General features: G+C 73.8%; 46 protein-coding genes, 1 tRNA gene and 1 pseudogene. 31 read left to right on the top strand and 17 right to left on the bottom strand.

The features are described 5' to 3' along the window. Positions 1–354 (top strand): annotated as a pseudogene (locus tag VGI02_RS27575) (DUF58 domain-containing protein); the annotation flags it as partial. Positions 355–518: 164 nt separating this feature from the next. On the opposite strand, the gene VGI02_RS27570 reads toward VGI02_RS27575, so the two are convergent. Beyond that, positions 519–1,097, bottom strand: coding sequence for a hypothetical protein (locus VGI02_RS27570; protein WP_331633003.1), 579 nt, complete (start codon positions 1,095–1,097; stop codon positions 519–521). Between the two features lie 106 nt (positions 1,098–1,203). Between VGI02_RS27570 and VGI02_RS27565 the strand changes: the two genes are divergently transcribed. Further along, positions 1,204–1,833: a TetR/AcrR family transcriptional regulator gene (locus tag VGI02_RS27565; RefSeq protein WP_331633001.1), complete on the top strand. Its 630-nt coding sequence runs from the start codon at positions 1,204–1,206 to the stop codon at positions 1,831–1,833. Between the two features lie 57 nt (positions 1,834–1,890). Here VGI02_RS27565 and VGI02_RS27560 read toward each other — a convergent pair whose 3' ends face one another. Further along, positions 1,891–2,859, bottom strand: a complete 969-nt coding sequence (locus VGI02_RS27560; RefSeq protein WP_331632999.1) for a stage II sporulation protein M — start codon at positions 2,857–2,859, stop codon at positions 1,891–1,893. A gap of 54 nt (positions 2,860–2,913) precedes the next feature. Here VGI02_RS27560 and VGI02_RS27555 point away from each other — a divergent pair, with 54 nt between their 5' ends. Next, complete coding sequence (locus VGI02_RS27555; RefSeq protein ID WP_331632998.1) at positions 2,914–3,666, top strand: RDD family protein; 753 nt, start codon at positions 2,914–2,916, stop codon at positions 3,664–3,666. Between the two features lie 31 nt (positions 3,667–3,697). Here the strand turns inward: VGI02_RS27555 and VGI02_RS27550 are convergent, their stop codons facing one another. Further along, positions 3,698–5,989 carry a heavy metal translocating P-type ATPase gene (locus VGI02_RS27550; RefSeq protein WP_331632996.1) on the bottom strand — a complete coding sequence of 764 codons (2,292 nt, stop codon included), beginning with the start codon at positions 5,987–5,989 and terminating at the stop codon, positions 3,698–3,700. Positions 5,990–6,048: 59 nt separating this feature from the next. On the opposite strand from VGI02_RS27550, the gene VGI02_RS27545 reads away from it, so the two are divergent. Genes VGI02_RS27545 through VGI02_RS27535 form a run of 3 tightly spaced genes read left to right on the top strand, consistent with a single transcriptional unit; the run spans position 6,049 to position 9,746 of the window. Continuing rightward, the gene (locus tag VGI02_RS27545) at positions 6,049–6,546 is read left to right on the top strand and encodes a hypothetical protein (RefSeq protein ID WP_331632994.1); all 498 of its coding nucleotides are present in this window, start codon (positions 6,049–6,051) and stop codon (positions 6,544–6,546) included. Continuing rightward, the gene (locus VGI02_RS27540) at positions 6,543–8,483 is read left to right on the top strand and encodes a cytochrome c oxidase assembly protein (protein ID WP_331632992.1); all 1,941 of its coding nucleotides are present in this window, start codon (positions 6,543–6,545) and stop codon (positions 8,481–8,483) included. Before VGI02_RS27545 ends, VGI02_RS27540 begins: the two co-directional genes overlap by 4 nt. A 60-nt stretch (positions 8,484–8,543) precedes the next feature. After that, positions 8,544–9,746, top strand: a complete 1,203-nt coding sequence (locus VGI02_RS27535; RefSeq protein ID WP_331632990.1) for an MFS transporter — start codon at positions 8,544–8,546, stop codon at positions 9,744–9,746. Here the strand turns inward: VGI02_RS27535 and ilvA are convergent. Continuing rightward, positions 9,743–11,017 carry a threonine ammonia-lyase IlvA gene (gene ilvA, locus VGI02_RS27530; protein ID WP_331632988.1) on the bottom strand — a complete coding sequence of 425 codons (1,275 nt, stop codon included), beginning with the start codon at positions 11,015–11,017 and terminating at the stop codon, positions 9,743–9,745. The two genes, VGI02_RS27535 and ilvA, sit on opposite strands and share 4 nt — an antisense overlap. 333 nt (positions 11,018–11,350) lie before the next feature. Between ilvA and VGI02_RS27525 the strand changes: the two genes are divergently transcribed. The 6 genes from VGI02_RS27525 to VGI02_RS27500 all read left to right on the top strand — a co-directional run bounded on the left by VGI02_RS27525 (position 11,351) and on the right by VGI02_RS27500 (position 17,577). Continuing rightward, the gene (locus tag VGI02_RS27525; RefSeq protein ID WP_331632986.1) at positions 11,351–11,743 is read left to right on the top strand and encodes a DUF7715 family protein; all 393 of its coding nucleotides are present in this window, start codon (positions 11,351–11,353) and stop codon (positions 11,741–11,743) included. A gap of 130 nt (positions 11,744–11,873) precedes the next feature. Further along, a complete protein-coding gene (gene htpG, locus VGI02_RS27520) occupies positions 11,874–13,799 on the top strand; it encodes a molecular chaperone HtpG (RefSeq protein WP_331632984.1) in 1,926 nt (641 codons plus the stop codon). 60 nt (positions 13,800–13,859) lie between these two features. Then, the gene (locus tag VGI02_RS27515; protein ID WP_331632982.1) at positions 13,860–14,885 is read left to right on the top strand and encodes an LLM class flavin-dependent oxidoreductase; all 1,026 of its coding nucleotides are present in this window, start codon (positions 13,860–13,862) and stop codon (positions 14,883–14,885) included. Positions 14,886–14,890: 5 nt separating this feature from the next. Then, positions 14,891–16,084, top strand: coding sequence for an amidase (locus VGI02_RS27510; protein WP_331632980.1), 1,194 nt, complete (start codon positions 14,891–14,893; stop codon positions 16,082–16,084). A 45-nt stretch (positions 16,085–16,129) separates the two neighbouring features. After that, on the top strand, positions 16,130–16,678 hold the full coding sequence (locus VGI02_RS27505) for a Uma2 family endonuclease (protein ID WP_331632978.1): 549 nt from the start codon (positions 16,130–16,132) through the stop codon (positions 16,676–16,678). A gap of 26 nt (positions 16,679–16,704) precedes the next feature. Continuing rightward, positions 16,705–17,577: an NUDIX hydrolase gene (locus VGI02_RS27500; RefSeq protein WP_331632976.1), complete on the top strand. Its 873-nt coding sequence runs from the start codon at positions 16,705–16,707 to the stop codon at positions 17,575–17,577. A gap of 17 nt (positions 17,578–17,594) precedes the next feature. Here the strand turns inward: VGI02_RS27500 and VGI02_RS27495 are convergent, their stop codons facing one another. Next, on the bottom strand, positions 17,595–18,851 hold the full coding sequence (locus tag VGI02_RS27495) for a cytochrome P450 (protein WP_331632974.1): 1,257 nt from the start codon (positions 18,849–18,851) through the stop codon (positions 17,595–17,597). Between the two features lie 75 nt (positions 18,852–18,926). Continuing rightward, positions 18,927–19,721: an enoyl-CoA hydratase/isomerase family protein gene (locus tag VGI02_RS27490; RefSeq protein ID WP_331632972.1), complete on the bottom strand. Its 795-nt coding sequence runs from the start codon at positions 19,719–19,721 to the stop codon at positions 18,927–18,929. Positions 19,722–19,817: 96 nt separating this feature from the next. On the opposite strand from VGI02_RS27490, the gene VGI02_RS27485 reads away from it, so the two are divergent. Continuing rightward, the gene (locus VGI02_RS27485; protein ID WP_331632970.1) at positions 19,818–20,261 is read left to right on the top strand and encodes an SRPBCC domain-containing protein; all 444 of its coding nucleotides are present in this window, start codon (positions 19,818–19,820) and stop codon (positions 20,259–20,261) included. Next, a complete protein-coding gene (locus tag VGI02_RS27480) occupies positions 20,251–20,604 on the top strand; it encodes an ArsR/SmtB family transcription factor (RefSeq protein WP_331632968.1) in 354 nt (117 codons plus the stop codon). The genes VGI02_RS27485 and VGI02_RS27480 overlap by 11 nt, the downstream gene beginning before the upstream one ends. A 57-nt stretch (positions 20,605–20,661) precedes the next feature. Here VGI02_RS27480 and VGI02_RS27475 read toward each other — a convergent pair whose 3' ends face one another. From VGI02_RS27475 to VGI02_RS27465, 3 genes are all read right to left on the bottom strand, one after another. Beyond that, positions 20,662–21,507 carry a YwaF family protein gene (locus VGI02_RS27475; protein WP_331632966.1) on the bottom strand — a complete coding sequence of 282 codons (846 nt, stop codon included), beginning with the start codon at positions 21,505–21,507 and terminating at the stop codon, positions 20,662–20,664. Positions 21,508–21,546: 39 nt separating this feature from the next. Beyond that, on the bottom strand, positions 21,547–22,680 hold the full coding sequence (locus tag VGI02_RS27470) for a hypothetical protein (RefSeq protein WP_331632964.1): 1,134 nt from the start codon (positions 22,678–22,680) through the stop codon (positions 21,547–21,549). 105 nt (positions 22,681–22,785) lie between these two features. Then, positions 22,786–22,869 (bottom strand) — tRNA-Leu (locus VGI02_RS27465). A gap of 100 nt (positions 22,870–22,969) precedes the next feature. Between VGI02_RS27465 and VGI02_RS27460 the strand changes: the two genes are divergently transcribed. Genes VGI02_RS27460 through VGI02_RS27450 form a run of 3 tightly spaced genes read left to right on the top strand, consistent with a single transcriptional unit; the run spans position 22,970 to position 26,011 of the window. Continuing rightward, positions 22,970–24,286, top strand: a complete 1,317-nt coding sequence (locus VGI02_RS27460; protein ID WP_331632962.1) for a M20/M25/M40 family metallo-hydrolase — start codon at positions 22,970–22,972, stop codon at positions 24,284–24,286. Then, a complete protein-coding gene (locus VGI02_RS27455) occupies positions 24,280–25,050 on the top strand; it encodes an SDR family oxidoreductase (RefSeq protein ID WP_331632960.1) in 771 nt (256 codons plus the stop codon). The genes VGI02_RS27460 and VGI02_RS27455 overlap by 7 nt, the downstream gene beginning before the upstream one ends. 4 nt (positions 25,051–25,054) lie before the next feature. Beyond that, positions 25,055–26,011 (top strand): NADPH:quinone oxidoreductase family protein, encoded by a 957-nt coding sequence (locus VGI02_RS27450; protein ID WP_331632958.1) that lies wholly within the window; start codon positions 25,055–25,057, stop codon positions 26,009–26,011. 183 nt (positions 26,012–26,194) lie between these two features. On the opposite strand, the gene VGI02_RS27445 is transcribed toward VGI02_RS27450, so the two are convergent. Then, complete coding sequence (locus VGI02_RS27445; protein WP_331632956.1) at positions 26,195–26,446, bottom strand: DUF5703 family protein; 252 nt, start codon at positions 26,444–26,446, stop codon at positions 26,195–26,197. 71 nt (positions 26,447–26,517) lie between these two features. Then, positions 26,518–27,525: an aldo/keto reductase gene (locus VGI02_RS27440; RefSeq protein WP_331632954.1), complete on the bottom strand. Its 1,008-nt coding sequence runs from the start codon at positions 27,523–27,525 to the stop codon at positions 26,518–26,520. 107 nt (positions 27,526–27,632) lie between these two features. Between VGI02_RS27440 and VGI02_RS27435 the strand changes: the two genes are divergently transcribed. From VGI02_RS27435 to VGI02_RS27410, 6 genes are all read left to right on the top strand, one after another. Then, positions 27,633–28,463: an undecaprenyl-diphosphate phosphatase gene (locus VGI02_RS27435; protein ID WP_331633011.1), complete on the top strand. Its 831-nt coding sequence runs from the start codon at positions 27,633–27,635 to the stop codon at positions 28,461–28,463. 24 nt (positions 28,464–28,487) lie between these two features. Further along, positions 28,488–29,210, top strand: a complete 723-nt coding sequence (locus tag VGI02_RS27430) for a histidine phosphatase family protein (RefSeq protein WP_331632952.1) — start codon at positions 28,488–28,490, stop codon at positions 29,208–29,210. Between the two features lie 68 nt (positions 29,211–29,278). Continuing rightward, on the top strand, positions 29,279–29,848 hold the full coding sequence (locus tag VGI02_RS27425; protein WP_331632950.1) for an Rv2134c family protein: 570 nt from the start codon (positions 29,279–29,281) through the stop codon (positions 29,846–29,848). Between the two features lie 70 nt (positions 29,849–29,918). Next, the gene (locus VGI02_RS27420) at positions 29,919–30,719 is read left to right on the top strand and encodes an Rv2133c family protein (protein WP_331633009.1); all 801 of its coding nucleotides are present in this window, start codon (positions 29,919–29,921) and stop codon (positions 30,717–30,719) included. Beyond that, positions 30,704–31,690: an MBL fold metallo-hydrolase gene (locus VGI02_RS27415; RefSeq protein WP_331632948.1), complete on the top strand. Its 987-nt coding sequence runs from the start codon at positions 30,704–30,706 to the stop codon at positions 31,688–31,690. Before VGI02_RS27420 ends, VGI02_RS27415 begins: the two co-directional genes overlap by 16 nt. A 104-nt stretch (positions 31,691–31,794) precedes the next feature. Then, positions 31,795–33,129, top strand: a complete 1,335-nt coding sequence (locus tag VGI02_RS27410; RefSeq protein ID WP_331633007.1) for an MFS transporter — start codon at positions 31,795–31,797, stop codon at positions 33,127–33,129. Between the two features lie 143 nt (positions 33,130–33,272). Here VGI02_RS27410 and VGI02_RS27405 read toward each other — a convergent pair whose 3' ends face one another. Next, positions 33,273–33,773: an excalibur calcium-binding domain-containing protein gene (locus VGI02_RS27405; RefSeq protein ID WP_331632946.1), complete on the bottom strand. Its 501-nt coding sequence runs from the start codon at positions 33,771–33,773 to the stop codon at positions 33,273–33,275. A gap of 31 nt (positions 33,774–33,804) precedes the next feature. Beyond that, positions 33,805–34,488, bottom strand: a complete 684-nt coding sequence (locus tag VGI02_RS27400; protein ID WP_331632944.1) for a class F sortase — start codon at positions 34,486–34,488, stop codon at positions 33,805–33,807. 407 nt (positions 34,489–34,895) lie between these two features. Here VGI02_RS27400 and VGI02_RS27395 point away from each other — a divergent pair, with 407 nt between their 5' ends. The 4 genes from VGI02_RS27395 (at position 34,896) to eccB (ending at position 41,452) form a co-directional block, all read left to right on the top strand. Next, positions 34,896–36,353 carry a sigma 54-interacting transcriptional regulator gene (locus VGI02_RS27395; RefSeq protein WP_331632942.1) on the top strand — a complete coding sequence of 486 codons (1,458 nt, stop codon included), beginning with the start codon at positions 34,896–34,898 and terminating at the stop codon, positions 36,351–36,353. Further along, positions 36,343–38,355, top strand: coding sequence for a VWA domain-containing protein (locus tag VGI02_RS27390; protein ID WP_331632940.1), 2,013 nt, complete (start codon positions 36,343–36,345; stop codon positions 38,353–38,355). Before VGI02_RS27395 ends, VGI02_RS27390 begins: the two co-directional genes overlap by 11 nt. A 306-nt stretch (positions 38,356–38,661) precedes the next feature. Further along, complete coding sequence (gene mshC, locus VGI02_RS27385) at positions 38,662–39,921, top strand: cysteine--1-D-myo-inosityl 2-amino-2-deoxy-alpha-D-glucopyranoside ligase (protein ID WP_331632938.1); 1,260 nt, start codon at positions 38,662–38,664, stop codon at positions 39,919–39,921. Positions 39,922–39,931: 10 nt separating this feature from the next. Further along, positions 39,932–41,452 (top strand): type VII secretion protein EccB, encoded by a 1,521-nt coding sequence (eccB, locus tag VGI02_RS27380; RefSeq protein WP_331632936.1) that lies wholly within the window; start codon positions 39,932–39,934, stop codon positions 41,450–41,452. Between the two features lie 18 nt (positions 41,453–41,470). Here eccB and VGI02_RS27375 read toward each other — a convergent pair whose 3' ends face one another. Next, entirely contained in the window at positions 41,471–42,340 is an 870-nt protein-coding gene (locus VGI02_RS27375) for a PAC2 family protein (protein ID WP_331633005.1), read from the bottom strand. 126 nt (positions 42,341–42,466) lie between these two features. Between VGI02_RS27375 and metH the strand changes: the two genes are divergently transcribed. The 4 genes from metH to hisG all read left to right on the top strand — a co-directional run bounded on the left by metH (position 42,467) and on the right by hisG (position 48,156). After that, positions 42,467–46,024, top strand: coding sequence for a methionine synthase (gene metH / locus VGI02_RS27370; protein WP_331632934.1), 3,558 nt, complete (start codon positions 42,467–42,469; stop codon positions 46,022–46,024). A gap of 17 nt (positions 46,025–46,041) precedes the next feature. Beyond that, positions 46,042–46,719, top strand: a complete 678-nt coding sequence (locus tag VGI02_RS27365; RefSeq protein ID WP_331632932.1) for an HAD family hydrolase — start codon at positions 46,042–46,044, stop codon at positions 46,717–46,719. Between the two features lie 122 nt (positions 46,720–46,841). After that, a complete protein-coding gene (locus tag VGI02_RS27360) occupies positions 46,842–47,105 on the top strand; it encodes a phosphoribosyl-ATP diphosphatase (protein ID WP_331632930.1) in 264 nt (87 codons plus the stop codon). Positions 47,106–47,172: 67 nt separating this feature from the next. Then, the gene (gene hisG, locus VGI02_RS27355; protein ID WP_331632928.1) at positions 47,173–48,156 is read left to right on the top strand and encodes an ATP phosphoribosyltransferase; all 984 of its coding nucleotides are present in this window, start codon (positions 47,173–47,175) and stop codon (positions 48,154–48,156) included. A 91-nt stretch (positions 48,157–48,247) separates the two neighbouring features. Here the strand turns inward: hisG and VGI02_RS27350 are convergent, their stop codons facing one another. The 3 genes from VGI02_RS27350 to VGI02_RS27340 form a co-directional block, all read right to left on the bottom strand. Then, entirely contained in the window at positions 48,248–49,111 is an 864-nt protein-coding gene (locus VGI02_RS27350) for a thioesterase family protein (RefSeq protein ID WP_331632926.1), read from the bottom strand. A 21-nt stretch (positions 49,112–49,132) separates the two neighbouring features. After that, positions 49,133–50,107: a RecB family exonuclease gene (locus VGI02_RS27345; protein ID WP_331632924.1), complete on the bottom strand. Its 975-nt coding sequence runs from the start codon at positions 50,105–50,107 to the stop codon at positions 49,133–49,135. Positions 50,108–50,246: 139 nt separating this feature from the next. Further along, positions 50,247–50,504 (bottom strand): DUF559 domain-containing protein, encoded by a 258-nt coding sequence (locus tag VGI02_RS27340; protein WP_331632922.1) that lies wholly within the window; start codon positions 50,502–50,504, stop codon positions 50,247–50,249. Positions 50,505–51,505 lie beyond the last annotated feature (1,001 nt).

The following is a 51,505-nucleotide window of genomic DNA, read 5'->3' as shown; positions in this document are numbered from 1 at the left end:
GTGGCGACGGTGCTGCGCCGGGCGTCGCGGCGCTCCCTCGTCGTGCTGCTGACCGGGCTCGACGACGCCGTGCTCGCCGACGGTCTGGAGCCGTTGCTCGGCCCGCTGCTGCACCGGCACACGCTGCTCGTCGCCGGGGTGTCCGACCCGGTGGTGACGACGATGGCCGCGGGGCGCGGGGACGCGGCGGCGGTCTACGGGGCGGCGGCGGGGCAGGTCGCGCTCGCCGAGCGGCGCGACGTGGCGGCCCGCCTGACCCGGCGCGGGGTCGAGGTCCTCGACGCCGCCCCCGACGATCTCGCCCCGGCGCTCGCGGACCGCTACCTCGCGCTGAAGGCCCGCGGGCGGCTCTGAGTCCCTCAGCCGACACGAGTGACCGACGTGTCGCGCACACACTCCGCGGCAACGCCCAGCACCCCGCAGAAACCGACGCGCCACGCGCCGGCCCGGGCACGACTCGACGGGCCCGCTGCCGGAGTGTGGGCGGAATCGGAGGACGGCTCCGCGACCCCGGCCGGTCAGGTTCCGACCCGGGTGCGGCCGAGACGCAGGGCCGAGACCAGGAAGAAGACCCCGCCCAGCAGCGCGTAGCCGGCCACGGCGGTCAGCGACGCCCCGCCGTTCGACGCCATGAGGACGAACGAGACGCCCGCCAGCACGGAGATGCTCCCGCTGGCGATCATCGCCCACTGACCTCCCAGTCGGCGTCGCCGGACGGCCACGACGAGCTGCACGACGCCGGCCACGACGGCCCAGGCTCCCCAGACCCGCAGCACGGCCGGGATGCCGGAGGTGAGGGCGACGGCGAGTCCGACGGCGGCGACGGTGCTGATCGCCATGGTCGCGTACTGACCCGCGGCCGACCCACCGCCGGAGCCGCCCGCCCCGTCGACCCGTGAGGAGCGGGCGTCGACGGCGGCCGCGGCCACGTCGAACGCCGGGTACAGCACGAGCAGCACCGCGGTCAGCACACCGATGCTCGACGCGGTCAGGAACAGCAGGACCGCCCAGACGAGGGCGAACCCGAAGCGCACGAGGTAGAGCCGCCGGAGCGTCGGTGCGACTCCGGCGGCCGCCGGGGCGGTGGCGGTGGTCATGGCGTGTACCTCCAGGCAGAAAGACCGTTCTCTCTTGACATACGGAGCCTGCCACGGCGCGTCGTCGCTCCACAAGACCGATCGTTCTTTCTGCTAGCCTCGGGTCGTGACCACGCCGACCCGCTCCGCGCCCGACGGCACGAACGACGGTCCGGCGGCCCCCCGGCGGTCCGAGGCGCGGGAGCGGTTGCTGGCCACGGCAGGCGGGCTGTTCTACCGGGAGGGCATCCGGGCCGTCGGGGTCGAGCGGATCCTCGCCGAGGCGCCGGCCACGCGGGCCACGTTCTACCGGCACTTCCCCTCGAAGGAAGACCTGGTGGTCGCCTACCTGCGCGGCGTCGACGCCGACATCCGGGCCCACGTGCAGGCCGCCATCGACGCCGCCCCGTCGCCGGCCGACGCGCTGCGGGCGATCGGGACCGCCGTCGCCGACGACCTGGCCAGGCCGGAGTTCCGCGGGTGCGCCTTCCTCAAGGCCTCCGCCGAGTACCCCGACCCCGACGACCCGGTGCGCCAGGTGGTCCTCGAGCACCGCGCCTGGTACGTGTCCACGCTCGCCGAGCTGTTCACGCAGGTCTTCGGGACCTCACCGCGACGGGGCAAGCCGGAGCACGCCGCGCGGCACTTCGTCATGATGCGCGACGGGGCGATGTCCGGCGCCCACCTCGACGGCGCCGACAGTGTCGGCGCCGCGTTCCACCGCGGCGTCGAGGGTCTGCTCACCGTCCTCCACTGAGCAGTCCTCCATTGAGCAGTCCTCCACTGAGCACCCGGCACAGCACCGGACGCGCCCTCAGGTCCCGTCGTCGGCGAGCGGCACCCCGGCACGCTCACGCAGCAGCCGACGCCCCCGCAGGACGTACGCGACGAACCCGAGCTCGGCGAGCACCCCGATCCCGATCCGCGCCCAGGTCGGCAGGCCGGACGGGGTCACGAACGCCTCGATCACCCCGGAGATCGCCAGCACCCCGGCGAGACCCAGGGCCATGCCCGCCGTCACCCGGCCCTGCCGGGCGAGCGCCGTGCGGCGGGAGTCGGGGCCGGGGTCGATCCACGTCCACCCCAGCTTCAACCCGGCGCCCGCGGCCACGAACACCGCCGTGAGCTCGAGCAGCCCGTGCGGGACGATGAGCCCGAGGAACAGATCCAGCCGGTCGTTCGCGGTCATGATCCCGCCGACCACGGCGACGTTCGCGACGTTCTGCAGCAGCACCCACAGCACCGGGAGAAGCAGGATCCCTGTGATCAGGCACGTCGCCGCCACGAGCGCGTTGTTCGACCAGACCTGCGCCGCGAACGACCCGGCCGGGTTCGACGTGTAGTAGGACGCGAACTCCTGGTCGACCAGGCGTCGCGTCTGCTCCGGCGTGGAGATCGCCGCCGCGACACCCGGCCCGGTCGCCACCCACCACCCGACGACGACCATGACGGCCAGCGAGCACAACGCCGTCGTCACCCACCAGCGCGCCGAGGCGGCCAGGGCCGCGGGGAACTCGTCGGTGACGAAGCGCAGCGGATCGCGCCACGACCACGACGACGAGTCCGTCACCGCCGCCCGCGCCCGCGCCACCAGCGAGGACAGCCGCGACACCAACGAGGGGTCGGGCGAGGAGGAGCGGACGACGGAGAGATGGGTGGCGGCGCGGCGGTACAGGTCCAGGGCCTCGTCGGCCTCCTCGACACTCCACCGCCGGCGGCGCAGCAGGTGATCGAGACGGTCCCACTCCACGCGGTGGGCGTCGGTATAGGCGTCGACGTCCACTCGGCCCCCTGTTCTCCCGTGGACACCGCTCCCTGCCTGGCAGCATGTCCGGTCGTGACCCCACCCGAGCCCGCCACGGGCGTCGTCGTCGGCGAGGCGGTCGAGCTGGATCTCGTCCCCGCCAAGCTACCGACCCGGGGCCTCGCGTTCGGCCTCGACGCGGTGATCGTCGGGGCCGTGCTGACCGCGGTGGTCATCGTCGTCGTCGTGGCCGGGGTGGATCTCGACTCGGCGCTCGCGACGGCGCTGACGGTGGCGCTCGTCGTCCTCGGGCTCGTGGCGTGGCCGACGGCCTGGGAGACGCTGACCCGCGGCCGGACCCCGGGCAAGGCCGCGTTCGGGCTCCGGGTGGTGCGCGACGACGGCGGGCCCATCCGGTTCCGGCACGCGCTGGTCCGGGCGCTCACCGGCCTGTTCGTGGACTTCGGTCTGCTCAGCGGCGTGATCGCGATGGTCGTCTCGGCGTGCTCCCCGCAGGGGCAACGGGTGGGCGACCTGCTGGCGGGCACGCTCGTGCTGCGCGAGCGGGTCCCGCGCTCGACCCGCGCCCGGGCGCTGCCGCCGCCGGACCCCGCACTCGCCGGCTGGGCGTCGACGCTGCAGCTCGCGGCGCTGCCGGACGATCTGGCCCTGTCTGCGCGGCAGTTCCTCGGCCGCACCGGCGAGCTGGACCCGGCGGTACGGCGCACCCTGGGGGAGCGGCTGGCCTCCGACGTCGCGGCGCGGGTGGCCCCGCCCCCGCCGGCGGGCATCCCCGCCGAGACCTACCTCGTCGCCGTGCTGGCGGAGCGCCGTCGGCGCACGTGAGCCGACGTCCTCGCCGCGACGACGATGCCGTTCACGTGCGGCGGAGCCGCACGCTCGACGAGACCACGAGCACGCTCGACAACGCCATCGCCAGGCCGGCGATCAGCGGGCTGAGCAGGCCGAACGCGGCGAGCGGGAGCGCGGCGACGTTGTAGCCGAACGCCCAGACCAGGTTGCGGCGGATCGTCGTCGCGGTCCGGCGGGCGAGGTCGAGCGCATCCGGGACGGCGGCCAGGTCCTCGCGCACCAGGATGACGTCGGCCGCCTCGAGCGCCACGTCGGTGCCCGCGCCGACGGCGAGCCCGAGGTCGGCGGCCGCGAGGGCGGGGCCGTCGTTGATCCCGTCCCCGACCATCGCCACGCGCGCCCCGTCCCGGCGGCGCGCGGCGATCGCGGCGACCTTGTCCTGCGGCAGCACCTCGGCGACCACCTCGTCCACCCCGATCGCGGCGCCGACGGCCTCGGCGGCCCCGGCCCGGTCGCCGGAGAGCAGCACCGTGCGCAGCCCGGCCGCGCGCAGCCGGGCGATCGCGGGCGCGGCCGAGGGCTTGATCTCGTCGGCGAGCTCGAGCACGGCCACCGCCTCGGCCGCCTCCGCCCCGTGCGGCGCGGGCGGGCCCAGTTCGACGACGACCAGGGTCGAGTCCGCGGCCGGTTCGGGCGCCCAGGGCGGCATCCCACCGACCAGCGAGGGCCGGCCGAGACGCACGGCGACACCCTCGACGGTTCCCCGCGCCCCGAGTCCCGGCAGCGCCGCGAACCCCTCGACGGCGGGCAGGTCGCTCGCCTCGTCGAGCGCCCGCGCCACCACGGCGCGGGCGACGGCGTGCTCCGAGCAGTCCTCGACGGCGCCGGCCAGCCGCAGCACCCGCGCCCGGTCCTCGCCGGGGGCGACGTGGACCGCGCGCACCGTCATCGCGCCGGTGGTGACCGTGCCGGTCTTGTCGAGCACGACGGTGTCGACGGTGCGGCTCGACTCCAGCGCCTGGTGGCTCTTGAGGAAGATCCCTTCCCGGGCACCCCGACCGGACGCGACGAGCATCGCGGTCGGCGTCGCCAGCCCCAGCGCGCACGGGCACGCGATGACCAGCACCGAGAGGGCCGCCGAGAAGATCTCCCCGGCGTCGCCGCCCACGAGCCACCAGCCGAGCGCGGTCACGACGGCGAGACCGATCACCACCGGCACGAACACCGACGAGATCCGGTCGACCAGCCGCTGCACCGACGCCTTCGACGCCTGCGCCGACTCGACGAGCCGGATCATCCCGGCGAGCTGCGTGGCCGACCCGACCGCCGTCGCCGTCACCACCAGCCGTCCGCCGGTCGCGACGGTGCCGCCGGTCACGGCGTCGCCCTCGGCCACCTCGACCGGCACCGTCTCGCCGGTGAGCATCGAGCGGTCGACCGCGGACGCGCCGGACTCCACGACGCCGTCGGTGGCCACCTTCTCCCCGGGCCGCACCACGAACCGGGTACCGACGGCGAGGGCGGACGCGGGCACCCGGGTCTCGGTGCCGTCGGGGAGCAGCACGGCGACGTCGCGCGCGGCCAGCGCCGCGAGGGCGGCCAGGGCATCACCCGCGGACCGCTTGGCCCGGGCCTCGACGTAGCGCCCGGCGAGCACGAACGTCGTCACCGCGGCGGCGACCTCGAGGTAGAGAGGGCCCACCGGGTCGAGGAACACCTGCAACGCGCCGCCCGCCCCGACGTCGGGCAGGCGGCCCAGGAGGATCGAGCCGAGCGACCAGACGGTGGCGGAGATGATGCCCAGCGAGATGAGGGTGTCCATCGACGAGGCGCCGTGGCGGGCGTTGACGAACGCCGCGCGGTGCAGCGGCCACGCCGACCACCCGACCACCGGCGCGGCGAGCGCCACGACCACCCACTCCCAGCCCGGGAAGCGCGCGGCGGGCAGCACCGAGAGCGCGAGCGGCAGGTCGACCATCGGGATGAACAGCACCGCCGCGACGACGAGGCGGCGCCACAGGTCGCCGACGCGGTCGTCCCTCGCCGGCGGAGTCCGGCCGTCGGAGTCCTCCGGCCCCCGCAGCGGCGTCGCGCCGTAGCCGAGCTTCGCGACGACCTCGACGACCGTGCCCCGGTCGACCGCCGGGTCCCGCAGGACCGTGGCCCGCTCGGTGGCGTAGTTGACCGTTGCCGAGATCCCCTCGACCTTGTTCAGCCGCCGCTCGATCCGCGACGCGCAGGCGGCGCAGGTCATCCCGCTGAGCAGGAAGTCCTCGCCCGCCCCGGGCCCCGGCGCGGCATCGCCCGAATCCGGACGATCCCGGACATCTCCGGCGGGCGTCGTCAGCTCGGTCATGGGATCGATGGTGCGCCCCGCGCGCGGTCGCGCGCGCAGCGGGTGTCACCATCGGGCCCGTGACCAGCACCAGCGCGTCGGATTCGGGAGGGTCGTCACCGGTCGGGTCGCAGAGTCCGATCGACCCGCAGGGTCCTGACGGCGGGGCCGGGCCCACCCCGGACGAGAGCCCGTCCGGCGCCACCGGCGCGGCGACGTTCGCGCTGGTCGTCGCCGTCATGGGCCTGGTGAGCTCCTGGACCGGCTGGGGCGGGGTGGCCCTCGGTCTGGTCGCGGTCGTCGCGGCACTGGTCGCCCTGATGCGGGTGCGCTCGGGGCGGGCCGTGGGACGGGCGAAGCCGGTGGCCGCGCTGGTCGTCGGGCTCGTCGCCGTGGCGATCGGCACGGCCGTCGAGTGGCCGACCATCGAGAGCGCGGTGACCTATCTGCACGCCTCGCAGGCCCGCACGCTCGACGAGTGCATGCGCCAGGCGATCAACGAGAAGGAGCAGCACGTCTGCAAGTCCCAGCACCTCGACGAGTACCGGGCGCGGTTCCCCGGACGCCTCGATCCGTGACGCGCCGGCTCGCGCCCGCGAGCTGGGCCTGCGCCGCGGGCGCGCTGACGGTGCTGGCGGGCGCGCTGCTGCTGGGACGGTCGGCCTACCCGGTACTCGGCCTCGCCGATCCGGGTGAGCTGGTCCGGTTGGGTCTCCCGGTGGTGCGGCTGGCGGCGACCGGGGCGGCGGCGGTCACGCTCGGCGCGCTGACCCGGTCGCTCGTGCTCGTCGACGGGGCCGCAGGTCCGTCTGCGCGCGCACGGGCCAGCGCCTCGGCGGCGGCGTGGACGTGGGCGGGCCTCGCGGTCGTGACGGCGGTGCTCACGGTCGCCGACGTCTCCGGCGGGCTCGCGGCGCCCGGGCCGGACCTCGTGGTGCAGCTGGTCGTGCGGGCGGCCCCGGTGGGCTGGCTGGCGTGCGCGGCAGGCGCGGCAGTGGTCGCGGTGTGGGTGCGCGAGGCACGGACGTGGTCCTCGACCCTCGGCGTCTCGGTCCTCGCGGGCGTCGCCCTGCTCGGGCCGGTGGTGACCGGGCACGCGATCGACGGGGTCGGCAAGGACCTCGGCGCGCCCGCCCTCGGGCTGCACGTGATCGCGGCGACGGTCTGGCTCGGCACGGTCGGGGCGCTGCTGGTGGGGGCGCCCGACGGGGAAGGGCAGCACACCGACAGCGGGGCCCGGCGCCGGTTCGCGGCGCGCGCCGGCGCGGTGTCGACGGTGTGCGCGGTGGTCACCGTGGCGAGCGGTGTGCTCGCGGCCGCCGTACTCGTCCCCTCGGTCGGGGAACTGGCGACGGCGTACGGGGGGCTGGTGCTCCTCGCGGCGGCGGTGACGGTGGTGGTGCTCGGGGTGCTGGCGCGCCGCCGTCTCGCCGCTCGAGGATATGGAGCTACCGACGTCCGACGTCAGCGTCGCCGCATCGCTGACACTCGAGCGGCCGCGCTCGAGCTCGGGCTGCTCGCCGTGGTCACCGGGCTCTCGGTCGCCATGACCCGCGCCGTCCCCCCGGTACAGGCGCCGTTCCACACCACCCCCACCGAGGCCGTCCTCGGGTTCGGCATCCCGGACCCGCCGTCGGCCGCCACGTTGCTCGGTGACTGGCGCCCCGACGTCGTCCTCGTGACCGTGGCCGTCGTCCTCGGGGTCGTCTACGGCCGGTGGCGCCACCGGGTCGAGGGGTGGCCGGTGGGGCGCACCGTCTCCTGGTTCGCGGGCTGCGCGGTCCTCGTGCTCGCGACCTCCTCCGGGCTCGGGCGCTACGCCGACGCGCTGTTCAGCGCCCACATCGCCGAGCACATGCTGGTCGGGATCGTTGCGCCCGTGCTGCTGGTGCTGGGCGGGCCGGTGACACTGGCGCGCCGCGCGCTCCCCGAGGACTGCGACGCCCGGGACCGGCTCGAGGCGCTGCTCGAGGCGCCCGCGCTGCGGGTGCTCGCCCACCCCGCCGTCGCGGCCGTGCTCGTGGTGGGCTCGCCGTTCCTGCTGTACCTGACGCCCGCGTTCTCGCTGCTGCAGCCGCTCGGCTGGCTGATGCCGGCGATCTCGCTGTGGTTCCTCGGGGTCGGCTACCTGTTCTTCTGGGTGCTCGTCGGGGTCGACCCGCCCCCCGGTCCCCGACCCCCGCACGTGGCCCGGCTCGCGGTCCTCGTCGCGTCGATGCCGTTCCACGCGCTGTTCGGTGTGATCCTGCTCGCCGCCGACGAGCCCGTCGCCCAGATCCCGTCGACCCTCGCCGCCGACGGTGGGGGCGGCCAGGTCTTCGTCACCGACTTCTACTCGCACCTGCGCCTGGCCTGGGCGGTCGACCTGCTGGCGGACCAGCACGTCGCCGCCCTGCTCGCGTGGGGGATGGGCGACGCGCCGCTGCTCGCGGTCGTCGTCGTCCTGCTCGTGCAGTGGCACCGCGCGGGCGCCGACGAGGACGCCGCCGCGCGGGAACTGCTCGCCCGGCGCTGAGTTCCCACCATGTGGGACGCGTCTCGCATCTTGAGTGGTCGTGAGGCATGCTGACGACTCGTGAGCGCCGAACCCGCGACCGCTGACGTCGCACCGAGCCGACCACGGCGCCGCTGGGCGATCCTCGCCGTCGGAGTGCTCGCGCAGACCGCGGCATCCTCGTTCGTCTACGGCATCCCGTTCCTGGTCCCGGCCCTGCGTGACGAGCGGGGCCTCTCCCTCGCCGAGGCCGGGCTGCTTGTCGCCGCCCCGACGACGGGGCTGCTGCTCACGCTGGTCGCGTGGGGGTTCGTCGTCGACCGCGTGGGGGAGCGGTTCCCGATGGCCGCGGGTCTCGGACTGGCCGGGGTCGTGGTCGGCGGCGTGGCCCTGTCCCCGCCGTCGTCGCTGGTGACGATCTCGCTGCTGCTCGGCCTCGGCGGGATGGGTGCGGCGTCGGTGAACGCGGCGAGCGGCCGGCTGATCATGGGCTGGTTCACCGTCGAGGAGCGCGGCGTGGCGATGGGCATCCGCCAGACCGCGCAGCCGCTCGGGGTCGCCCTCGCCGCGCTGGTCCTGCCCGTGCTGTCCACCACGCAGGGACCGTTCGTGGCCCTCGGGTGGACGGGGCTGGTGTGCCTGGTCGCGGCGGTGCTCGTCGTCCTCGTCGCCCAGGACGCCCCACGGCGCGCCCCCGCCGCGCACGAACCGACCGGGAACCCCTACGGCACCCCGACGCTCTACCGGCTGCACGCGGCCTCGGCGCTGCTCGTGCTGCCGCAGTTCGCGATCTCGGCGTTCGCCCTCGAGTACCTCGTCCGCGAGCTGGGGTGGTCACCCGGGATCGCGGGCGTCTTCGTCGCCGTTGCCCAGATCCTCGGCGCCGCGGGGCGCATCGCGACCGGCTGGTGGTCCGACCGGGTCGGCTCACGGCTGCGCCCGATGCGCCAGCTCGCGGGCGGCTCCGTGCTGGTGATGCTCGGGTTCGCCCTCGGGTCGGCGTGGGTGCCGTTCATCGCCGTCGCGGCGATCGTGGTCGGCGCGATCGTGACGGTGGCCGACAACGGCCTCGCGTTCGTCTCCACGGCCGAGATCGCCGGCCAGGCGTGGTCCGGCCGGGCGCTCGGCGTGCAGAACACGACCCAGAACATCGTCGCCTCGGCCGCCCCGCCGGTGCTGGGCGCGCTGATCGGCGCGACGAGCTACGGGGTCGGCTTCGCGGCGGCGGCGATCGCCCCGCTGGTGGCGATCGCGGTGGTGCCCACGCGCGCGGAGCGGACCTAGACCAGGAAGCGGAACGCGGGCGAGCCGGGCTCGAGCGCCTCGATCTGCAGCGGGGAGCGCGCCATCCGCTCCAGGAGCGGCTCGTAGTCCTCGCGGACGCCGATCTCGACGCCGACCAGCGCGGGCCCGGAGTCCCGGTTGTCCCGCTTGACGTACTCGAAGCGCGTGACGTCGTCGTCCGGGCCGAGCACCTCGTCCAGGAAGCGCCGCAGCGCGCCCGGCTCCTGCGGGAACTCCACGAGGAAGTAGTGCTTGAGACCCTGGAAGCGCAGCGAGCGCTCGATGACCTCGGCGTAGCGCGAGACGTCGTTGTTGCCGCCGGAGAGGATGGCGACCACCGTCTCGCCGGGCGTGAGGTCGAGCTCCGGCCCGTCCGAGCGCAGCGCGGCACCGGCCAGGGCGCCCGCGGGCTCGGCGATGATGCCCTCGGTCTGGTAGAGCGCGAGCATCTCGGTGCACACCAGACCCTCGTCCACCGCGAGCAGCTGGGCCCCCGAGCGACGGATCAGCGGGAAGGTCACCGCGCCCGCCTTGCGCACGGCCGCGCCGTCGACGAAGCGGTCGAAGCCCTCCTCGGGCAGCACCGTCGGCTTGCCCGCGTGCAGGGCGGCGGCGACGTTGCGCGCGCCCGCGGGCTCCACGCCGACGACCCGCGTGCGGGGATGGGTGGCCTGCAGCCACGTCGCGGTGCCCGCGAGCAGCCCGCCGCCGCCGACCGGCACGACGACGACGTCGGGCGCATGCCCGAGCTGCTCGATGGTCTCGGCGATCACCGTCGCCTGCCCCGCGACGGTCCGGCTGTCGTCGAAGGCCGGGACCAGCGTGGCGCCGTTCTCCTCGGCGAAGGCGGTCGCCGCCGCGGAGGCCTCGTCGTAGGTGTCGCCCTGCACCACCAGGTCGACCATGTCCCCGCCCAGCGCGGCGATCCGCTCGCGCTTCTGACGGGGGGTCGTGGAGGGGATGAGCACGCGCCCGCGGACGCGGTGGGCCTGGCAGGCGAACGCGAAGCCCTGGGCGTGGTTGCCTGCGGAGGCACAGACGACGCCTGCCGCGCGGGCCTCGTCGTCGAGCTGCGAGATCAAGTTGTAGGCCCCGCGGAGCTTGTAGGACCGCCCGACCTGCAGGTCCTCGCGCTTGAACCAGACGTCGGCGCCGGAGTCGGCCGACAACCGCGGGTTGTACTGCAGCGGTGTGACCTCGGCGATCCCGGCGAGACGCTCCGAGGCCTCGAGCACCTGCTTCTCGAACGCCGTCCCGTCCCCGCCCGCCATCGCACTGCTCCCTGCTCGTCTGATCCGAACGGCCCATGGTAGGTCGGCGGGGCCGCCGACGGGCCGAGCGACCCCTCCGACGTCGGTCACCCGGGGGCGCGGCAGCCCTGGGGCCTCTGGCCGATGGCGGACTCGCTAGGCAATTGATCATGCCGAGCGGGACACCGGCCGGCGATCCGGAAACATGATCCACATCCGTGCGGCGGAACGCATCGGATCTGCGGCGTTCCGCCGCACGACTCGCGATCTCGGGCCGCCGGAACGATCCCCTGGCCGGGCGGAGACTGTCGGTGCGCCCTGGTAACTCTCCGGTCGATCGACCGAGGAGGACCGATGAAGGTGCTGGTGGCCACGGGGCAGACCCAGGGCACGCGACGCAACGACTACCACTGGGCCGTCGAGAGTGAGCTCGTGCGCATCGGAGAGGTGTGCCGCAAGGACCGCGACGACCCGGACGGAGGCTGCGGGTGCGGCCGCGGCTTCGCCGGGCTGAACTCGCACCGGGCGACGACGACGGCGCGGGTCGCCGACGTCCCGCTGACGCCCGACGACTACGTCGAAGCCCTCCGCTCGTCGCTCCACCAGCAGGGATGGGACCCGTCGCATGCCCGCGACGAGGCCGAGGATCTCGCCGATCTGGCGGTGCACTGGCCGGTCGGCACGGTTCTCGAACGGCGCCTGGACCTGCTCTCCCGCCGCACGCTGCCGAGCGGACTGCCGACATGAGCAGCGGTCGCGAGTCCACCTCGATGCCGTCACGACCGCCGGACGCTCCGGGCCGCGCTCGACCTGTGAGGGTCCCGTTTATCGTGGTGATCGACCCCGAGGCCGATCCAGGAGAGGACGCAGTACAGCGATGAGCGAGACGATCGAGTTCCAGGCCGAGGCCCGTCAGCTACTGCAGCTGATGATCCACTCGATCTACTCCGACAAGGACGTGTTCCTGCGGGAGCTGATCTCCAACGCGTCGGACGCGCTGGACAAGCTCCGCATGGAGTCCTACCAGGACAAGGACCTCGGGGTCGACACCTCGGACCTGCACGTCGAGCTGCGGACCGACGCCGAGAACCGCACGCTGACGATCGCCGACAACGGCATCGGGATGTCGCGCGACGACGTCGTCAGCGTGATCGGCACGATCGCGAAGTCGGGCACCGCCGAGACCCTGGCGAAGCTGCGCGAGGCGCAGGCGGCCGGGTCGGAGGAGGCGAACGCCGAGCTGATCGGTCAGTTCGGCATCGGCTTCTACTCGAGCTTCATGGTGGCCGAGCGGGTCGAGATGACCACGCGCCGCGCCGGCACCGACGGCGGCGTGCACTGGGAGTCCGCGGGGGAGGGGACCTACGAGATCTCCGAAGTTCCCGACGCGCCCCAGGGCACGAGCATCACCGTGCACCTCCAGGCCGAGGACGCCGACGACAACCTTCACGACTACGCCGACCCCGCCACCGTCCGGCGCATCGTCAAGCGCTACTCGGACTTCATCACCTGGCCGATCCTGCTGAACCCCGGCGCACCCACCGCGGTGGAGGGTGCCGAGGAGGACGACGAGGCGGAATCCGAGGACTCCTCCCTCGAGCCGATCAACTCCCGCAAGGCCCTGTGGGCGCGTCCGCGCTCGGAGGTGACCGACGAGGAGTACGCCGAGTTCTACCGCCACGTCTCCCATGACTGGCAGGAGCCGCTGGAGACCATGCGGTTCACCGGCGAGGGCACCTTCGAGTACCAGGCCCTGCTGTTCCTTCCGGCGCACGCGCCGATGGACCTCTACATGCGCGACGCTAAGCGCGGCGTGCAGCTCTACGTCAAGCGCGTGTTCGTCATGGAGGACTGCGAGGCGCTCGTCCCCGAGTACCTGCGGTTCGTCAAGGGCGTCGTCGACGCACAGGACCTCTCGCTCAACGTCTCCCGGGAGATCCTGCAGCAGGACCGTCAGATCCAGCTGATCCGCAGGCGGCTCGTGAAGCGCGTCCTGCAGACGGTCACGGCGATGCGCACCGAGAACGCGGAGAAGTACGCGACGTTCTGGACCGAGTGCGGCCGCGCTCTCAAGGAGGGCCTGCTCACCGACCAGGACAACCAGCAGGCGATCCTCGAGGCCTCCTCGTTCGACTCCACGCACGACCCCGAGAAGCCCACGACGCTCGCCGAGTACGTCGAGCGCATGCCCGAGGGCCAGGAGTCGATCTACTACGTCACGGGCGACTCGCGCGCGAGCGTGGAGAACTCCCCGCACATCGAGGCCTTCCGCGCGAAGGGGTACGAGGTCCTGCTCCTGACCGACCAGGTCGACGAGGTGTGGGTCGGGACGGTATCGGCCTACGGCTCCGGCGAGGACGCGAAGCCCTTCGCCTCGATCGCCCAGGGCGACGTCGACCTCGGGGACGACGCCGCGAAGCCCGAGGGCTTCGACGACCTCCTGTCCTGGATGACCACGACCCTCGCCGACGACGTGGCCGAGGTCCGGCTCTCCACGCGGCTCACCACCTCGCCGGCGTGCCTGGTGGGTGAGGTCGGCGCCATCCCGCCGCAGCTCGAGCAGATGATGCGCTCGATGGGCCAGGAGCTTCCGGTCCAGAAGCGCACCCTGGAGCTCAACCCGAAGCACCCGCTCGTCGAGAACCTCAAGGCCGCGCACGAGACGAAGCCGGACGACGCCGGGGTCGCCGAGACCGCCTCGCTGCTGCACGACATGGCGCTGCTCGCCGAGGGCGGGGAGCTCAAGGAGCCCTCGGTCTTCGTCGGGAAGCTGGCGCAGCGGTTGGCGGCGACCCTGTCGTGACCGGGGCGAGCGAAGCGACGGGGGAGATGTGACCGGGGCGAGCGAAGCGACGGGGGAGTCATGAAGGTCGGGGTCGACAGCTTCGTGGCGGCCGTGACCGACCCCGACACCGAACAGGTCGTCGGGCCGGTCGAGCGGTTCACCCACCTGCTCGAGGAGATCGAGACGGCCGACCGCGCCGGGCTCTACTCCTACGGCATCGGCGAGCACCACCGGGCCGAGTACTACGACGCGGCGCCCGCGGTGATCCTCGCCGCCGCGGCGGCGCGCACCCGGCAGATCCGGCTCCGCTCGGCGGTGACGGTGCTGTCGGCCGCGGACCCGGTGCGGGTGTTCCAGGAGTACGCCACGGTCGACCTGATCTCGGGTGGGCGTGTGGAGCTCGTCGTCGGCCGGGGGTCGTTCATCGAGGCCTTCCCGCTCTTCGGGCTCTCCTTCGACGACTACGACTCGCTGTTCGAGGAGAAGCTCGACCTCCTCGTGGCGCTCACGCGCAACGAGCGCGTCACGTGGTCGGGCCGCCATCGGCCGGCGTTGAACGACCAGCCCGTCTTCCCCCGCCCGGCTCAGGACCCCCTGCCGGTGTGGGTCGGGGTGGGGGGCTCGCCCGAGTCGTTCGTGCGGGCCGGGCTGCTCGGCCTGCCGCTCATGGTCGCGATCATCGGCGGGGAGCCACGGCAGTTCGCCCCGTTGATCGACCTCTACCGGCGCGCCGGGGCGGAGGGCGGGCACGACCCGGCACAGCTCACGGTGGGCCTGCACTGCTTCGGGTTCCTCGGCGACGACGTCGCCCAGGCGACCAACGCCTTCTACCCGGGCTGGGAGGCGATGTTCACGACGATCGCCCGGGAGCGGGGCGGGATGCCGCCGACGCGCCGGCAGTTCGACGCGACCCGCGGCCCCGACGGGGCGTACGTCGTCGGCGATCCGGACCAGGTGGCGACGAAGCTGGCGCGCATCTCCTCCCAGCTCGGCGGGGTCGACCGGATCAACCTGCAGATGACCAACCCGCGCCTGCGCCACGCCGACCTGCTGCATTCCATCGAGCTGCTCGGCGAGGTCGTCCCCCAGGTCGCGGACGCCTGAGCAGAGTGGACCTCAACGCCGTCGTCAGCTCGGTCGAGGCGACTCCCGGGACCTCGGGGCCGCTCGCCGGGTGGCGGATCGGGGTCAAGGACAACGTGTCCGTGGCGGGGGTGCGCTCGACGCGGGCCTCCGCATTCTTCGCCGACCACGTCGCCGCGCACGACGCCGAGGTCGTCATCCGGCTGCGGGCCGCGGGCGCGGGGATCGTCGCCACGCTGAACATGGCCGAGTTCGCGCTCGGGGTCACCTCGCAGAACTCGGTGCACGGTGGCGTCGCCAACCCGTGGGACCCGACGCGGATCCCCGGCGGGTCGAGCGGGGGCTCGGGGTCGGCGGTCGCCGGCGGGCTCGTCGACGCGGCGCTCGGGACCGACACGGGCGGCTCGGTGCGGCTGCCCGCCTCGATGTGCGGCGTGACCGGGCTGCGCCCCAGCTACGGCACCGTGCCCGAGGATGGCGTCTTCCCGTGCTGCCCGGAGACCGACGCGACCGGGCCGCTCACCCGCACCGCCCGGGACGCGGCCCTGGTCTCGGCGGTGCTCGCCGGGCGGAAGCCGGCCGCGCCGTCGCCGCGACGACCCGACGTCGTCGGGGTCGTCGTCCTGCCGGGGCCCACGGATCCGTCCGTCGCGGCGCGCGTCGACGCGGCCGCACTGGTGTTCGCCGACGGGGGAACGGAGCTGCGGCCGATCCCGGTCCCGGGCCTCGACACGGTCCGCGAGGACCTCTACACCGTCGTCTACCACGATCTCGCCGCGCTCCACGCCGAGCGCCTGCGCGACGCCCCGGACCGGTTCCACCCGGACACGCTGACCCGGCTGCGGCTCGGCCTCGGCGTTTCCGCCGCGGATCGGGCTCGCGCCATGGACGCCCTCGCCGCGTTCCGGGGCGGCCTCGACACGATCTTCGCCGACGTCGACGTACTCCTCACCCCGACGGTGCCGGTGGACGTCCCGCGGATCGGCGAGGAGCCGGACGTCGTCGCCCTGACGAAGCGCATCGGGGAGCTGACGGCCCCGTGGGCGGTCCACCGGGGGCCGACACTCACGGTGCCGGTCGGGCCCCACCCGGAGTCGGGGATGCCCGTCGGCATGCAGCTGACCGGCCCGGTGGGCGCCGACGACGCGGCGTGCGCGGCGGGCGCGTGGTTCCAGGACCGGACCTCCTGGCACGAGGCCCGACCACGCGAGACGGGCTGAGGTCCGACGGAACCGTGGGAGGATCGGTCCCGTCGAAGGAGTGTGATGACCATGATGCCGACCAGGCCCGATCACCTCCTGAGCCTCGACGAGTGGATCGCGCTCCCGGAGTCCTCGGAGTGGCGGTTCGAGCTCGCCGAGGGAGTGCCCGTCATGGCGGCTCGTCCGATCGCTCGGCACCAGAGACTGGTCATGCGCCTCGGTGCGCAACTCGACGCCGCGCGTGGCGGCCGCTTCGAGGTGTTGCCCGAGTTCGAGCTCGTGGTCAGTGGCGGTACGGCCGCCACGGTGCGGATCCCCGACCTCGTCCTCGGTCCGCCCGGGCTCGTGGACGACACGCCGCGGCTGTTCGGCGCGGACGCTATCGCCGCCATCGAGATCCTCTCGCCCGGCTCGCGGCGGCTGGACCGCATCCTCAAGCTCGCCGAGTACGCCGAGGCGGGCGTGCCCACCTACCTGCTCGTCGAGCCCGGCCCGCCCGTGGTTCTGCGCGAGTTCCGCCTCGTGGACGGCACCTACGAGCTGGTCGCCGAGCATCGCGGGAGCGCCCCGCTCGGGCTCGGCGTGACGCTCGACCTCGATGCCCTGGGCTGAATGCTCGAGTGTGATCAGATGGCCCCATGACGATGGACCCGACCGCGATGCCGCCGGGCTTCGCCGACCAGTTCGCGGAGTACAGCGCGCGGACCGAGGCCCCCGCCCCGGCGAAGGTCGCAGCCTCCACGATCCTGCTGCGGGCCGCGGCGGACGGCACCCCCGAGGCGTTCCTCCTGCGCCGGCGCACGCAGATGGCGTTCGCCGGCGGGATGGTCGTGTTCCCCGGCGGCGGGGTCGATCCCCGCGACGCCACGGACGACGTCGGGTGGGTCGGGCCGTCGCCGTCGGTGTGGGCGGAGCGCCTCGGCCTCGACGACGTGTCCGCGGCGCGTTCCGTGGTGTGCGCGGCGATCCGGGAGACGTTCGAGGAGTCCGGGGTGCTGCTGGCCGGGCCGGACGGCGATTCCGTCGTCTCGGACACCTCCGGGCCCGGGTGGGCCGAGGCGCGGCGGGCCCTGGAGGCCCGCGAGACGGCGTTCACCGACGTCCTACGGGAGCGGGGACTGGTCGTGCGCACCGACCTGCTCCGCGCGTGGACCTGCTGGGTCACGCCGGAGTTCGAGCCGCGCCGGTACCGGACGTTCTTCTTCGTGACGGCCAGCCCGGCCGGCCAACAGGCCGAGGCCGGGTCGACGGAGTCGGACGCGGCGGGCTGGATGGGCGTCGAGGACGCCCTCGCCGCGGCAGGGGAGTCGGTGGCGATGCTCCCGCCGCAGTACTGCACGTTCCTCGAGCTGGCCCAGCACCCGTCGGTGGAAGCGGTCCTCGACGCCGCCGACCGCCCGATCCCGGCGCCGATCATGCCCGGGCTGGAGCTCGGCGAGGACGGCGCGCCGCGCCTCGTCCTGCCCGGCCACTACGCCGAGCTCAACCGGGAGCGCCTCGCACCGCGCTAGCCGGCCGGGCCCGTCCCTCACCAGGTGACGGGAAGCGCCTCCACACCGTGGATCAGGTTCTCCCGTCGGTACCGCAGGTCCGCCGGATCGACCGCGAGCATGAGGCCGGGCAGCCGCCGGAGCAGCGCCGTGAACGCGATCCGCAGCTCGATCCGGGCGAGCGGGGCCCCGAGGCAGTGGTGGATGCCGTACCCGAACGCGACGTGGGGCAGGGGAGCCCGCGCCAGGTCCAGGTGCTCGAGGTCGCCCGACCCCAGCGACGGGTCACGGTTGGCCGCGCACAGCGACGCGGTCACCATCGTCCCGGCCGGGATGTCGTGGCTGCCGACCGCGACGTCGCCGGTCGCCATGCGCGGGAACCCGGCCGAGACCGGGGAGATGTAGCGGAGCATCTCCTCGACCGCGGCGTTCAGCGGGGCCGGGTCGTCGGCGTCCACGGCGGCCCGCAGCACCGCCATCTGGTCGGGGTCGGTGAGGACGGCGAGGGTCCCGAGGGCGATGACGTTCGACGTCGTCTCGTGTCCCGCGACGAGCAGCAGGTTGGCCAGGCCCGCGAGCTCGTCGTCGTCGATGCCGCCCTCGGCCGCGGACCGGTCGCCGTGCTCGCGGATCAGCATGCCGAGCAGGTCGTCACCCGGGTCGCGGCGGGCGCGGTCGACGAGGGTGCCCATGTACGCGCGCGACGCGAGGATCACCTCGGAGCGCTCGGCGGGGGAGAGGTCGGACCGCAGGGTGCGCGCCGCGCGGTCCTGGAACTCGTCGCGGTCGCCGTAGGGCACACCGAGGAGCTCGCAGATCACCAGTGAGGGCACCGGGAGAGCGAAGTCGGCAACCAGGTCGGCGGGCGGCCCACCTGCCGTCATCCGCTCGAGGGCCTCGTCGACGGTCGCCGTGACCCGCGGCTCCAGCGCCTTCATCGCGCGCACCGTGAACCGGCCGGTGAGCATCCGGCGCAGCCGGGTGTGGTGCGGCGGGTCGAGCGCGAGCAGCATCCCGGCCCGACGGCGCAGGAGCTCCTCGGGGTCGATCCCGGCGTCCATGCCCGGCGGGGGCGGCATCGCCTCGAAGCTGAACGCCGGGTCCCCGTGGACGGTCCGGGCGTCCTGGAACCCGGCCACGAGCTCGGCCTGATGCCCGGCCAGCGTCGTCACCGGGCACACCCCGTCGTGCTCGCGGAGCGCGGTGACGGCCGGGTCGGGATCGAGCCCGTCGCGGCGCAGCCCGAGCGGCGCCGGTCGGTCCTCGGTGGCGGGGTGATCGGTACTCGTGCTCACGACCTCGACCCTGCTGCATCCGCCCCCGGAACGAAAGGGGACTCCCACCTGGACGGTGACCGTCGGGGGAGCGACCTACCGGCCGTGGAACACCGGGCGGCGCTTCGCGAAGAACGCGTCGTTGCCCTCGGCGAAGTCCGCGGTCTCGAACAGCTCGACCTGCGCGCACTCCTCGGCGTGCAGGGTCTCGGCGAGGGTGGCCGGCGGGTTCGCGAGCAGCCGCTTGGTGGCGGCGAGAGCCAGCGGCGCGGCGGTGGCGAGGTCGGCGGCCACGTCCCGCGCGGCGGCGAGGGACGCGCCGTCGCCGACCAGCTCGTCGACGAGCCCGAGCCCGCGCGCCTCCTCGGCGCCCAGGAGCTTCCCGCGGAGCAGCATCCGCCGCGCCGGCCCGGGCCCCACGCGGCGGGGCAGCGTCCAGTGCAGCCCGGAGTCCGCGACCAGCCCGATGCGGCCGAAGATCGCGCCGAAGGTGGCCGACCGGCCCACCACGACGTAGTCGCACGCAGCCGCGAGGGAGGTGCCCGCGCCGACCGCGGCGCCATCGACGGCCGCGACCACGGGCAGCGGCCCCTCGACGAGCAGCGAGATGAGATCGGCCATGAGGTGCAACCGGTCCCGGGCGTCGGCGCGGTCGCCCCGCGGCATCGAGGCCAGGTCGGCCCCGGAGCAGAACGCGGGCCCGGCACCCGTGATCACGAGCACCCGACAGGCGTCGTCGGCATGCGCCGCCTCGAGCGCGGCCCGCAGCTCACGGCGCATCGGCACGCCGAGCGGATTGCGCCGGGCGGGCTCGTTGAGCGTGAGCACCCGGACCGGACCGTCGATCTCCACCAGGACGAACGGTTCGCTGGACCCCGCCGAGGCTGTCATCGCGGCGACCGTACCCGGCCGCGACGCGAGCCCTTGACGCAACGATACGGTTGCCATAACTTCTATCGCAATCGAAGAGTTGCATCAGGAGGCGGCATGGGATTCCCCGACCGGATCGAGCGGACCGTCGAGCTCGGACACCCACCCGAGCGGGTCTGGACCGCGATCACCACCGCCGAGGGCCTCGCCGCGTGGTTCGGGGACCGGGCCGAGATCGACCTGCGCCCGGGAGGCGCCGCCCGCGTCGTCTGGACCGCGGAGGGACACGACCAGGCGCTGCGCGTCGAGCGCGTCGAGGAGCCGCGGGTGTTCGGCTTCACCTGGCGGATCGACGGCCTGCCGCACGAGGACCCCCGTCGGACCTACGTCGAGTTCACCCTGGAGCCGGCCGGGTCGGGCACCCGGCTGCACGTCGCCGAGACCGGCTTCGCCCAGCTCGGACCGGACGAGCACCGCTCCGCGCACAGTGGCAACACCGCGGGCTGGGCCCACGAGCTCGGTGACCTCGCCGCCCATCTCGACGCGGCGTATGCCGCCTGAGGGCACCGACCCGGCCGAGGCGGTCGCCGAAGGAGTCTTCACGGCCCTCGCCGACCCGACCCGGCGCGCGATCCTGGCCGACCTCGCCGCGCACGGCCCGTCCACCGCGACCGACCTGGCCGGCCGGGTGCCGATCTCGCGCCAGGCGATCACCAAGCACCTCGACCGGCTCGCGGAGGCGGGCCTCGTCACCGCCGAGCCGGGGGAGCGGCGACGCATCCGCCACCGCGTCCGGTCCGCACCGATGCGCACCGCCCAGCGCTACCTCGCCGCCCTGGCCCGCGACTGGGACGGCCCGCTCGCCGCACTGTCCGACCATCTCGATCAGGAGACCCGGACTTGAGCCCGACCACCGGGCGGGGCATCGAGCACCTCGCCTTCGTGACCACCCTGTTCGACCTCACACCGAACGGCCGCGGCGAGGACTGGGAGGACTCCCCGGAGGACGTCGCGCAGGTGCCGTCGGTGATGATGCCGAATCTGCTGACGACGGCGGACGTGGCCACCAGCTTCGGCCGCTTCCGGCGGGACGCGTCCCCGTCGACCTCTGCCACGGGAGCGTGATCAGCGCCCAGATCGCGACGACGAGGGCCGCCTCGACGAGCAGGTACCACGGCCACGGCCCGAGGACGTCGAGCAGCGACGCGGTCTCCGGCTTGCGGTCGAGGTAGCCGTAGTTCGCGCCGGTCAGCGCGTTGACCGCCTGCGTCGGGACGGCCCAGACGACGGTCGCCGCCAGCGCGAACCGGTAGTCGTGCCACGAGGGATGGCGCCCCGTCCCCCAGGTGAGCAGCACCGCGATCCACACCACGAGCACGTGGTCGGTGAAGAACACCAGGAACGACGGCGCTGGGAAGTCGCCGCCGCCGAGGGCGGGCGTGAGCAGGGCCTGGATGCTGAGCGTGAGCCCCCAGAAGTAGGTGAGCGCGAACGCCCACCGACGCCCCGACACCACCGCGTACGCGGCCGCGTACGGGGCCAGGTCCGAGAGCTGGAGCGGCAGGGTCAGCCACGGGTGCGCCGGGTCGAACGCGCTGAGCTGGTAGCCGAGCGTCACCACGACGAGGACGACGGCCAGCGCGAGCCCCGTCATCCGGACCGTCCGGGCCCTCGCCCGCCGCCCGAGCTCGACGAGGGCGATCGCGCCCAGGACGGTGATCGTCAGGACGGCGAGGTGCGACGGCCCCCAGGGCAGGAACACCGGGGACGGCGGCGGCGCCTCGACGGCGGGCACGACGACGTGCACCGCGTCATCGTCCCGGTTTCCCCGGCTCGAGGGGAACCCTCATGCCGGGAGTACGACCGGTTCTTCCCGCGCGAGGGTCGACGGGACCCGATCGCGGACCGCCAGCGCCCAGACCGCGAACGGCACCGCCACCGCCCCCAGCGTCAGGTCCGCATCCCACACGGCGCCGGTCTCGAGCAACGACCGGGCCATCGAGAGCACCGAGGGCGCGAACAGGACCACGGCGCAGAACCAGCCCACGGCCTCGTCCGACGAGGGCCCGAACCGCCACAGGGCGCCGGCGAGCAGCAGCGCGGCCCCGAGCGCGATCACCACGATGCCGGCCGAGAGGCCGCGCTCGCCGGTCACCTTCGCCGCGACGTGCAACGGCGAGAACCGGGCCACGCCGCCCACGAGGAACGGCACGATCAGGACCGCCCACGCCATCGCCGCCACCCCGCCCACCAGCAGGCCGCGCCGCCGTCCCGCGCGCATCCCGACCGCCACGGCGACGATCACGACGACGAGAGCCAGGTGGGGCCGGGTGCAGGTCGTCACCCCGAGAGCGGCCGCGGCCGCCGCCAGGGCCCCCACCGACCCGCGGTCGGCCGCGCGTAGCGTCCACACCACGGCGGCGAGGGCGGGCACCGCCCCGGTCACGAGGTCGTCGCCGACGAGGAACTCACGCCACACCTCGAAGGCGCCGGCGGCGGTCAGCAGCCACAGCACCGTCGGGCCGGGGCGCGGCCGCCACCCGCCGTTCAGCACCGGGAGCAGCAGCACCGTCCAGCCGACGTTCTGCCAGGCGGCCGTCCCGGTGACCCACCACCACGGCGCGGCCAGGACGAAGGCCCCCGGTAGCGGGGTGATCGGGTTCTGCAGATAGGTCGTCGCGGAGTAGGGATAGAGCCCCGCGGCGAGGTGGGTCAACGCCACGTCGAGCGCGTTCGCCCGGTCGCTGCCGACCCCCAGGGTCATGGCGTCGGCCGCCGGGACGCCGCGGACGAACACCGTCACCAGCACGGCCAGGCACACCAGGACGAGGCTCGGCGTGACCCAGGACGGCGCCCGCCGGAGGAGATCCGTCGCGAGCGGCAGCAACAGCACCACGCACGCCATCGCGACGGCGTAGACCGCGACGAGGGGCGGCCCGCCCAGATTCATCGCGGTGTGGGTGGAGACCACGACCAGCATGACCGTCAGGGCCGCGGGAGCAGCAATACCCGCCCAGGAGGACCGCCGAAGCCCGGTGATCACGGTGACCCCCGACGAACCGGGCGGGAAGAGATCGGAAGAGTGTGTCCGAGGGGGGACTTGAACCCCCACCCCCTACTCGGGGACTAGCACCTCAAGCTAGCGCGTCTGCCATTCCGCCACTCGGACCTGCGAGGGGAGAGCTTACTCGACGGGCACCGCGACGATCACACGGGGTCAGGATCCGAGGCCCGCTGCGCATCCGCCGTGCAGTGAGAGGATGCGCCTCATGGGTGCCGCCGAGGACGAGGTCGTGCAGCTCACGAGCGAGCTGATCCAGATCGACAGCAGCAACACCGGCGAGCTCGAGACCACGACGGGGGAGGCGGAGGCCGCCGCGTACGTCGACGCGAAGTTGCGCGAGGTCGGGTACGAGACCGAGATCGTCGAGTGCGGAGCACCCGGCCGGCTGAGTGTGTTCTGCCGACTGGCGGGCGCCGACCCGTCGCGGCCCGCGCTGCTCGTGCACGGCCACCTCGACGTCGTGCCGTTCGCCGCGGACGAGTGGTCGGTCCACCCGCTCTCCGGCGCGGTGCGGGAGGGCTACGTCTGGGGACGCGGCGCCGTCGACATGAAGGACATGGACGCGATGATCCTGGCGCTCGCGCGCCAGTTCAAAGCCGAGGGCGTCGTGCCGCCCCGGGATCTCGTGTTCGCGTTCCTCGCCGACGAGGAGGCCGGCGGCGCCTACGGCTCGCACTGGCTCGCCGAGCATCGACCGGATCTGTTCGCGGGGTGCACCGAGGCCCTCGGCGAGGTCGGCGGGTTCTCGGTGACCCTCGGGGAGGATGTCCGCGTCTACCCGGTGATGACCGCCGAGAAGTCCATCGCGTGGATGAAGCTGCGGGTGCGCTCCCGCCCCGGGCACGGCTCGATGATCCACGACGAGAACGCCGTGACGATCCTCGCCGAGGCCGTTGCCCGGCTGGGGCGCCACCGCTTCCCGCTGACGCTCACCGACACCGTGCGGGGCTTCTTCGACGAGGTCACGACCCTGACCGGGATCGAGTTCCCGACGGAGTCCGCCGCAGCTCTCGACGGCGCGGTCGCCAAGCTCGGCGGCGTGGCCCGGGTCGTCGGCGCCACCACCCGCGACACCGCGAACCCGACGATGCTCTCCGCCGGCTACAAGGCCAACGTCATCCCGTCGGTCGCCGAGGCCACGGTCGACTGCCGTGTCCTGCCCGGGCGGCAGGAGGCCTTCGAGCGCGAGCTCGACGAGATCCTCGGCCCGGACGTCGAGCGCGAGTGGATCCGCAACCTCGAGGCGGTCGAGACCGAGTTCGACGGGGACCTCGTCGACACCATCACCGCCGCCGTGCAGGCCGAGGACTCCGACGCGCGCACGCTGCCCTACATGATGTCCGGCGGCACCGACGCGAAGGCGTTCATCAAGCTCGGGATGCGCTGCTTCGGGTTCGCCCCCCTGCGCCTGCCCCCGGACCTGGACTTCACCGCCCTGTTCCACGGCATCGACGAACGGGTGCCGGTCGATGCGCTGCACTTCGGGACGCGGGTCCTGGGGAGGATTCTGACGACATGCTGATCACCGAGGGCACGGTCGCCCTGGTCACCGGAGGCGCCTCGGGCATCGGCGAGGCCGTCGCCCGGCGGTTGGCGACGGCAGGTGCGCGCGTCGCCGTCGTCGACCGCGACGCGGTCGCCGCGGCCAGGGTCGCGGCCGAGGTCTCGGGACTGGCGATCGCCTGCGACGTCACGTCCGAGCCCGCGATGTCCGCCGCTGTCGCCGAGGCCGAGACGTGGGGCGGACGCCTGGACCTGGTGCACCTCAACGCCGGCGCGGTGGGTGGGCAGTCCGGGATCACCGACCTCGACACCGAGGCCTACCGCCGTGTCCTCGGGGTCAACGTCGACCACGTGGTCTACGGCCTGACCGCGGCCGTGCCTGCCCTGCGTCGCGCGGGCGGCGGCACGATCATCGCGACGTCGTCCCTGGCGGGCCTGGTCCCGTTGCCCGGCGACGCGATCTACACGCTGACCAAGCACGCGGTCGTCGGTTACGTGCGCTCCTCGGCCGCCACCCTCGCGCCCGAGGGCATCCGCGTCATGGCGCTGTGCCCGGGGTTCGCCGACACCGCGCTGATCGCGCACCTGCGCGACCAGTTCGCCGGCTTCCCGCTGCTCGACCCCTCCGACGTCGCGGACGCCGTGGAACGCATGCTCGCCGACGGCGGGGCGGGGGAGTGCTGGTACGTCCAGCCGGGCCGGGACCCGGGTCCGTACGGCTTCCGCGGCGTGCCGGGACCCAAGACCGGCGACGAGCCGCCCCAGCTGGCCTGGGAAGGCTGAGGGCGTGCGGGGCTGGACGGTCCCGCGGTTCGGTGAGCCGCGCGAGGTCCTGGAGCTGACCGACCTGCCCGACCCGGTCGCGCGCGACGGACAGCGCCTCGTGACGGTCGAGGCCGCGTCGGTCAACTTCGCCGACGTCCTCTACTGCCGCGGCACCTACCAGGACAAGCCGCCGCTCCCGTTCACCCCGGGCCTCGAGGTGGCGGGCGTGGACCCGGCGACGGGGGAGCGGATCTTCGGGCCGGTCGTCATGCCGCACGGCGGGTACGCGGAACAGGCGGTCCTGGGCTCCTGGCACGCGTGGCCGGAGGGCATGACGGCGGCGCAGGCCTCCGGCTTCTTCGTGGCGTACCAGACCGGGTGGTGCGCGCTGCACCACCGCACCCGGCTCCGGGCCGGGGAGACACTGCTCGTGCACGCGGCCGCCGGCGGGGTCGGCGCGGCCGCGGTCCAGCTCGGTGTCGCGGCGGGTGCGCGGGTGATCGCGACGGTCGGGTCGACGGACAAGGCCGAGGTGGCGCGCCGGCTCGGCGCGGACGAGGTGATCGTGCTGGACTCCGGCGCCGACGCGCTCATCCCCGCGGTCAAGGAGCTCACCGACGGCCGCGGCGCCGACGTCGTCTACGACCCGGTCGGCGGGGACACCTTCGACGCGTCCCGGCGCGTGATCGCCTGGGAGGGCCGGCTGCTCGTCATCGGGTTCGCCGGCGGACGGATCGCCGACGCCCCGACCAACCACGCGCTCGTGAAGAACTACGACGTCATCGGCGTGCACTGGGCCGCGTACCAGAAGCGCGCCCCCGAGCTGGTCGACGCGTGGCAACGCGAGCTCGAGAGGCTCTGGGCCGGGCAGGAGATCGACCCACTGGTGGGCGCGGAATACGCGATCGAGCAGGTCCCGGACGCCCTCGACGCGATCGCGGCGCGCGCCACGACGGGTCGCGTCGTCGTCGTGCCCTGAGTGCGTGTCGGACCGACGCGCCGAACGCACGTCGTCTGCACCGACGTCGGCACCGCCGCGACCGGCCCCCGCTCGACCAGGTGTTCGCGGGCAACCGGCGGACATCGATCGTCGACCCCGAACCTCACCGAGGGCCGGAAAGTGTGTGTGCCACGCGTCGGTCCACCCGGAACGGCACGAGGCTCAGGCCGAGACCGCGCCCAGCACCGCGCGGGAGGCCCGACGTCGCAACCACACCTTGCGGGTCCCGTCGGCGAACAGCAGCGTCCTGGCGAGCTCCCAGCCGCCGAACTGCGATCGCAGCCCGAGCTCCGTGGTCGCCGAGAGCCGGGACACGTCCGGGGGCAGGCGCACCGGCTGGTACTCCCAGTCGCCCTCGACCACGCTGGCCTCGAGGGTCGGCTCGGTGGGGGCTGGTCGCGTCGCGTCGTTCACGGGCAACCTCCAGGTCACTGTCCGGCAACCACCGTACGTCGTCCGTGACCACCGCGTCAGGACCGGTCGGATCATGTCCAGGGGGCGGGTTCGTCCTCGGCCGCCGCCCCGTCGGCCCCCGGACCGCCGTCGGGAACGGGGACGAGCGGCGCCGAGGAGACGTCGTCGAGAGCCCCCCGGATCGCCGGCGGCAGGGTGAGCTCCTCCGCGGCGAGCGAGCCGAGCAGTTGCGCCCCGTCGCGGGCGCCGACGACCGGGGCCACCACGCCGGGGCGGTCACGCACCCACGCGAGCGCGACGGCGAGCGGGGAGGTCCCGAGGCCGTGCGCGGCGGTCACCACGGCCTGGACGATCCGGGCGGCGCGCTCGGTGCGGTGGCGCCCGACGTAGGGCCCGAGGGTCGCGGAGGCGCCGCGGGAGTCGTGGGGGGTGCCGTCCCGGTACTTCCCGGTGAGCACCCCGCGCCCGAGCGGGCCCCAGGGGAGCAGCCCCACGCCGTGATAGGAGGCGGCGGGCAGGACCTCGTCCTCGACACCGCGGTCGAGCAGGGAGTACTCCGACTGCACGCTCACCAGCGGCAGACCCGCCGACCGGGCCGCAGCCGCCACCTGCCAGCCCGCGTAGTTCGCGACCCCGGCGTAACGGACCCGTCCGGATGAGACCGCGAGGTCGACCGCGGAGAGGGTCTCGTCGAGCGGGACCTCCGGGTCCCAGGCGTGCAGCTGCCAGAGGTCGACGTAGTCGGTGCCCATCCGGTCCAGCGACGCGTCGAGCGAGGCGAGCAGCGACGACCGCGAGGCGCCGCCACCGAAGGGCCCGTCGTCGCGGCGGGCCCCGGCCTTCGTCGCGAGGACGACCTCGGTGCGGGGGATCACGTCGGCGAACAGCCCGCCGAGGATCGCCTCCGCCTCGCCGTCGGCGTAGACGTCGGCGGTGTCGACGAGCGTGCCGCCCGCGTCGAGGAAGGCCAGCAGCGACGCGCCCGCCTCGTCGGCGTCGGTATCGCGACCCCAGGTCATCGTGCCCAGCGCGAGCCGGGAGACCCGCAGCCCGCTGGCACCGAGGCGTCGCTGTTCCACGGCGCGCCAGGATAGGGGGCGCGCCCCCCGAGGTTGCGGACGCCGCACCGGGACCCCACCGCGACCCGGATGTTCCGGGCGTCCGTTACCGTCCCGGACCCGTGCAGATGAGCTGGCTCGAGGCGATCGTCCTGGGACTCGTGCAGGGGCTGACCGAGTTCCTCCCGATCTCGTCCTCGGCGCACCTGCGGATCGTCTCCGAGGTGTTCTTCGCCAACGACGCGGGCTCCGCGTTCACCGCCGTCACCCAGCTGGGGACCGAGGCGGCCGTGCTCATCTACTTCTGGGCGGACATCTGGCGGCTGATCACGGCGTGGTTCGGGGGCCTGCGCGACAAGGCGGCACGCGGTCTGGACTACCGGATGGCGTGGTACGTGATCATCGGCACACTGCCGATCAGCATCCTCGGCGTGCTGTTCAAGGACGCGATCGAGGGTCCCGCGCGCAACCTCTGGCTCATCGGGACCTCGCTCGTCCTGTTCGGCGTGGTCCTCGGGCTGGCCGAGCGCTACGGCCGGCAGCGCAGGCCGGTCGAGGATCTGACGCTGCGCGACGGCGTGCTGATGGGCTTCGCCCAGGCGCTGGCACTGCTGCCGGGGGTCTCGCGCTCGGGCGGCACGGTGTCGGCCGGGCTGTTCCTCGGCCTGAAGCGCCCGGCCGCGGTGCGGTTCAGCTTCCTGCTCGCCATCCCCGCGGTGACCGCGGCCGGGCTGTTCTCGCTGCCCGACATCGCCGACACCTCGGGACCGGGCGCACAGCCCTCGACGACGCAGATGGTGGTGGCGACGCTCGTCGCGTTCGTCGTCGGCTACGCCTCGATCGCCTGGCTGCTGCGCTACGTCGAGCAGCACACCGTCTACCTGTTCGTCTGGTACCGGGTGATCCTCGGGCTCCTGGTGCTGCTGGCCGTCTCGGGAGGGATGATCGCCGCCGTCTGACGCGGGCCGTTAGGGTCGGCGGACGTGACCACGGTGATCCTCCTCCGGCACGGCCGTTCGACGGCGAACGTCTCGGGGGTACTGGCGGGCCGCTCGACCGGCGTCGGGCTCGACGACCACGGACGCGCCCAGGCCACGTCCCTGGTCGACCGGCTCGCCGCCCTCCCGCTCGCCGCCGTCGTCCGCTCCCCGCTGCAGCGCTGCGAGGAGACGGTGGCGCCCCTGCTCGAGGCGCGCGGGATGACCGCGGTCGTCGACGACGAGCTCTCGGAGGTCGACTACGGCGACTGGACCGGCAAGACGCTCGGGGAGCTGGGCAAGGAGGACCTCTGGAAGGTCGTCCAGGCCCACCCCTCCGCGGCGGTGTTCCCGGGCGGCGAGGGGCTGGCGCACATGCAGCACCGCAGCGTCGCCGCCGTGCGCAAGCACGCCGCGCAGATCGCCGAGGAGCACGGCCCGAAGGCCCTGTGGGTGGTGTGCAGCCACGGCGACGTGATCAAGTCGGTGATCGCGGACGCCCTCGGTCTGCACCTGGACTCGTTCCAGCGCATCTCGGTCGACCCCTGCTCGCTCAGTGTGATCAGCTACACCCCGACGCGGCCCTTCGTCGTGCGCGTCAACGACACCGGCGGGGACCTGTCCTCGCTGGTCCCGAAGCCCGACGAGGAGAAGCCGGACGAGGGCGCGGAGGGCGCCGCGGAGGAGGGCTCCGAGGCGGTGGTCGGCGGGTCCACCGGCGTAAACTGACCGCCAGTCCAGTCCAGCCGGGAGCCCTGCGCCTCCCGACCCGACCAGCACGACATGATCGAGGGGCCATGCCCAGGGTGATCCACGTCTTCCGCCAGCCCGACCGGTTCATCGCCGGCACGGTCGGGGAGCCCGGCGACCGCTCGTTCTACCTGCAGGCCAGCGAATCGGCCCGCCGGGTGTCCGTCCTCCTGGAGAAGCAGCAGGTGACGGTGCTCTCCGAGCGCATCGGCACGCTGCTCGAGGAGGTCTCGCGCCGATTCGGCGCCGAGGTCCCGCCCACCACGCAGGAGAACGACGTCGACACCTCCCCGCTGGAGGTGCCGGTCGAGGAGGAGTTCCGGGTCGGGACGATGGGCCTGGGCTGGGACGCCGAGTCCCGCAGCGTCGTCGTCGAACTGCTCGCGGTCACCGAGGAGGAGGTCGACGAGTCGGTGGTGCTCGACGACACCGACGAGGGCCCGGACGCCCTGCGCGTCTTCCTCACCCCGGAGCGTGCGCGCGCCTTCGCCACGCGCGCCGAGCGCGTCGTCGGCGCCGGCCGCCGCCAGTGCCCCCTGTGCACCCAGCCCCTGGACTCCGAGGGCCACGTGTGCCCGCGGCAGAACGGGTTCCGACGCGTCCCCGCCGAGTCGTGAGACGGGTGTCGAGCGGCACGTGACCAGTCCCGAGAAGCGCGAGGACACCAGCGACGACGCCGTCGCCGACCTGACCGTCGATCAGGTCGAGGACCTGCTGTGCCGCGGCGAGCTCGAGGTCCAGGGCCGGATCACCGAGGCGTCCAACGCCACCATGCTGTGCACGGTGACCCTCGACGGCGTCGAGGGGCTGTGCGTCTACAAGCCGGTGCGCGGCGAGCGACCGCTCTGGGACTTCCCCGACGGGACGCTGGCGGGCCGGGAGGTCGCGACGTACCTCGTCAGCAAGGCCTCCGGCTTCGGCGTCGTCCCGGCGACGGTGCATCGCGACGGCCCGTTCGGGCCCGGCATGGTCCAACGGTGGATCGAGCTCGACGAGGAGCGCGAGCTGATCGACATCGTCGCGCCCAAGCAGGTCGAGCCCGGGTGGCGCACGGTGCTGCGGGCCCGCGGGGACGACGGCGAGCCCGCGCTGCTCGTGCACGCCGACGACCCGGCACTGCGGGCGATGGCCGCCCTCGACGTCGTCGTCAACAACGCCGACCGCAAGGGCGGGCATGTCCTCGCCGGCGCCGACGGCCACGTCTACGGCGTCGACCACGGCATCTGCCTGCACCAGGAGACCAAGCTGCGCACGGTGCTGTGGGGCTGGGTCGGCGAGCCGTTCGACGACGAGGTCACGGCGGGGCTCCAGCGTCTGCGCGCCGCGCTCTCCCCGGGAAACGCGGCCGCCCTCGGCGACGAGATCGGCGAGCACGTGACCCGCGCGGAGGTGAAGGCGCTGCGCTCGCGGGTAGACCGCCTGCTGCACGCGGGCGAGCTCCCGGCACCGTCCGGCGGCTGGCCGCCGATCCCGTGGCCGGCCTTCTGAAGCGGGTCGGCGCCGGAAGTCCGGGGGAGCCCACACCCCCGGACTTCCGGCACCGCCTGGACTCCCACCTGCTCGGCCCGCTGGGCGCGCTGCGGCTGTGGTGGTCCTTCCCCCGCGACGAGGTCGCCCGCCGCGACGCGGTGACCGTGCCGGTCGCCGCCGACGCGCCGCTGCCGGAACCGACCGCCGGGGCGCTCGCGATCACCTGGCTCGGGCACGCCTCGACGCTGCTGTACGTGGACGGGGTGACCGTCCTGGTCGACCCCGTGCTCTCGCCCGGCATCCCCGGCGCCACGCGACGGCTCACCCCGCCCGGGCGCACCGTCGAGGAGCTGCCGCCGGTGGACGCCGTGCTGCTGAGCCACGACCACTACGACCACCTCGACGTCCGCACGCTCGCCCGGCTCCCGCGGTCGACCCGGATGCTGGCCGGGCTCAACACCGGGCCGTTCCTGGCCGCCCGCGGGTTCACCGACGTGACCGAGCTGGACTGGTGGCAGTCGGTGACGCTGCCGGGACGCTCGGGGCCGGTCTCGATCGAGTTCGTCCCGGCCCGGCACTGGTCGCGGCGCACCGCCACTGACACCTGCCGTCGGCTGTGGGGCGGGTGGGTCGTGACCGCGCCCGACGGCCGCGCGATCTACCACGCGGGCGACACCGCCTACGGCCCGTTCCTGGGACGCATCGCCGCCCGGCACCGGCGCCTCGAGATCGTGGCGCTCCCGGTCGGCGCCTACCGGCCGCGGGCGCTGCTGCGCAGCGTGCACATGGACCCGACCGAGGCCGTGCGCGCCGCGGAGACCCTGCGCGCCCGCCGCCTGGTCCCGGTGCACTGGGGGACGTTCGTGCTCTCCGGCGAGCCGGTGCTCGAGCCGCTCGAGCAGACCCGCCGGGAATGGCGGCGTACCGGGCGCGAGCGCAGCGACCTCTGGGACCTGCCGATCGGCGGGTCGCGGGTCCTCGGCCCCTGACGCCGGCTCCGCCCGCTCGATCCGCTCCGCTCGAGCCGCACGAGGGGAGCCCTCGTGCGGGTAGAGCGACCGGATCCTCCCCTCGCGTACGGTGCCGGTACGTGATGCGGCTGCTCGTCTGGGGAACCGCGGTCGTCGCGTACGTTCTCGCGGTCGTCGGGCGATCGGCCCTCGCGGCCACCGGGGTCACGGCCGCCCAGCGGTTCGACGTCTCCGCGGCGCAGCTCTCGCTGCTGGCGGTGCTCTCGCTCGCCGTCTATGCGGCGCTCCAGATCCCCGCGGGCGTGCTCGTCGACCGCTTCGGGGCCCGCCGGTTGATCGCCGGGGGAGCGGTGCTCGTGGCGGTCGGTCAGGCAGTCCTGGCCCTGGCCCCCTCGTTCCCGCTCGCGGTCTGCGGCCGGGTGCTCGCGGGGGCGGGCGACGCGGTGACGTTCGTGAGCATCCTGCGCCTGGTCCCGACGTGGTTCGCCCCGCGGCGGGTGCCACTGGTCAACCAGCTCTCCGGGATCCTCGGCCAGCTCGGACAGGCGGTGTCGGCGATCCCGCTCGCGGCGCTGGTCGTCTCCGACGGGTGGACGGCGGCCTACCTCTCGGCGGCCGGGGTGACGGGGCTGGTGGCGGCGACGGCGGCGCTGGTCCTGCGGGACGGGCCGCTCACGCACAGCGTTCCCGCGTCGGCCCCCGCGTCCGCGTCGGCCACGGATCGCGCGCCGGCGTCGGATCGCGCGTCGGCGTCGGATCGCGCGTGGACTCCGCGCGACGACGACCGGTCCGGCCTGCGCGCCGTCGTCCGCTCGCCCGGCACGCGGCTGGGTTTCTGGTGCCACTTCGCCTCGCCGTTCTCCGGCAACGTGTTCGGGCTGCTGTGGGGCTTCCCGTTCCTCGTGGCGGGCGAGGGGGTGCCGACCGGGGTGGCGCGGGTGATGGTCAGCGGCGTCGTCATGGTCAACATCGTGATCGGACCGCTGTTCGGGCTGGTCTCGGGACGCTTCCCGCACCGCCGGGTCGCGCTGATCGCCGGCTCGGTGGTGGCCCAGGTGCTGGCGTGGACGGTGGTCCTGACGTGGCCGGGCACCGTGCCGTGGCCGGTGCTCGTCGGGCTCGTGGTGGTCCTCGGCAGCGGTGGCTCGGCGTCACTGGTGGCCTTCGACGTCGCGCGGGCCGCGGTGGCGCCGTCGCAGGTGGGTCGGGCCTCCGGCGTGGTGAACGTGGGCGGGTTCGTGGCGTCGCTCGCGGTGGCGGGGCTGGTCGGGGTGATCCTCGACCTGCAGGGGGCGGGCGCCCCCGAGGCGTGGAGCCCGATGGTGTTCCGGGTGGCGATGGCCGTGCACGTCCCGGTCGCGCTGGCGGGCCTGGTGGGGATGGCGATCGCGTCCCGTCGGGTCCGGGAGGCCGCGCGGCCCCGGGCGGTCGAGCCGTCGTCGGCAGCCATCCGGTGACCGCAGCGAGGGGTCCGGCGTGGTGATCACGGAGATCGTGGTCCGCGATGACCGTCCTTCGACGTGGCCACCGAGCACCGTGCCCGGGTGAGCGGGGAACCGGGTCCGGCGGCCGGGACCGGGGTCCCGGCCGCCGGACCGGCTCACCGCCGGCCGGTGACCCGTGCCCGCCGGGCCGTGACCAGCGCGCCCAGGCCCGCGAGGAGCGCGCCGCCGATCCACCAGCCGGTGTCGCGCTCGGTGCTGCCGTCGCCGGTCTCGGCGCCGCCCTCGGGTACGACGGCGACCTGGTCGGCCGACGACCCCGCGGAGCCGGTCGAGACCTCCGAACCGGCCTGGTCCCCGGTCGACGGGCTCGACGCCTGGTCCCCGGTCGACGGCTGCGAGGCGGACACGCCCTGCGCGGTCGACCCGGTGCCGCCGTTGCCGGCGGCGGGGTCGCCCGCCTCGCAGGCCACACCGTCGCCGTCGCGGTCCAGCGGAGCGCGGTATCCGGCCTCGCCGCGGTGGATGTTTGACTGCCCGGCGGCGAAGGCGGCCTTGCAGTTCGCGTAGTAGGTGTCGGCCGTCGCGGTGCCCGCCACGGCGACCGGGGCGAGCAGGAGTGCCGCTGCGAGGGCGACGGCGGACGCGGTGCGCTTCATGAGGGTGTGTCTCCTTCGTGGTGGGTGAGGATCAGGCGCGGGTGGGCGACCAGCCGTCGTAGGTCGCGAAGACGATCACGTTGTCGTCGTAGCGGTGCGCGCCGCGGTCGAGGGCGCCGCCGCAGGTGATGAGCCGGAGCTGGGAGTCGGCGGTGTTGCCGTAGACGGCCCTCGTCGGGAACTCGTCCTTGGCGGCCTGGACGACGTCGGCGACCGTGAAGAACACCGTCCTGCCGTCGTGGCGGGAGATCGCGACGTGCTCGCCGCGCTCGACGCCGCCGAGATGCGCGAAGACGCCGTCCTTGCCGTCGCCGTTGATGTGCCCGACGACGACGGCCGGGCCCAGGGCGCCAGGCGCAGGACCGAGCCGGTACCAGCCCGCCTGCTCCGGTGTGTGCACCGACGGAACCTCGATGCGTCGCTCGGCGTCGAGCCCGATCGGCAGCAGGCTCGAGCACGCGTCGATCGAGCCGACGGTGATCGCGATCGGGTCGGACGCAGGCAGGGGTGTGCCATCGCGGTGCTGCGGAGCGCCGACCTGGGCACAGTGCGGGGTGGCCGGCGGCCGCACGGCGACGACGGCGAGGCCCAGCAGAACGGCTGCGACGACGGCGAGCACGATGGTCGCCTTCGGCGGAGGTGTCGCCACGACGGCGCCCGCGACGCGACGCAGGCGCCGGGTGGGTCGGTGCGGGGACTCCTGGAGGAGGGTCACGTCGGATCCGGGTCAGAGCCGGGTGCTCGCCCGCCGCACCCAGAGGGCGAGCCCCCCGAGCAGCGCGAGCAGCGCCCCCGCGGCCGACGCCATGCCGATCATCGCCAGCAAGGTCTCCACATGTCCCCCCGGAACTCGTCTCCTCGGACCGGCCGGTGGTGGTCGGAACGGGAGCCGAAGTCAACTCGAGTGGGTGTCGAGACTCTGCGATCCGGAGGCGCGGCGCGCCGGACACGATCGGGGTCGACCGCCTCCGTGATCACTTTCCCGTCGCGAATCCGGACGCCCCGTCCTCGGAATCGCGACGGGAGAACGATCATGCCGCGAGTCGACTCCGCGCAGGCAGGGATCGACGGTCCCCGCAATCAGAGCGGCGCGAGTGTCGAGGTCGTCGTAGCGTGGCGGAGGTGAGCACTCCTCGCCCGAATCAGGCGCCCGCTCAGTCCCCGAACACCCCGGCCCCGCCCGCCGGCCTCCCCACGACCCTCGGTGAGCTCCGCGCGAGCGACCACCCCGCGAAGACCCTGCGCAGCATCCGCGACGAGCTGCGCTCCAACCTGCTGGCCACCCTGCGGGCAGGTGACAACCCCTGGCCCGGCATCGTCGGGTTCGAGCGCACCGTGCTCCCGCAGTTCGAGCGCGCGATCCTCGCCGGCCACGACGTCGTGCTGCTCGGCGAGCGCGGCCAGGGCAAGACCCGCCTGCTGCGCAGCCTCGTGGCCCTCCTCGACGAGTGGACCCCCGTGATCGGGGGCTCCGAGCTCGGGGAGCACCCCGAGCAGCCGATCGTCCCGGCGAGCATCCGCCGCGCCGCCGTCGAGGGCGACGCTCTCCCGGTCACGTGGCGGCACCGCTCGGAGCGCTACGCCGAGAAGCTCGCGACGCCCGACACCAGCGTCGCCGACCTCATCGGCGACGTGGACCCGGTGAAGGTCGCCGAGGGCCGCAGCCTCGGGGACCCGGAGACGATCCACTACGGCCTCGTCCCGCGCACCCACCGCGGGATCGTCACGATCAACGAGCTGCCCGACCTGGCCGAGCGCATCCAGGTCTCGCTGCTCAACGTCATGGAGGAGCGGGACATCCAGGTCCGCGGCTACACGCTGCGCCTGCCGCTGGACATCCTGCTCGTCGCCAGCGCGAACCCCGAGGACTACACGAACCGCGGGCGGATCATCACCCCGCTCAAGGACCGGTTCGGCGCCGAGGTCCGGACGCACTATCCGATGGAGGTCGACGGCGAGATCGCCCTGATCCGCCAGGAGGCCGACACCGTCGCCGACGTGCCCGACCACCTCGTCGAGATCGTCGCCCGCTTCACCCGCAACCTCCGCAACGCCTCGGCCATCGACCAGCGCTCCGGTGTCTCGGCCCGGTTCTCCGTGGCCGCGGTCGAGACGGTGGCGGCCGCGGCGCTGCGCCGGGCCGCCGTCACCGGTGAGGACGCCGCCGTCGCGCGTCCGGTGGACCTCGAGGCGGTGCCGCCGGTGCTGCGCGGCAAGCTCGAGTTCGAGTCCGGCGAGGAGGGCCGCGAGGAGGAGCTGCTGACGCACCTGCTGCGCCGCGCGGTCGCCGAGACCGCCCGCAAGCGCCTCGCCGGGGTCGACCTCGGCCCACTCGCGGACGCGGTCGCCGAGGGCCGCAAGGTCGTGACGGGCGAGCGCGTGCCCGCCCGGGAGGTCGTGGCGACCCTGCCGGCCGTGCCGGTGGTGCGCACCGTCGCCGAGCGGCTCGGTGCGGGCGACACCGAGGCACCCGGCCCGCTGGCCAGCGCCGTCGAGCTGGCGCTGGAGCACCTGTACCTGACCCGCAAGCTCGCCAAGGACGACGACGAGGACGCCGGGACGGTGGCCTATGGCGGCTGACGGGACGGGCGGGGGAGACGACGAGCGCCCCGCAGGCGAAGGTCGGGGTCCCGTCGGGCCCCGCTCGGGCCGCTACACCTACGGCCGCTTCTACGACGGGCCCGACCCGCTGGCTCCGCCGTTCGACGTCCGGGGGGCCATGGACGCCCTCGGGCGCGACGTCATGGAGGGCACCAGTCCGCGGCAGGCGATGCGCGAGCTGATGCGGCGCGGGCTGCGGGACCAGCAGGGTCTGGACGACCTGCAGCGGCGCCTGCACGAGCAGCGGCGCAACCTCCAGCGCGAGAACCGGATCGACGGAACGCTCCAGGAGATCCGGGAGCTCCTGAACCAGGCCCTCGAGGCCGAGCGGAACTCGCTGCAGGCCGAGGACTCGGACGACGCCCGCTTCCGCGAGATGTCGCTCGACGCCCTGCCGGACTCCCCGGCGGGCGCGGTCCGCGAGCTGGAGAACTACGACTGGCGCAACGCCGAGGCACGCCAGGCCTTCGAGCAGATCCAGGACCTGCTCGGCCGCGAGGCGCTCGACCAGCGCTTCCAGGGCATGAAGGAGGCGATGGAGAACGCCACGCAGGAGGACGTCGACGGGGTCCGGGAGATGCTCTCGGACCTCAACGAGCTCCTCGAGGCCCACGGCCGGGGCGAGGACACCGCGGAGCAGTTCTCGAACTTCATGTCCCAGCACGGCCAGTTCTTCCCCGAGAACCCGAGCAACGTCGAGGAGCTCGTCGACCTGCTGGCGCAGCGGGCGGCCGCGGCCCAGCGGATGATGAACTCGCTGTCGGCCGAGCAGCGGGCCGAGCTCGAGGGCCTCATGCAGTCGGCGTTCGGTGACCCCCGCCTCGCCGAGCAGCTCTCCCGCCTCGACTCGCAGCTGCAGGCCATGCGGCCGGGGGAGGACTGGGACGGTCAGGGCCGGTTCCGTGGCGACAACCCGATGGGGATGGGCGAGGCGACGCGGGCCATGGAGCAGCTCGCCGAGCTCGACTCGCTGTCCGAGCAGCTCTCCCAGTCCTACCCGGGCGCGCGCATGGAGGACATCGACCTGGAGGCGCTCGAGGCCTCCCTCGGCCGGCAGGCCCGGGTGGACGCCCAGCGCCTCGCGGAGCTCGAGCGGGAGCTGGAGAGCCAGGGCGTCTTCGAGCGCGGGCCGGACGGAACGCTCACGCTCTCGCCGAAGGCGTTGCGCCAGCTCGGGCAGTCCGCCCTGCGCGACGTCGTCGGCTCGATGTCGACGCGTCGCGGTGAGCGCGAGACCCAGCGCTCCGGGGCGGCGGGCGAGGCCAGCGGCGGGACCCGGCCGTGGGCGTTCGGCGACACCGAGCGCTGGGACGTGTCCCGCACGCTGCTCAACGCCGAGATGCGGCACGCCTCCGGGGACCCCCGTGCGCTCGACGTGACCGACGTGGAGATCGTCGAGACCGAACAGCGCACCCGTGCGGCGGTGGCGCTCTGCGTGGACACCTCGTGGTCGATGGTGGCCGACGGCCGGTGGGTGCCCATGAAGCGCACCGCGCTGGCGCTGCACCACCTCGTCTCCACCCGGTTCCGGGGCGACGCGCTGCAGATCATCACCTTCGGGCGGCACGCGAAGTCGGTGGAGCTCGGGGAGCTCACGGGTCTGGAAGGGGCGTGGGAGCAGGGCACCAACCTGCACCACGCGCTGCTCCTCGCCGGCCGCCACCTGCGCAGGCACTCCGACGCCGCGCCCGTGGTCCTCGTCGTCACCGACGGCGAGCCGACGGCGCACCTGGAGCCGGACGGGCACGCGGTCTTCGACTACCCGCCGAGCCCGGAGACGCTGCGGGCGACGCTCAACGAGGTGGACGCCATCGCCCGGCTGAAGGCGGCGCTGACGGTGTTCATGCTCGGGGAGGACCCGCGACTGGAGGAGTTCGTCGACATGGTGGCCCGGCGCAGCGGCGGACGGGTGGTGGCTCCGGACCTCGACGGGCTGGGCGCCGCGGTGGTCAGCGACTATCTCCACAGTCGGCGTCGCTGAGACATTCGTCCTCGCGATGGCTCAGCGTGACGAACGTGACGCCGTGGACGGTCGCCCACTCGGGTGATCCACCCGAACGGCGCTAGCGGTGAGTTACTGTGGGCCCAGGCAGGAGTCGAACCCCCCGCGACTCCGGCCGCCCCGGCCGGGCCCTTCCGCTACAGCAGGGCCGTCGTGCTCGCCCGCGACGACCCTGTGGCAGGACCCGGCCGGGTCCCACACGGCGTTCGCGTGCGGGGGGCGGACCGGTTCGGTGCACCACGGTTCGACCCCGGCCGGGGCGGTCTGGGGCTTAGGGTCGGGGCCATGCGCTCGTGGTCATCGGTCGAGGTTCCCCAGGTCCCCGGCACCCCGCCGCCGCTGCGGCTCTACGACACGTCGAGCGGGGAAATCCGCCCGACGACGCCCGGCCCGTCGGGCGCCGGGATGTACGTCTGCGGCATCACCCCGTACGACGCCACCCACCTCGGTCACGCGGCCACCTACCTGACGTTCGACCTGATCAACCGATGCTGGCGAGACGCCGGGCACGACGTGCACTACGTCCAGAACGTCACCGACATCGACGACCCGCTGCTCGAGCGGGCGGAGCGCGACAACTTCGACTGGATGGTCCTCGGGATGCGCGAGACGGCGCTCTTCCGCGAGGACATGGAGTCGCTGCGCGTGCTGCCGCCGCGCGAGTACATCGGCGCGGTCGAGGCGGTCGACGAGATCAGCGAGCTCGTCGGGAAGCTGATCGCCTCGGGCGCGGCGTACCGGGCCGACGACCCCGACTTCCCCGACGTCTACTTCGACCACACGGCCGCGGCCGACTTCGGCTACGTCTCGCGGTACTCCGCCGAGCGCATGGCCGAGGTCTTCCCCGACCGCGGCGGCGACCCCGACCGGCCCGGCAAGCGCCACCCGCTCGACGCGCTGCTCTGGCGGATGGCGCGCGAGGGGGAACCGTCGTGGGCCTCCGACCTCGGCGACGGCCGCCCCGGCTGGCACGTCGAGTGCACCGCGATCGCCCTCAACCGCCTCGGTGACACCTACGACGTGCAGGGCGGCGGCTCCGACCTCGCGTTCCCGCACCACGAGTTCGGCTCGGCGCACGGCGAGGCCCTCACCGGGGTCCACCCGATGGCCCGGCACTACTGCCACGCCGGGATGATCGGGCTCGACGGCGAGAAGATGTCCAAGTCCAAGGGCAACCTCGTCTTCGTCTCCCGGCTCCGCGGTGACCGCGTCGACTCGATGGCCGTCCGGCTGGCCCTGCTCTCCGGGCACTGGCGCACCGACCGCTCCTGGACCGCGGACCTGCTCACCGGCGGCCAGGCCCGGCTGCACCGCTGGCGCGAGGCGACCTCGCTCGGCTCGGGGCCGGACCCGGCGGAGATGATCGACCGCCTGCGGGTCCACCTCGCCGACGACCTCGACAGCCCCGGCGCGCTGGCCGCGGTCGACGCCTGGGCCGACGAGGCGCTGCGCCGACCGGCGGCGGACGGGCCGGGAACCGTCGGTGACGCCGGCTCGCGCGTCGCCGACGCGGTCGACGCGCTGCTCGGCGTGACCCTCCGCTGATCCCGCGGAGATGACCCGGGGCGGGCCGGCCGAGGGCGGGGGACGGGCCGACCCGCCCACGCCCTCGCGCGTCCACGCCCAGCGCGTGGTCACCCGGCGGCTGGAGTCCGCGCTCGTCGGCCGGGACCCGCACGCGGACCCGTCCGGCGCGGACCCCGGACGGACCCGTCGTCGGGCGCTCGTCGTCGGGGCCGCACTGGGGGTGCTCGCCCTCGGCGTCGCGGCGGTGGTCGGCGTCGCCCGCGGGGACACCGACTGGCGGGCGTCCGCGATCGTGCGCGGCACGCCGTCCGGGACTCTCTACGTGGTCGCGCACGGCCCGGACCGCCTCGTCCCGACCACCGACCTCGCCTCGGCCCGCCTGCTCGCGGCGGGGGTCGACCCGGCCCGCACCGACCCGTCGTCGAACGCGGGGGCGGGTGGGGAGGCGACCGACCCGACCCCGGTCCGCGACGACGCGCTCGCCACCGCCCCCCGCACCCCGCCCGCGGGGCTGGCCGGCGCGCCCTCGGAGCTGCCCGACGCCGGGACCGCGCCCACCGCTGACGCCTGGGCGGTGTGCGACGCGGTGCGCGTCCAGGGCGCGGCTGCCCCGGCGACGGACCCGGCCGCGCTCCGGCGGGCGACCGCGGTGCTCGGCGGGTTCCCGGCCCTGGGGCGCCCACTCGGCGGCGACGAGGCGGTGCTGCTGCGGGGCGACGACGGGGCCACCTGGCTCGTCGCCGACGGGCACCGCGCGGCGCTGGACCCCACCCAGGGCGCGGTCGTCCGCGCGCTCGGGATCGCCGGGGAGCCCGCCCGCCCCGTCGGGTCCGCGCTGCTCGGCACGCTGCCGGAGAGTGCCCCGTTGGTGCCACCGCAGGTGGCAGGCGCGGGCCTGGCCCCGAGCGACCCGGCGACGCGGGCGCTCGGCCTCGCGGTCGGGTCGGTGGCGACGACGGGGCCGCCCGCGGCGCCGCGCTTCGTGCTGGTGCTCGACCGGGGGGTGCAGGAGGTCCCGGCGGTCGTCGCGCAGCTCGTCCGGTTCGCGGAGCCGACGCCCGGTGCGGACCCCGGCATCGCGGCGATCCCGGCGGCGACCTCGGACCGGCTGCCCCGCGCGGTCGGCGTCGACCTCAGGGCCTACCCGCGCGCCTTCCCGCGCCTGCTCGGCGTCGACCGGGCCCCGGTGGTGTGCGCGCGACCGTCGGCCCTGCCCGGGGTCCCGACGGCGATCACGGTCCCGGAGACGCTGCCGACGCCCGTGCCGCCCACACCCGCCTCCGACCCCACGATCCCCGGACCGCGGGCGGTGGACGCGGTGCGGATCGCCGGGTCGGGCGCCTACGTGGTGCCCGTGGGGCCGGGGGAGCAGGCGGACCCGGCACGCGGTGTCGTGGTCGACACCGTCGGGCGCGTGTTCCCGGTGCCCGGGGTCCGGTCGGCGACCGCGCTCGGGCTGGGCGCACCGCGTCCGGCACCACGCAGCGTGGTCGGGCTCCTCCCGCGGGGACCGGCGCTGGACGTGGACGCGGCGCGCACCCTGCGCTGACGACGGGGCCCGGGCGGGTCAGCGCTCCCAGGGACCGCCGAGGTTGGGCCCGCCCGCCACGCCGCCGGTGCCACCCGGGCCGTTGCCCGGGTCGCGACGGCGCAGGTAGCGCTCGAAGTCGGCGGCGATCTCCTCGCCGGACGCCTCGGTGAGGTCGTTCTCGGCGTCGCCGGCCTCCTCGAGGGCCTTGACGTACTCGCGGACCTCGTCGTCCTCGTCGGCCATCTCGGAGACGGTGCGCTCCCACTGCTCGGCCTGCTCGGGCAGCGAGCCGAGGGGCACCTCGACGTCGAGGACCTCCTCCACCCGCTGCAGCAGCGCGATCGTGGCCTTCGGCGCGGGCGGCTGCGAGACGTAGTGCGGGACCGCGGCCCAGAACGAGATCGCGGGGATGCCCGCCTGCACGCACGCGTCCTGCAGCACCCCGGTGATCCCGGTCGGCCCCTGGTAGCGGGACCGCGAGAGCCCGTGACGTGCGGCCGAGTCCTTGTCGAACGACGACCCGGTGACCGGCACCGGCCGGGTGTGCGGCGTGTCGGCGAGCAGCGCGCCGAGGGTGATCACGGTGGTGATGCCGAGCTCCTCGGCCTTCGTGACGATCTCCGCGACGAACGAGCGCCACCGCATGTTGGGCTCGATGCCCCGCACCAGCACCAGGTCCCGCGCGGAACCGGGCGGGCGACACAGCGTGAACCGGGTGGTCGGCCAGTCGATCGCGCGGCTGATCCCGTCGACGAGACGCACCGTCGGCCGGGACACCTGGAAGTCGTAATAGTCCTCCGGATCGATCGCGCCGAGCTCGCTGGCGTCCCAGCTCAGCGCGAGATGCTCCACGGCGGTGCTGGCCGCGTCACCAGCGTCGTTCCAGCCCTCGAACGCGCAGAGCATGACCGGATCGGTCAGCTCGTGCGTGGGGTCGAGGTGATCGGAGTCGGACACCTGCACAAGCTTACGGGTCGTGACGAGGCTCGCAGGGGAACCGGTTGACCCCCCAGGTCACGTTACGATCGTGTGATGGCAACCGAGAGTGAGTCACCGTTCCTGACCGCACTCCACGAGCGTGTCCTCATCGGCGACGGTGCCATGGGCACCGCGCTGCAGGACCAGGATCTCAGCCTCGACGACTTCGAGAACCTCGAGGGCTGCAACGAGATCCTGAACGTGTCCCGCCCGGACGCCGTGCTCGCGGTCCACCAGGGCCACCTCGACGCCGGCTCGGACATCATCGAGTCGAACACCTTCGGCACCAACTGGCCGAACCTCAACGAGTACGACATCGCGGACCGCATCTACGAACTGTCGCTGGCCGGCACCAGGATCGCCCGCCAGGCCGCCGACGAGTTCGCCACGCCGGATCGCCCGCGCTTCGTGTTCGGCTCGAACGGGCCCGGCACGAAGCTGCCGACCCTGGGTCACGCGCCGTTCGCCCAGCTGCGCGACGCCTACGTGGACTCCGTGCTCGGCCAGCTCGAGGGCGGCGCCGACGCGATCCTCGTCGAGACCTGCCAGGACCTGCTCCAGGCCAAGTCCGCCATCCTCGGCGCGTACCGGGCCATGGAGCAGTACGGCCGCCGGGTCCCCGTCATCTGCCACGTCACCGTCGAGCTGACCGGCACCATGCTCGTCGGCTCCGAGATCACGGCAGCCCTGACGGCCCTGGAGCCGCTCGGCATCGACGGCATCGGCCTGAACTGCGCGACCGGCCCGGCCGAGATGAGCGAGCACCTGCGCGCCCTGTCGCGCCAGAGCCGCATCCCGGTGACGGTCATGCCGAACGCCGGCCTGCCGGAGCTCGGCCCGAACGGGCCCGAGTACCCGCTGCAGCCCCAGCAGCTCGCGGACTACTGCGCCTCGTTCATCACCGACTACGGCCTCCAGCTCGTCGGCGGCTGCTGCGGCACGACGAACGACCACGTGCGCGCCCTCGCCGAGACCTGCCGGAGCCTCACGCCGGCCACCCGCGACCCGAAGCCCGAGCCGGGTATCTCGTCGATGTACCAGACGGTGCCGTTCCGCCAGGACGTCGGCCTGCTGATGATCGGCGAGCGCTCGAACGCCAACGGCTCGAAGGCGTTCCGCGAGGCGATGGTCGAGGAGGACTACGAGCGCTGCGTCGACATCGCGAAGGCGCAGACCCGCGAGGGCGCGCACTGGATGGACCTCTGCATCGACTACGTCGGGCGTGACGGCCAGGCGGACATGGACCGCCTCGCCCACGACGTCTCGACGGCGTCGACGCTGCCGGTGGTGCTCGACTCCACCGAGCCCGAGGTCCTGGAGAAGGGCCTCGAGCAGCTCGGTGGACGCAGCGCCGTCAACTCGGTGAACTACGAGGACGGCGACGGCCCGGACTCGCGGTTCCAGAAGATCATGCGCCTCGCGCACGAGCACGGCGCCGCCGTCGTCGGGCTCTGCATCGACGAGGAGGGCCAGGCCCGCACCGCGGAGTGGAAGACCCGCGTCGCGTTCCGCCTCATCGAGGACCTCGTCGACAACTGGGGCATGCGGGTCGAGGACATCATCATCGACTGCCTGACCTTCCCGATCTCCACCGGTCAGGAGGAGGTCCGCAAGGACGGCATCGAGACGATCAACGCGATCAAGCAGCTCAAGGAGCGCTACCCCCAGGTCCAGACCACGCTGGGCCTGTCGAACATCTCCTTCGGCCTCAACCCGGCCGCCCGCCAGGTCCTGAACTCGGTCTTCCTGTCCGAGTGCGTCGATGCCGGCCTCGACACCGCGATCGTGAACTCGGCGAAGATCCTGCCGATGTCGCAGATCGACGACGCTCAGCGCGACGCCGCGCTCGACCTGGTCTACAACCGGCGCCAGGAGGACCGGGACACCCCGGACCCGCTGCAGCACTTCATGAACCTCTTCGAGGGCGTCTCGGCGCAGTCGTCGAAGGACCAGCGCGCGGAGGAGCTCGCGGCCATGCCGCTGTTCGAGCGCCTCGCGCAGCGGATCATCGACGGCAACCGCAACGGCCTCGAGGAGGACCTCGACGCCGGCATGCAGGAGAAGGAGCCGCTCGACATCATCAACACCGACCTGCTCGGTGGCATGAAGGTCGTCGGTGAGCTCTTCGGCGCGGGCAAGATGCAGCTGCCCTTCGTGCTCGCCTCGGCCGAGGTGATGAAGGCGGCCGTCGCGCACCTCGAGCAGTTCATGGAGGCCGACGACAACTCCGGCAAGGGCAAGATCCTGCTGGCGACGGTCAAGGGCGACGTCCACGACATCGGCAAGAACCTCGTGGACATCATCCTGTCCAACAACGGCTACGACGTGGTCAACATCGGGATCAAGCAGCCGATCAACGCCATCCTCGAGGCCGCCGACGAGAACTCCGTCGACGCGATCGGGATGTCCGGGCTGCTGGTGAAGTCCACCGTGGTCATGAAGGACAACCTGAAGGAGATGAACGACCGCGGGATCGCCGACAAGTACCCGGTGCTCCTCGGCGGCGCGGCGCTCACGCGCTCCTACGTCGAGAACGACCTCGGCGAGATGTACCAGGGCGACGTCCGCTACGCGAAGGACGCCTTCGAGGGCCTGCGGCTCATGGACTCCGTCATGACCGGCGAGGGCCCGTCGGAGGAGGAGAAGGAGAAGGCCGCCGAGCGCAAGGAGCGCCGCGAGCGCTCCGAGCGCATCAAGGCCAAGCGTGACGAGGAGGCCGGCGGCGAGCCCGACTCGTACGACCCGGACGCGCTCTCCGACGTCGCGCGGCGCATCGAGGTCCCGCAGCCGCCGTTCTGGGGCACCCGCGTGGTCCGCGGTATCCGCCTGGCGGACTTCGCGTCGCTGCTCGACGAGCGCGCCACCTTCTTCGGCCAGTGGGGCCTGCGCGGCTCCAAGGGCGAGGACGCACCGTCGTACGAGGAGCTCGTCGAGACCGAGGGCAAGCCGCGGCTGCGCTACTGGCTCGACCGGCTGCAGTCCGAGGGGATCCTCGCGCACGCCGCGATCGTCGCCGGGTACTTCCCGGTGATCTCCGAGGGCCAGGACATCGTCGTGCTCGACGAGGCCAAGCCGGACGCGAACGAGCTGCACCGCTTCTCGTTCCCGCGCCAGAAGCGCGACCGGCGCCTGTGCCTCGCGGACTTCTTCCGCACCCGCGACGAGGCCCGCGAGCTCGGCGCCGTCGACGTCATGCCGATGAACCTCGTGACGATGGGTCAGCCGATCGCGGACTTCGCGAACACGCTGTTCGCGGAGAACTCCTACCGCGACTACCTCGAGGTGCACGGCCTGGGCGTGCAGCTCACCGAGGCGCTGGCGGAGTACTGGCACCGCCGCGTCCGCGAGGAGCTGACCTTCGCGGACGGGTCGTGCATGGCCGACCAGGACCCGGCCGACGTCAACGAGTACTTCAAGCTCGGGTACCGCGGCGCGCGCTACTCGCTGGGCTACGGGGCGTGCCCGAACGTCGAGGACCGCGAGAAGATCGTCGCGCTGCTCGACCCGAGCCGCATCGGCGTCGAGCTCTCCGAGGAGGACCAGCTCCACCCGGAGCAGTCGACCGACGCGATGGTCGTCCACCACCCGGAGGCGAAGTACTTCAATGCCTGAGTCCCTCCGGGGCGACCGTGGGTGATCTCCAGGCCGTCCTGTGGGACATGGACGGCACGCTGGTCGACTCGGAGAGCCTCTGGTCGATCACGATGGCCGAGCTCGCCGCCCATCTGGGCGGCGAGCTCTCGGCCGCGACCCGGGAGGACCTGACCGGCTCCAGCCTGCGGCGCACCGTCACGACGGTGCGCCGCGAGGTCGGGGTGCCGGACCCCGACGGCGTCGAGGGCGTCGACCGCGACGGCCGATGGCTGCTCGACCGCACGTTCGCGCTGTTCGCCCAGGGGCTCCCGTGGCGCCCCGGGGCCCGGGACGCGCTCGCGACGGTGCGCGCCTCCGGGCTGCCGACCGCGCTGGTGACGAGCACCTACCGGGAGCTCACCGAGGTCGCGCTGGACACGATCGGGCGCGAGTTCTTCGACGTCACGGTCTGCGGGGACGAGGTGGCGGCGACCAAGCCCGACCCGGCCCCGTACCTGCGCGCCGCGGAGCTGCTCGGGGTGGACCCGGGCCGCTGCGTCGCTGTCGAGGACTCCCCGACGGGGACGGCGTCGGCCGCCGCGGCCGGAGCCTCGGTGCTGGTGGTGCCTGCGGACGTCGACGTCCCGGCGGGGGAGCGGCGGACCTTCCGCGACTCCCTCGTCGATCTCGGGGTCGACGATCTGCGGTCGCTGCTGGCGGTCAACGTCCACTAGGCCGTTCGGACCAGTCGACTGCCACCGACCGCTGTACGCCTGCCGATCGGCGACGACCGCCTGCGGCGCGATGAACCATCCGGTGGGCGCGAGCGAACCCGGTGATGCGACCATCGTCCGACGTGAAGACGTTCGAAGAGCTCTTCGAGGAGCTCAGCACGAAGGCACGCGACCGCCCCGAGGGATCGGGCACGGTCGCCGCGCTCGACGACGGGGTCCACGCGCAGGGCAAGAAGGTTCTCGAAGAGGCGGGGGAAGTGTGGTTGGCCGCCGAGCACGAGACCGACGACAAGCTCGCCGAGGAGATCTCCCAGCTGCTCTACCGCACGCAGGTGATCCTGCTCGGGCGTGGTCTGACGCTCGAGGACGTGTACAAGTACCTGTGATCGCTCACCCGACTCCCGTTCCACACCGCCGGGCGCGATCCTGAACGCGCCTCATCAGGAGAGAGCCATGCTGCGCGTCGCCGTCCCGAACAAGGGCTCCCTCGCCGAGGAGGCCTCGCGCATGCTGCGCGACGCCGGCTACCGGCAGCGGTCGGACAGCCGCGACCTGTCCCTCAACGACGAGTCGAACGGGGTGCAGTTCTTCTACCTGCGCCCCAAGGACATCGCCACCTACGTCTCCGAGGGCCAGCTGCACCTCGGCATCACCGGGCACGACCTGACCGAGGAGTCGTCGGCGTCGGTCAACGAGGTGCTCGAGCTCGGGTTCGGCCAGTCGCAGTTCCGCTACGCCGCCCCGCAGGCTCACGGCTGGTCCGTCCAGGACCTCGCGGGCAAGCGGATCGCGACGTCGTTCCCGCGCCTGGTCCGCGCCAACCTCGCCCAGCAGCGGATCGCTGCCAAGGACGTCATCCGCCTCGACGGTGCGGTCGAGGTGTCGATCGAGCTCGAGGTGGCCGACGCCATCGCCGACGTCGTGTCCACCGGCCGGACGCTCGCCCAGCACGGGCTGGCGACGATCGGCGACCCGATCCTCGCCTCGCAGGCCGTCGTCGTGGACCGCAACGCCAAGTTCGACCAGCAGCCGGACTCCGACCTGATCGGCAAGGCGAAGTACCGGTTCGTCGAGCGCCTGCGCGGCGTGGTGTTCGCCCGCCAGTACGTGATGCTCGACTACGACTGCCCCGTCCAGGTGCAGGAGGACGCCGTCCGCGTCACGCCCGGCGTGCAGGCACCCACGGTCGCGCCGCTGTCCCTCGACGGCTGGGTCGCGGTCCGGGCCATGGTGCGGCGTACCCGGGTCAACGACGTGATGGACGAGCTCGCCGACCTCGGCTGCACCGGCATCGTCACCGCCTCGCTGCAGTCCTGCCGTGCGGTGCTGCCCGGTCACGGCGGCATCAGCTCGATGCCGGGAGCCGCCCCGCCGCCGGCCGAGTCGCCGTCGTCGTCCGATCCCACGTCGGGCCAGCTGGGCGTCGCCGGGCGCTGACCCCGGGGCGGGGGCCGCGCCGGCCCCCGCACCCCGGGACCTGCCCCTCCCGGGCCGGCTCCGGGCACTCGCCTCAGCAGGGCCCCCGGTGTCAGCGGGGCCGGACCGTGAGGGCCTGCGCCGCCCGACCCACCGGGCCCGTCTCGTCGTGTAGCACCGAGTACGCCGTCCCGGTGCCCTCGGGCCCGATGACGCTGTCCGCGTCCAGCCCCGTCCATTCGCCTCGGGGTGCGCGGTGCAGGTGCAGCGTGAGATCGGTGTTGACGAAGAGCCACGAGCGCAGGTCGAGGCGCGACGCGCACCCGTTGGTCGAGTCGGCCACCGCGGCGAGACGCTGGGCCGGTGACGGCTCCTCACCCGCGACGACCTGGGTGAGCAGGCGCCCCCACGCCCGACCCGGCCCGGTCTCGTCGAGACCGCCCTCGATCCAGCGCCAGTCGACCGAGGTCAGGTAGCCGGGGAGCCACCCCTCCGGGATGTCGCGCCGGACCCCCTCGTCGGGGCCGGGCAGTGCAGGCATCGCGGAGCCGGGGACCGTCGCGACGCCCGCGGTGTCGAGGACTCCGTGGAACCAGCCCGACGCCCGCGCCACCGCCCGCGGAGCACCCGAGCCGGAGCCGGGCGCGGCCAGCTCCGCGGCCACCAGCTCGATGGTGCGGCCGCGTCGCGCGACATGGGAACGCAGCTCCAACGGCCCGACCGGCACCTTGCCGAGCACCTCCACCGTCACCCGCGCGAGCCGGACGTCGTCCCGCCCGGACTCCCGCTCCAGGGCCCGGACCAGCAGCGCGCTCGGCGGTCCCATGTGCTGGGCATCGGCGAACCACGGCCCGGCGGTGGACCCCGAGGCCTCGACCCGGGTGAGGGTGCCGCTCTCCACGGCCGGGGCGTCGTCGGCGGACGTGGTGTCCACGTCGAGGACCGTGAAGTAGGGGTCGAGCGCGGGGGAGCTCATGGTGTCGCAGTCTCCCTCCGATCAGCCCGGGAGATCATCCGGCCACCCCGGATACTCGGGAGGGGTACCGCCGAACGCCGGGCAGATGGCCTGGTGCGAGCACCACGTGCACATCCGTCCGGGGCTCGGGCGGAAGTCCCCGGTCGGCGCTGCGCGCAGCACGGCACGCCAGAGCGCGACGAGGGTGCGCTCGAACCGCTCCAGCTCGTCGCGCTCGGGTCGGTGGCTGAGGCTCTCCCCGTCGCCGAGGTACATCAGCCGCAGCTGGCGGGGCAGCACGCCGCGGCTGCGCAGGAGCACCAGGGCGTAGAACTTGAGCTGGAAGAGCGCCCGCGCCTCGAACACCGCGCGCGGGGCGGTGCCGGTCTTGTAGTCGACGATGCGCAGCTCGCCCGCGGCGTTGACGTCCAACCGGTCGACGTACCCGCGCACCCCGACCCCGGACTCGAGCTCCGCCTCCAGGAACACCTCACACGCCTCCGGGGTGAGCCGCCGCGGGTCCTCCATCGCGAAGTAGGCATCGACCAGGCGGGCCGCGTCGGCCTCCTCGACGAGGGCGCGGTCCTCGGCGGTCAGCTCGGCGAGCACCTCGGCCAGCAGGGCGTGCGCGCGGGGCGGAACCCGATCCGGGGGCTCGAGCCCGAAGAGTCGCTCGAGAACGGCGTGCACGACGATGCCCCGCACCTGGGCCGGGGAGCGCTGCTCGGGCAGGCGGTCGACCACACGGAACCGATAGAGCAGCGGGCACTGCTTGAAGTCGGCGGCGCGCGACGGTGAGAGCGCCGGGCGGCGCCGCGGGCGTTCCCCGTCCTGCCGAGGCGGCGTGACCGGGCGGGCCCCGTCCGGAGCTGACGGGGGTCGGGCGGCGTCCGGTTCCGAGAGGGGTCGTGCGGCGTCCGGTGCCGGACGAGGGAGGGGCACCGTCGGGACGGACGCGGCGGCACGCGAGGGAGCAGCCTCGTCCGCTACTGCGCGCCCGGCCGTCGGTTCGATCATGCGGCGCACGCTACGACGGACCCCTGACACCCACGGTCCGCCTTCCGGAGAGCGGTGCCGAGGCGCTGATCCCAGCCACCCATGGTCACGTTCTCGTGAGCGACACGCCCAAGAACTGATGCCGACACGCTCACGAGGATCAGATCTCGGCCGGGCGAGCCCGGGAGGCGAGCGCATCGGTCACGTTCTGCACGACGGTCTCCGGCGTCTCCTGGAGCTCGAACCAGCTCGTGCGGATCACGACCCAGCCGTCCAGGACGAGGGCGTTCTGCCGCCGGTCGTCGCGGAGGAACTCCCGCAGACCCCGGTGGTAGGCCCATCCGTCGATCTCCACGATCACCCGGTGCTCGGTGAACGCGAGATCCAGGAATGCCTGTCCGTATCCGCGGAGCCTCACCTCGTGGTTCGCGTGCCACCCGCCCACGCCGGCAAGACGGAGGAGTCGGTGCGCCGTCCGTGCGGCCTCGGACCGCGCGCCGCCACCCGCGAGGATCAGCAACCGCTGAGGCCAGCGGGGCCCCGTGGCGGCCGGCGCTGCGCAGGTGTGCCTGGCGCAGTGCGGCGAGGCTGACGCCGGCCTGCAGCGCGTGGTCCATGAGGCGCGCACCGAGAAGCAGGCCCAGCGTCGCCACAGCAGCGAGCACCGTGATCGGCTTCTTCGTGACCGCGAGCCCGTCCACCACGACCCGATCCTCCGGTGACACGGCGCGGTGGACGAGCCGGACGCCGGGCCGGGGTCGGGCCCTGGTCCCGTGCGGCATCGCGATCTCGATCTCCGCGGGTGCGATGTCCGTCAGATGCCACCAGAACGCGGCCGACCGGCCGACGAGCGTTGCGCGGTCGCCGAGGGACAACATCGCGGCACGGACCCTGGAGGGTGGGGTGATCGGATGGACCGTGGCTCTCAGGACGCCGTACAGATCCCGTGTCCACTCTCCCGATCTCAACCGGGCGGCGATCGCGGCGCGCGAGAGTCCGGAGTCCTTCGCCTGCCGGATGGTCAGGTGGCCGTCCTGGGCGCGGATCAGCGCACGGATCTGGTCTTCTCGGAGCCGGTTCGTCACATCGGCTCGGACGGTGCCCGACGCCGATCGGATCCGTGCTCGGACACGATCTGATCGCCGTGAGCGCGTCCGCATCAGTTCTTGGGCGTGTCGCACACGAATTCATGATCATGGCCGGGGGCAGCTGCTGGGCACGAGGCCGGGCCCTGGCGGCGGGCCGGCGCGTGAGGCGGCCAGGGAACCGTCGAGAGCGCTACCGGGGACCGGGCGACGAGGACCCCGGGAGGCGCCGCCTAGGCTGGCCCGCCGTGCAGGATCAGGTGACCGGACCCCAGGACGCGGCCGACGAGACGCCGGCCGACGCCGGGCCGCCGGCCGCCCCCCACCTCGCCGA

The sequence above is a fragment of the Actinomycetospora sp. genome (assembly GCF_036497245.1).
GTDB lineage: Bacteria > Actinomycetota > Actinomycetes > Mycobacteriales > Pseudonocardiaceae > Actinomycetospora.
This window is presented reverse-complemented; position numbering and strand designations above follow the sequence as displayed.

Coding starts and splice junctions, on each gene's coding strand:
- mshC (WP_331632938.1), top strand. CDS start 38,662: ATGCGCTCGTGGTCATCGGTCGAGGTTCCCCAGGTCCCCGGCACCCCG.
- VGI02_RS27525 (WP_331632986.1), top strand. CDS start 11,351: ATGAAGGTGCTGGTGGCCACGGGGCAGACCCAGGGCACGCGACGCAAC.
- VGI02_RS27460 (WP_331632962.1), top strand. CDS start 22,970: ATGGGTGCCGCCGAGGACGAGGTCGTGCAGCTCACGAGCGAGCTGATC.
- VGI02_RS27570 (WP_331633003.1), bottom strand. CDS start 1,097: ATGACCACCGCCACCGCCCCGGCGGCCGCCGGAGTCGCACCGACGCTC.
- VGI02_RS27425 (WP_331632950.1), top strand. CDS start 29,279: ATGCCCAGGGTGATCCACGTCTTCCGCCAGCCCGACCGGTTCATCGCC.
- hisG (WP_331632928.1), top strand. CDS start 47,173: ATGCTGCGCGTCGCCGTCCCGAACAAGGGCTCCCTCGCCGAGGAGGCC.
- VGI02_RS27435 (WP_331633011.1), top strand. CDS start 27,633: ATGAGCTGGCTCGAGGCGATCGTCCTGGGACTCGTGCAGGGGCTGACC.
- VGI02_RS27345 (WP_331632924.1), bottom strand. CDS start 50,107: ATGATCGAACCGACGGCCGGGCGCGCAGTAGCGGACGAGGCTGCTCCC.
- VGI02_RS27550 (WP_331632996.1), bottom strand. CDS start 5,989: ATGACCGAGCTGACGACGCCCGCCGGAGATGTCCGGGATCGTCCGGAT.
- ilvA (WP_331632988.1), bottom strand. CDS start 11,017: ATGGCGGGCGGGGACGGGACGGCGTTCGAGAAGCAGGTGCTCGAGGCC.
- VGI02_RS27515 (WP_331632982.1), top strand. CDS start 13,860: ATGAAGGTCGGGGTCGACAGCTTCGTGGCGGCCGTGACCGACCCCGAC.
- VGI02_RS27350 (WP_331632926.1), bottom strand. CDS start 49,111: ATGAGCTCCCCCGCGCTCGACCCCTACTTCACGGTCCTCGACGTGGAC.
- VGI02_RS27490 (WP_331632972.1), bottom strand. CDS start 19,721: ATGACAGCCTCGGCGGGGTCCAGCGAACCGTTCGTCCTGGTGGAGATC.
- VGI02_RS27405 (WP_331632946.1), bottom strand. CDS start 33,773: ATGAAGCGCACCGCGTCCGCCGTCGCCCTCGCAGCGGCACTCCTGCTC.
- VGI02_RS27375 (WP_331633005.1), bottom strand. CDS start 42,340: ATGCTCTGCGCGTTCGAGGGCTGGAACGACGCTGGTGACGCGGCCAGC.
- VGI02_RS27500 (WP_331632976.1), top strand. CDS start 16,705: ATGACGATGGACCCGACCGCGATGCCGCCGGGCTTCGCCGACCAGTTC.
- VGI02_RS27470 (WP_331632964.1), bottom strand. CDS start 22,680: ATGCTGGTCGTGGTCTCCACCCACACCGCGATGAATCTGGGCGGGCCG.
- VGI02_RS27390 (WP_331632940.1), top strand. CDS start 36,343: ATGGCGGCTGACGGGACGGGCGGGGGAGACGACGAGCGCCCCGCAGGC.
- VGI02_RS27480 (WP_331632968.1), top strand. CDS start 20,251: ATGCCGCCTGAGGGCACCGACCCGGCCGAGGCGGTCGCCGAAGGAGTC.
- VGI02_RS27410 (WP_331633007.1), top strand. CDS start 31,795: ATGCGGCTGCTCGTCTGGGGAACCGCGGTCGTCGCGTACGTTCTCGCG.
- VGI02_RS27505 (WP_331632978.1), top strand. CDS start 16,130: ATGACCATGATGCCGACCAGGCCCGATCACCTCCTGAGCCTCGACGAG.
- htpG (WP_331632984.1), top strand. CDS start 11,874: ATGAGCGAGACGATCGAGTTCCAGGCCGAGGCCCGTCAGCTACTGCAG.
- metH (WP_331632934.1), top strand. CDS start 42,467: ATGGCAACCGAGAGTGAGTCACCGTTCCTGACCGCACTCCACGAGCGT.
- VGI02_RS27485 (WP_331632970.1), top strand. CDS start 19,818: ATGGGATTCCCCGACCGGATCGAGCGGACCGTCGAGCTCGGACACCCA.
- eccB (WP_331632936.1), top strand. CDS start 39,932: ATGACCCGGGGCGGGCCGGCCGAGGGCGGGGGACGGGCCGACCCGCCC.
- VGI02_RS27455 (WP_331632960.1), top strand. CDS start 24,280: ATGCTGATCACCGAGGGCACGGTCGCCCTGGTCACCGGAGGCGCCTCG.